This window comes from Shinella sp. Sh6 (assembly GCF_055392685.1).
Genome location: NZ_AP044005.1, coordinates 3,212,183 through 3,265,819, shown reverse-complemented (window position 1 = coordinate 3,265,819; position 53,637 = coordinate 3,212,183). Strand labels below are relative to the sequence as shown.

Below are 53,637 nucleotides of genomic sequence, written 5' to 3'. Positions count from 1 at the left end.
ACGGTCAGTTCCTGCCGGTGTTCCTTCTTGCGGGCGGTGGAGACGGAGGGCGCCATCAGGCGCTTGGCGACATGGGTCGAGCCGCAGGTGGGACAGGAGACGAGCGCCATCTCCTGCTGGCGGTCGAAATCGTCCGCCGAGCCGAACCACCCCTCGAAGGCGTGCCCGTTGTCGCAGGAGAGTTCATAGCGGATCAAGCGGCAACGCCTCCTTTCGCGGGTGCGTCCGTCACGGCAAGGGTGAAGGCGCGCCCGTTGCGCAGGTTGGGGATCTTGTCATGCGCGGCCTTCACGGCGGCGGTGTCGACCTCGGCGAGCACGACGGCTTCGCCCGTGCCGCCCGCGGAGGCGAGAACGCGGCCCCAGGGATCGACGATCATCGAATGGCCGAAGGTCTCGCGGCCGTCCTCATGCACGCCCGCCTGTGCGGCGGCGACGATGTAGACGCCATTCTCGATGGCGCGGGCGCGCAGCAGGATCTCCCAGTGCGCCTCGCCCGTCTGGCGTGTGAAGGCGGCGGGAACGGAGATGATTTCGGCGCCGGCCTGGGCCTCGGCCTTGAAGAGCTCCGGAAAGCGCACGTCGTAGCAGATGGCGAAGCCGAGCTTGCCGAAGGGCAGGTCCGCCATGCGGGCGACGGCGCCCGGCGAATAGACCGCGCTCTCGCGCCAGCTCTCGCCGTTGTCGAGATCGACGTCGAACATGTGGATCTTGTCGTAGGTGCAGATGCGCGCGCCGTCCGGGCCGAAGAGGAAGCCGCGGTTGGCGACCTTGCCGTCCGCAAGGGCGATCGCCGTGGAGCCGACATGGAGATGGATGGAAAGCTCGGCGGCGAGTTCTGCCGCGGCGGCGACCACGAGGTCGTCGGCCTCCTGCCGCAGGATGGCGCGCAGGCCCGAGCGGTCCTTCCGGAGGGCGCCGGTCATCTCGGGCGTCTGGACATAGACCGCGCCCTTTCCGGCCGCCTCGCGCACGAGGCGCCGCATCGTCTCGACGTTGCGGACGGGATCGGTCCCGGAGCACATCTGGATGGCGGCAATCGTGGCGGTCATGGCGGGTCTCCTCAGGCGGCGAGCAGCGCGTCGAGCTCGCCGGCGCGCTCCAGCGCATGCAGGTCGTCGCAGCCGCCGACATGGCGCTCGCCGATGAAGATCTGCGGGAAGGTGCTGCGCCCGTGCGCGCGCTGGATCATCTCCTGGCGCACCTCGGGCGCATGGGTGGCGTCATGCTCCTCGAAGGCGACGCCCTTCGTTTCGAGAAGTTTCTTCGCGGCGCTGCAATAGCCGCAGAACTGACGCGTATAGATGACGACGGGGACCATGCGCTCCTGCTCCGAACCTTGAAAAATCATCCTTTCATATAGGTCCGGGAAGGGCCCTTGCAAAGGTCAAAACGGTGACGTCCGCAGCGCCCGCCCGCTTCAGGGCCCGGGTGACGGCGGCGACCGTGGCGCCTGTCGTGTAGACGTCGTCGACCAATACGACGCGGCGGCCGAACAGCGCCTCGCGGCCTTCCGGCGTGACGGAAAAGGCGCTGCGCACGTTCTCGGCGCGGGCGCGCGGGCTGAGGCCGATCTGGCGGCGCGTGCGCTTCGTGCGGCGCACGGCATCGATGAGCACCGGCGTGCCGGAGAGCGCGGCAAGGGCCCGGGAGAGCTCGGCCGCCTGGTTGAACTTGCGCCAGATAAGGCGCAGGCGATGGAGCGGGACGGGAACGATGACGTCGGCCGCCTCGACCGCGCCGTCGCCGGCGCGCAGCATCCACCCGGCCATCATCGGTGCGAGATCGGTGCGGTCGCGGTATTTCAGCGAATGGACGAGGTTGCGGGCAAGGTCGTCGTAGAGGGCCACGGAGCGCAGGCGTTCGAAGGGCGGCGGGTTGGCGATGGCGTCGGCGCTGAGGATGCCGGGGCCGAGATCGTGCGAGAAGGGCGTGCCGAGCACTTCGCAATAGGGGCGCTCGATGAAGGCGAGCTTCGACCAGCAGCCGGGGCAGAGGCCCGCCCCGCTGCCGAGGAGCACGCCGCAGCCGGCGCAGGCCGGCGGATAGACGAGGTCGAGGGCGGCGCCCGCAAGGCCGCGCAGCCGGCGGGCAAGGCCCTGCCGGATCGGGACTGTCGACAATGCCGCGGCCTCGATTTCGCCCATGCGGTTGACAATAGCCGCAGTTAGCGGCCAAAGCGAAGGAATTGCGAACGGGATCGCCGCGATGGAAACGCTCTTCGACCAAGCCCTCATCGACACCAACCGGCTGCGCGCGCTCAATGGCGGGCCGGCGGATTTCCTGCTCGACGTGGCGGCGCGGGAGCTTGCCGAGCGGCTCGGCGTCATCGAGCGCCATTTCGACCAGGCCGTCGAGCTGCACGGCCATACGGGTGCCGCCGCGCGGGCGATCGCCGCGACGGGCAAGGTCGGCACGATCGAGCGGGTGGAGAGCGATCCGCGCTTTGCCGGCCCCGGCGAGACGGTGACCGTTGCGCCGCTGGAGACGGTGCCGCTGGAGCCGCAATCGGTGAACCTCATCGTCTCGCCGCTCTCGCTGCACCTGACCAACGACACGCCCGGCGTCTTCGTGCAGATCCGCCGCGCCCTGAAGCCGGACGGGCTGTTCGTGGCGGCCATTCCCGGCAGCGGCACGCTGCAGGAGCTGCGCGAGGTGCTTCTGGCGGCCGAGAGCGAGGCGACGGGCGGGGCGAGCCCGCGGGTCATTCCCTTCCCGGACGTGCGCGATATCGGCGGCCTCCTCCAGCGTGGCGGCTTCGCCCTGCCGGTGACGGACACCGAGACCTATACGGTGCGCTACGATTCGATCTTCCCGCTGATGAAGGACCTGCGCGCCATGGGCATGGCCAATCCGCTCACCGGCCGCAGCCGCCGGCCGCTGGCGCGGGGCGTGCTGCTGCGCGCGGCGGAGCTTTATGCCGAGCGCTTCTCCGATCCGGACGGGCGCATCCGGGCGACCTTCTCGATCATCTACGTTTCGGGCTGGGCGCCGCATGAAAGCCAGCAGAAGCCGCTGAAGCCGGGCTCGGCGAAGATGCGCCTTGCCGATGCGCTGAAGCAGGCGGAGCGCAAGTAGGCCTATTCGGGCGCCTTGATGCGGTTGCTGAGCTCGCCGAACATGTTGTTCAGCGTATCGCTGAAGGACGAGAGGCCGGCGAGCATGCCGACGGAGATGAGCGCGGCGAGCAAGCCGTATTCGACCGCCGTGGCGCCGGCCTTGTCGGCGAGGAATGATTTCAGCAGCTTCGACCTCATCCGATCTCCCCGGCGCGCCGCGCCCATAAGCGTGTTCAGCAGCCGCCGGCCGTGCCCGTGCCGTTGACGATGCAGACGGCGCCCGGCATTTCCTGCAGGACGGAGCGGCGCACCGTGTAGCGCTTGCCGCCGGCTTCCTTCGGGATCGAGCCCGTCGAGATCATGTCGAATTCGTCCGGTACGTTCGCCATCATGCGCTTGTCCGACTTGGCGGACAGGACAGGGGTGAGGACCAGCGCCAGGGCGATCACGGCCGTGCCGAAGAGGAGCGCGAGATTGAGCGCGCCGGTCCGGGTATCGCCGGCCGGCGTGAAATCCTTCTCCTGAACGGCTTTCCAGAAGTCTTCGTCACGCATCACAAGGTCTCGCAGGCATTCAACGTTCAAAGCCGATCTTTGAACGAGGGTGCTAAACGTTTGCTTAACGCAGGCCGGAAAATTGCGGGTAGATCCCCAGGGATCAGCCTAGAGGAGGTCCATCAGGAAGGGGATCAGCGGCTCGTCGGCGGGGGGCATCGGGTAGTCGCGCAGCGCCTTCGGGCGCACCCACTTGATCGCCTGGCCTTCGCGGCCGTGCGCCGTGCCCTCGAAGCGGCGGCACACATAGAGCGGCATCAGGAGATGGAAGTCGTCATAGGTGTGGCTGGCGAAGGTGAGCGGGGCAAGGCACGGGATCTTCGTGGTGATGCCGAGCTCCTCGTCCAGTTCGCGGATCAGCGTTTCCTCCGGCGTCTCTCCGGGTTCGACCTTGCCGCCGGGAAATTCCCACAGGCCGGCAAGCGTCTTGCCCTCGGGACGCTGCGCCAGGAGGACGCGGCCGTCCGCATCGACGAGCGCGCAGGCGGCGACGAGGAGGATGCGGCGCTGTTTGGCGATGATGGTCTCGGTCATGCCGCGGCTGGCCCCCGGTAGCTGTATTCGTAGACGGCGGCAAAGCCGGCGCGTCGGTAGAGCGCGAGGGCGGCCGCATTGTCCGCCTCCACCTGCACCCAGGCTTGGCGGGCGCCCTTGAGCTTTGCCCAGCGCAGGCTGGCATGCAGGATCGCGGTGCCGAGGCCCCGGCCGCGCCGTTCCGCCGCCACGCCGAGCTGGAGGATGCCGGCAAGATCGTTGTCCTGCACCGCGATCGTCACGGCGGCCGGGCCGAAGCCCGGCTCTTCGACGATGAAGAGGCCGGCCTCCGGCTTGATGGCGTTGATGATCTCGGTGAGGCCGGGCTTGAGGGCCGGGTCGTCGCCGGCCACGCGGATGCGCGCGTCGACGAAGCGGCCGACGTCGCGGCTCGGCAGGTGGTCGAGGCCCTCGTCGCGGGGAAGGGTGGCAAGGTCGGCCGTCATGACGACGGTGCGGCCGATATCGGCCCAGCCGGCCTCGTCCATGTAGGCGATGAGCTGCGGGGCGGCGAGCGGCGTCTGGCGCACCAGCAGCGGGCGGCCGTAGTCGGCAAAGCGTTTCGCCGCCTTTTCCAGGCGGATGTCGATGTCGCGGATATCGGACGGGTCGAGCGGGTTGACGGAGTTCAGCCGGCGCGAGGGGTGGCCGGCGGTCAGCCGGCAGAGCCAGCTTCCGTCATACTGCACGGTGGCCGCGGGCCAGGCGCGGAAGCCGACGGCTTCCAGCCGGCGGACTTTCGGGAGATCGCTCATCGTCGTTTTCTGTCCGGAAGGGGTCACGCTGTCCGGGCCTCTGTTTCTCTCGCAGGCGCTTTAGCTGCGGTAATCGCCGTTGATCTCGACATATTCCTTGGTGAGGTCGCAGGTCCACACCGTGGCGCGGCCGTTGCCGAGGCCGATCTCGACGCGCACCGGAATGTCCTCGCGCTTCATGACGGCGGAGGCCGCGTCCTCGGAATAGGCGGGATCGCGCTCGCCGTCGACGGCCACGCGCACGTCGCCGAACCAGATGGCGAGGCGGTCGCGGTCGGCCATCTCGCCGGACTTGCCGACGGCCATGACGACGCGGCCCCAATTGGCGTCCTCGCCGGCGACGGCGGTCTTGACCAGCGGCGAATTGGCGATGGAGAGCGCGATGCGCTTGGCGGCGGCGTCGCTTTCGGCGCCTTCGACGGTGACTTCCACCATTTTGCGCGCGCCCTCGCCGTCCCGCACGACCTGCAGCGCGAGGTCGCGCAGGAGATCGGTGAGCGCCGTGCGGAAGCCGTCGAGCGCGGCGTCGTCGGCCGTCACGGGCGCCTGGCCGTCGGCGGCGGCAGCGCCGGTGGCAAACAGCATCAGCGTGTCGGAGGTCGAGGTGTCGCTGTCGACGGTCACGGAATTGAAGGTCGGGCCGACGCCGGCCGAAAGCAACGATTGCAGCACGGGGGCCGGAATGTCGGCGTCGGTGACGACGAAGGAGAGCATGGTCGCCATGTCGGGCGCGATCATGCCGGCGCCCTTGGCGATGCCGTTAATGGTGACGGTGACGCCGCCGAGGCTTGCCGTGCGGGTGGCGACCTTCGGATAGGTGTCCGTCGTCATGATGGCCTTTGCGGCCTCGAACCAGAAGTCCTCGGTGCCGGAGGCGGCAAGGCCGTCGAGCACGCCGGAGAATTTCGTGGCGTCGAGCGGTTCGCCGATCACGCCCGTCGAGGCGAGGAAGACTTCGCCTTCGCTGCAGCCGACGGCCCTTGCGGCGGCTTCCGCCGTCATCCTCGTCGATTCGCGGCCCCTGCGGCCGGTGAAGGCATTGGCATTGCCGGAATTGACCACCACGGCGCGGGCAACGCCGCCGGGAAGGTTCGCACGGCAGAAATCGACCGGCGCGGAGGGGCATTTGGAGCGCGTGAAGACGCCGGCGACCGCCGCGGGGCGGTCGAAGACCATCATCAGGACGTCCGTCCGGTTCCTGTACTTGATCCCCGCGGCGGCGGTCGCCATGCGCACGCCGCGCACCGGCGGCATGTCGGCATAGGTTTTCGGGGCGAGCGGGGAAATCGAGCCGGACATTCTTGCCTTCCTGCTGGAAAAAGAGGCCCGGCATTTGCCGGGCCGTTGCCGTGTCTTACTGCTGGCCTTCGGTGGCCGGTGCAGCCTCGCCTTCGCCGTCCTTGGCTTCGGCTTCCGGCTTGTTGACCGCGTCGTAGGCGGTCTTCAGCGCGGCGTCCGTGATGTCGACGGGGGCCGCGGCCTTGGCCTTTTCCAGGAGGTCGAGATACTTGTCGCGCATGACGAGCTGGCGAACCTGGCCTTCGACCTGGTCGAGCGCCGGGGGCTGCTGCTTGCGCTTGTCCTCGACCTTGATGACATGGTAGCCGAACTGCGTCTTCACCGGGGTCTTGGTGTAGGCGCCCTTTTCAAGGGCGAAGGCGGCCGCTTCGAATTCCGGCACCATGCGGCCCTTGGCGAAGTAGCCGAGATCGCCGCCTTCCGACTTGTTCGGGTCGGTCGACTTTTCCTTGGCGATTTCGACGAAGTCCTTGCCGGCGTCCAGCTCGGCGATGATCGCCTTGGCCTCGTCCTCGGTCTTGACGAGGATGTGGCGGGCGCGGATCTCGTCCTGCGGCTCGATGGCGGCGACTTCCTTGTCGTAGCGCGCCTTCACCTCTTCCGGGGTGACGGAATCGACGACGTGCTTCTTGAAGTAGGCGTTGTGCAGCTCGCGGTCCGTCAGGAAGGCGAGGCGCTGCTTGAAATCGGCCGTATCCTGCAGGCCTTCCTTGCTGGCGTCGGCGGCAAGCAGCTTGACGTCGATAATGGAGGAAAGCGCGGCGACGCGCTTCTGGTCGTCCGGCAGGTTGGCGAGCTGCGGGTCGAGGCCGGCCATCGCGAGCTTGAGTTCCGATTCGTGGATCTCGGTGGCGCCGACCTTGGCGACGACCGGGTCCGCCGCGGCGTCTTCCGCGCGGACGCCGCCGGCGGCGGCAGCGATCGCGATGAGGGCAACTGCCGCAAGCTTGCTATACTTCAACATATCGAAAAGACCTTTCACATCCTCGCCGGAATCGGGCCGATATCCGGTGCCAGACGGCTCAACACCACCAGAATGTGGCAGTTGTGCAACCGTCTGAGCCGTTGACATCATTCGACCCCCCTCTTATCTGTCACGCAATCCCGCGTCCAGAACAGTTTCCGGGCGTTTCACGGCTTTGCGCGCAATTATCGTGCGACCTGTCACGCGCCGGGCGCCCAGAAAGAAAGGACCATCCTGATGGTCAGCCTCGGCGGCATTGCCCGCAAGTTGTTCGGTTCCTCGAACGATCGCCGCGTCCGCTCCTTCAAGTCCCGCGTCGACGCCATCAATGCGCTCGAGCCCGAGATGAAGGCGCTTTCCGACGAAGCCCTTCGGGCGAAAACCGTGGAATTCCGCGAACAGCTCGCAAACGGCAAGACGCTCGACGACATTCTCGTGCCGGCCTTCGCCGTCGCCCGCGAGGCTGCCTTCCGCGTCCTCGGCCTTCGTCCCTTCGACGTCCAGCTCATCGGCGGCATGATCCTGCACGAGAAGTCGATCGCCGAAATGAAGACGGGTGAAGGCAAGACGCTCGTCGCCACGCTTCCCGTCTATCTCAACGCGCTGGCCGGCAAGGGCACGCATGTCGTGACGGTCAACGACTACCTCGCCACCCGCGACGCGGCGCAGATGGGCCGCGTCTACGGCTTCCTCGGCCTTTCGACCGGCATCATCGTGCACGGCCTCGACGACGAGCAGCGCCGTGCGGCCTACGCCTCGGACATCACCTACGCGACGAACAACGAGCTCGGCTTCGACTACCTGCGCGACAACATGAAGTACGAGCGCAGCCAGATGGTCCAGCGCGGCCACTTCTTCGCCATCGTCGACGAAGTGGACTCGATCCTCGTCGACGAGGCGCGCACGCCGCTGATCATCTCCGGCCCGCTCGACGACCGTTCCGATCTCTATACTACCATCGACGCCTTCATCCCCATGCTGGACGAGGCGGACTACGAGATCGACGAGAAGCAGCGCTCGGCCAACTTCTCCGAAGTCGGCACGGAGAAGCTGGAGAACCTGCTGCGCGCGGCCGGCCTTCTCAAGGGCGAATCGCTCTACGACGTCGAGAACGTCGCCATCGTCCACCACATCAACAACGCGCTGAAGGCCCACAAGCTCTTCACCCGCGACAAGGACTACATCGTCCGCAACGACGAGATCGTCATCATCGACGAATTCACCGGCCGCATGATGCCGGGCCGGCGCTATTCCGAAGGCCAGCACCAGGCGCTGGAAGCCAAGGAAAAGGTCACGATCCAGCCGGAAAACCAGACGCTGGCCTCGATCACCTTCCAGAACTATTTCCGCATGTACGAAAAGCTCGGCGGCATGACCGGCACGGCCGCGACGGAAGCGGAGGAATTCGGCAACATCTACGGCCTGGACGTGGTCGAAGTGCCGACCAACCTGCCGATCCAGCGCCTCGACGAGGACGACGAGGTCTATCGCACGGCGGACGAGAAGTACCAGGCCATCATCGAGGAGATCAAGGCGTCGCGGGCAAAGGGCCAGCCGGTCCTCGTCGGCACGACCTCCATCGAGAAGTCCGAGCATCTTGCCGAGCTCCTCAAGAAGGCCGGCTTCAAGGATTTCCAGGTCCTGAACGCCCGCTACCACGAGCAGGAAGCCTATATCGTCGCGCAGGCCGGCGTGCCGGGCGCCGTCACCATCGCCACCAACATGGCCGGCCGCGGCACGGACATCCAGCTCGGCGGCAATATCGACATGCGCCTCGAGCGCGAGCTGGCCGACATGGAGCCGGGCCCGGAGCGTGACGCCAGGCGCGAGGCGATCGTCGCCGAGGTGAAGAAGCTGAAGGAGCAGGCGCTTGCCGCCGGCGGCCTCTACGTTCTCGCCACCGAGCGCCACGAAAGCCGCCGCATCGACAACCAGCTTCGCGGCCGCTCCGGCCGCCAGGGCGACCCGGGCCGCTCGAAGTTCTTCCTGTCGCTGCAGGACGACCTCATGCGCATCTTCGGCTCCGAGCGCATGGATTCCATGCTCCAGAAGCTCGGCCTCAAGGAAGGCGAGGCGATCGTCCACCCCTGGATCAACAAGGCGGTGGAACGCGCGCAGAAGAAGGTCGAAGCCCGCAACTTCGATATCCGCAAGAACCTCCTGAAGTACGACGACGTGCTCAACGACCAGCGCAAGGTCATCTTCGAGCAGCGCATCGAGCTGATGGACAGCGAGAACCTCACCGAGATCGTCGCCGACATGCGCCACGAGGTCGTCGAGAACCTCGTGCACATGCATATCCCGGAAAACGCCTATGCCGAGCAGTGGGATGTCGCCGGCCTGAAGAAGGGCGTGCTCGAGCAGCTCAACCTCGACCTGCCCGTCGACGCCTGGGCCGCCGAGGAAGGCATCGACGAGAAGGACATCCTGGAGCGCCTGAGGGCGGCCGTCGACGAGGCCGCCGCCGACCGCGCCGAGCGCTTCGGCCCGGAAATCATGACCTATGTCGAGCGCTCCGTCCTGCTCCAGACGCTGGACCACCTGTGGCGCGAGCATATCGTCAACCTCGATCACCTGCGCTCCGTCATCGGCTTCCGCGGCTATGCCCAGCGCGATCCGCTGCAGGAATACAAGGCGGAAGCCTTCGAGCTCTTCCAGGCGCTTCTGGCGAACCTGCGCCAGACCGTCACCGCGCAGCTGATGCGCGTGGAGCTGGTGCGCCAGGCCGCCGACGCGCCGGCCCCGGTGCCGCCGAGCATGGAAGGCCATCACATCGACGGCACGACCGGCGAGGACGACTTCAACGAGGCCGCAGGCCCGATGGACGCCGCCGTCGAGCCGGAGAACCGCGACCCGAACGACCCCTCGACCTGGGGCCGCGTCGCGCGCAACGAACCCTGCCCCTGCGGCTCCGGCAAGAAGTACAAGCATTGCCACGGAGCCTTCGAGCAGGCCTGACCGGACGGGGGAATAAAGTCCCTTTCTGCCGCTGGCATCTCCTCCACAAGAGCAGGGTAATCGCCTATGGCGGGCGGTTGCCTGTTTCCCCTTCTCCCCGCCGGGGAGAAGGTGGCCCGAAGGGTCGGATGAGGGGGCAAGCGTGCCGAATTTCGCCTGCGCCTGCGGCTCCCCCTCGTCCCGCTGCCGCGACCTTCTCCCCGAGGGGAGAAGGGGCTGGTGGCATATGTCGAACTCCCTATCCGATTGCCCTGCCCTTAAAGGGAGATGCCGGCAGGCAGAGAGGGTCTTTTCACCGTTATCCAACCGTTTGTTAACCCTGATCTGACAAGACTCCCCTCGGTGAGTTTTGCGTAGCGTTCGGGTTCCTGTGTTGATGGCGGTCATTCAATCGGCGGAGAGGTTGCTGCCATCGGGCCTGCGCGGCAAGGCTGAGCCGCTGCTGCGGGCGCTTGCCGGCAGCGATCCGCACAGCCTTGCCCAGCGCATGGCGCTCGCCGCCTTCGCCATCCGGATCGCCAGCGCCGCCATCGCCTTCCTCACGCAGATCGTCCTTGCGCGCGTGATGGGCGAATTCGAATACGGCATCTTCGTCTTCGTCTGGGCGCTCATCGTCATCGTCGGCGACATGTCCTGCCTCGGCTTCCACACGACGGTGGTGCGGTTCCTGCCCGATTATGCCGGCCGCAGCGCCCATGCGGAGATCCGCGGCCTCACCTCGACCGCCCGCATCTTCGCCATGCTCTCCTCCACGACGCTGGCGGCTGCCGGCTTCCTTTGCCTCTTCCTCTTCCGCGACACGGTGACGGACTATTACGTCCTGCCGCTCTTCATCGGCCTCTTCTGCATGCCGATGATCGCGCTCGGCGATGTCCTCGAAAGCACGGCGCGCGCCCATAGCTGGGCGCTGGTGGCGCTCAGCCCCACCTATATCGTGCGTCCGCTGCTCATCCTCGTCTTCATGGTGGCGGCCGTCCGGGCCGGCGCGCCGCATACGGCGCTGACGGCGATGGTCGCCGCGCTCGCCGCGACCTACCTCACGACGGTCGTGCAGTTCTTCAACATCCTCTACCGGCTCGGCCGGCGTTATGTCGCCGGTCCCCGCAAGGTGGAATTCTCGCTCTGGATCCAGGCAGCGCTGCCGATCTTCCTTATCGAGGGCATCGGCTTCCTGCTCACCAATTCCGATGTCATCGTCGTCGGCCTCTTCCTCGATCCGGAGAGCGTCGCCGTCTATTTCGCCGCCGCCAAGACGATGGCGCTGGTGCATTTCGTGTTCTTCTCGGTGAAGGCCGCCGCGGCGCCGCGCTTTTCGGCGCTCTTTGCCGCCGGCGACCGGGTGGCGCTCGCCCGCTTTGCCGGCGAGACGGTGCGCTGGAGTTTCTGGCCGTCGCTGGCCGTCGGGTTCTGCGTGCTGGCCTTCGGGCACCTCCTTCTCTCGCTCTTCGGTCCGGCCTTCACGGCGGGCTGGGAGCTGATGTTCATCCTCTTTTCCGGCATTCTCGCCAAGGCGCTGGTCGGGCCCGGCGAGGTACTTCTCACCATGTCCGGCGAGCAGCGGCTCTGCGTCGTCGTCTATGCCGTGGCGCTTGCCGCCAACATCGCCTTCAACGTCACGCTCATTCCGCTTTTCGGCATCGAGGGCGCGGCCATCGCCACGGCCGGCGCCATGGTCGTCGAGGCGCTGCTGCTGCACGCCGCCGTGCGCACGAAGCTCTCCATCATCCTCTTCGCCTTCGCCAATCCGGTGAAGGCGAGCCTCATCGACGGGACGGACCACCATGACCGATAGCCACGGCTTCGACCACGCCATCGCGGCAGGGCGCGCCCAGGCCGTTCTGCCGCCGGCCGCACCCGGCGCGCAGCCGCCGGCGGACCAGCGCATCGCCGTCGGCCGGCCGGGCCGCTCGCTCGCGCTCTATCCGGCGACGGCCGGCTACGACCTGCAGCAGGAACTCGATTTCCTGTCCAACCGCGTCATGGAGGCGAACGTCTTCTTCACCGGCCGCTTCCTCGCCCCGGCCATGCCGCGGCTGGAGGACCGCACCGTGCGCCTTTCCGTCATCCGCGACGAGGGCGCAGGCCGCAGCCGCATCCGCCTGCTGATGCCGTTCTCCGTGGAGAAGCCGGGCTTTTCCATCGGCTCCAGCATCCTGCGCGCCTGGTCGAACCCGTTCGGCCCGCTCGGAACGCCGCTGGTCGACGCGGAAGACGCCGCCGAGACGCTCGACAATTTCCTGGAAGCGCTGGGCGGATCCGGCACCGGCCTGCCGCCCATCCTCGTCCTGCCGGACCTTCGCCTGGGCGGCCCGTTCGCCCAGCTGATGCGCGCCGTCGCCATCGGCCGCAACCTGCCCGTCACGGTCACCGACACCTATCGCCGGCCGATGCTGGAAAGCCTGCTCGACGGCCAGGCCTATCTCCAGCACGCCATCTCGCCGGAGCATTTCCGCGAATTGCGCCGGCAATGGCGGGGGCTCGACCGGCTGGGCGTGCTGAACTACAACGTCGCCCGCCAGCCCGCCGACATCCGCCTGCGCATGGAGGAGTTCCTGCTGCTGGAAGCCGCCGGCTGGAAGGGCAAGAGCCGCACGGCGATGATCAACGACCGCTATCGCGCCGCCTTCGCCCGCGAGGCGATCGCCAACCTCGCCGAGACGGACGGCGTGCGCATCCATACGCTCGACCTCGACGGGCGCGCCATCGCCTCGATGATCGTCTTCCTCGCCGGCGGCGAGGCCTATACGTGGAAGACGGCCTATGACGAGGATTTCGCGAAATATTCGCCCGGCAAGCTGCTCGTCGCCGAGCTCACCGAATGGCATCTCGACGACGCCAATATCGCCCGCTCGGATTCCTGCGCGGTGCCGGACCATCCGGTGATGAGCCGGTTCTGGGAGGAGCGCGAGGACATGGGCACGCTCGTCATCGGCCTGCAGCAGAACCGCGACCGCGACGTGCGGCAGGTGGCGACGCAGCTCCACCTCTACCGCAACACGCGCAATGTCGCGCGGCTGCTGCGCGACAAGATCCGCTCGCTGGCAAAACGCTAGAGCATTTCCAGCCGAAGCGAAGCCGCTTCGGCGCCGGACAATGCGAAAATGCTCTAGGCGGCGGCCGAGGCCTCCTCCGCCGCGCGCTTGCGCAACAGATGGCGGATGACCTTGCCGGAGGTCGTCAGCGGCAGGGAATCGACGAATTCCACCTCGCGCGGATATTCGTGCATGGAAAGGCGCGATTTCACCCACTCGCGGATATCGGCCGCCAGCGACGCCGAGGGCGCATGGCCGGGCTGCAGCATCACATAGGCCTTGACGATTTCCGTGCGCACCGGATCTGGCTTGCCGACGGCGGCGGCGAGCTGCACGGCCGGATGGCCGGCAAGGCAATCCTCGATCTCGCTCGGGCCAATGCGGTAGCCGGACGAGGTGATGACGTCGTCGTCGCGGCCGAAGAAGGTGACGTAGCCGTCCGCGTCCATGCGGCCGAGGTCGCCCGTCGTCATCCAGTCGCCGATGAATTTCTCCGCCGTCGCCGTCTCGTTTCGCCAGTAGCCGAGGAACATCACCGGATCGGGGCGCTTCACGGCGACCTGGCCGACGGTGCCGTGCGGCAGCTCCCTGCCCTCGGCATCGACGATCGCCACCACATGGCCGGGGATGGCCTTGCCGATCGGCCCCGGCCGCGAGACGCCGAGCTTGCCGATAGAACCGAGCACCATGTTGCACTCGGTCTGGCCGTAGAATTCGTTGATGGTGAGCCCGAGCGTGTCCTGCACCCATTCCCAGGTCTCGCGGCCGAGCGATTCGCCCGCCGAAGCGATGGTGCGCAGGTTCAGCCGGTATTTTTCCCGCGGGTTGGCGACGCTCTTCATCAGCCGCAGCGCGGTTGGCGGGATGAAGGCGTTGCGCACGTCCATGTCCTGCATGATGCGGTAGGCCATGTCCGGGTCGAACTTCTGGCCCGGCGAGGAGACAACGGGCACGCCGAGCAGCAGCGCCGGCAGGAGCACGTTGAGAAGGCCGCCCGCCCAGGCCCAGTCGGAGGGCGTCCAGATGCGGTCGCCCGGCTGCGGCAGAAATTCGTGATGCATCTGGAAGCCCGGCACATGGCCGAGCAGCACCCGGTGGCCGTGCAGCGCGCCCTTCGGCGGCCCGGTCGTGCCGGAGGTGTAAATCATCATCGCCGGATCGTCCGGGCCGCTGTCGACCGCCGAAAAGGGGCCGGCATGGCGCGCCAGCATCTCGTGGAAGGACCTAGCCGCCGGATCGCCGGAAGGCTCCGTCGTCACGCGCAGGGCAAGGTCCGGCAGGTCGGCGAGGATCGGGCTCAGGCGCTCCAGCCCGAAACGGCTGGTGACGACCGCCTTCGCGCCGGCATTCCTCAGGCGGAAGAGGAGCGCATCGGCGCCGAAGAGCAGGGCGAGCGGCAGGGCGATGGCGCCGAGCTTGTAGATCGCCACATGGGCGATGACCGTCTCGAAGCCCTGCGGCAGGAGAATGCCGACACGGTCGCCCTTCCCGATACCCTCGGCGGCAAGCGCGGCGGCGAAGGCATCGGAGCGGGCGGCAAGCTCGCCATAGGTGAGCTCAAGGGGCGGGGCATCGGTAAGGAAGTGCTGGAGGCACACGCGGTCCGGCGCGCGCGCGGCCCATTCGTCGGAAACGGCGGTGCCGATGTTGAAGCGCCCGGGGATCTGCCAGCGGAAATCGCCGTAGAGCGCATCGTAGGTGGATCTTTCGGCGAGCATCCTGCCTCACTCCAATTTGCTGCAATGCAACTAGCATCTTGGAGGGGTGGCCGGCAATGGCGGCTTTTCGCGGGGCGTCAGAGCCAGGAAAGCCGGTTGTCGACCTCGGCGACGTCCTTGACGGAGGCTGCGATCTCCGTCGCGCGCCCGGCTTCCTCGGGCGTGCCGACGCTGCCCGAAAGCACGATCCGCCGCCCCTCGCAGGTCACGGCGATATCCGAGGCGTCCACGTCGCCGGCCAGCGACAGCGCATCGGCGACCGCCGTTTCGAGCCAGGCCGGATGGGGCCCGTCGAAATGCTCGGGCATCTCGCCCTTGAACGTACCTTCCTTGAAGACCATGACGCGCTCCTTCGGCTCGAATTGCGGGGAGAAAACGCAAAGCGGGCGAATATGTTCACCGCACGCAGCATAGACGGATTTGGATGGGGAAAACAGGCCTCGAAACGGTTGAGACCCAAGAGCGTGCACATCGCTCTCGGGTCCCCCTCACAACCGCGTCCGGGGGCGTTTGCGGTTGCACAGAAGGAATGCGGCTACGCAATATTTGTTCCCGCTAAAGAGCGAATTTTATGAGGAGGATGACGATCCGGCGTTCGGAGGCGCGCTGGCAAGGTTTGATGGTGCCCCATGCCGGAATCGAACCAGCACTCCTTTCGGAACTCGATTTTGAGTCGAGCGCGTCTACCAGTTCCGCCAATGGGGCACGGTACTTGTGAGCCATCGCCGTTTACACGAAGCGCCTGCGGGCGGCAACCGGCAAATCCGGCGAAGGGCACGATCACTTATCCGTGCGGTGCATTTACAATGCGGCGGCACCTGATAGAAATCGGCGCGGTTTCCGCCGGTCATTCGCCGGCTTCACTGGACGATCCCGATGACCGCATCTCTTTCCCGCAAGGCATCCGCCGGCCTTCTTTCCCTCGGCATGGCGGCGACCGTCGGCGGCGCGCTCGCCTTCGAGCATATCGGCGGCTACATTCCCTGCGCGCTCTGCCTGTTGCAGCGCGATCCCTATTACTACGGCATCCCGGTCGCGGTGGCGGCGCTTCTTTCCGCGCTCTTCGGCGGGCCCGTCTGGCTGACGCGGCTGCTGCTGGCGGTCGCGGGCATCATGATGCTCGTGGGGGCCGGCATGGGTGTTTATCATGCGGGCGTCGAATGGGGCTTCTGGGAAGGGCCCGCGACCTGCGCGACCACGGCGCAGGGTGTCACGCAGAATGCCGGCGACCTCCTCTCCGACCTCAATGCCAAGCACGGCCCGTCCTGCACGGAGGCTTCCTTCCGGCTCCTCGGCCTCTCCTTTGCCGGCTGGAACGTGATCGCGAGCCTCATCCTCGCCGCGATCGCCTTTTCGGGCGTGCGGTCCGCGAAAGCCTGAGATGCCGCAGCGCGTGAGGTGACCGTCGCCGCAGGGCCGTCCGGGCCCTTGCGGGGCAGGGTTCACGGCTGCAGTTCGACGTCCCAGTAGAGATAGTCCATCCAGCTTTCATGCAGATAGTTGGGTGGAAACAGTCGCCCGTTGTTGTGCAGATCCTGAACCGTCGGCTGGTAGGGCTTCTGATGCGGGAGCATACCCGCCTGTCTGGGCAGCTTGCTGCCCTTTCTCAAATTGCAAGGGGAGCAGGCGGCGACCACGTTCTCCCAGGTCGTCTCGCCGCCATGGGCACGCGGGATGACATGGTCGAAGGTCAGGTCGTGCGCCGACCCGCAGTACTGGCATTCGAACTTGTCGCGCAGGAACACGTTGAACCGGGTGAAGGCCGGGTAGCGGGAGGGCTGCACGTAGGTTTTCAGGCACACGACGCTCGGCAGGCGCATCGTGAAGCTGGGCGAGGAAACCGAATGGTCGTATTCGGCGATGATGTTGACGCGGTCGAGAAACACGGCCTTGATCGCGTCCTGCCAGGACCAGAGCGACAAGGGATAATAACTCAGCGGCCTGTAGTCAGCGTTCAGTACAAGAGCTGGCAGGGCCTGTGGTGAAACAGAAATCGTCAAGGGCTTCTCCTGATCGATTCGGCATCTGCCCTTCTATATTAGGCCCGTTGTTACAGCATTGTGAAGCGGGAAAGGAAAAGCGAAAACAAGGTATTTCGCGGGCTTCAGCCCTCCAGCACCGGGGCCACCTCGCGCCGCATCTCCCGCGCGTAATAGGCCCAGAACAGCCGGGCCGAGACGCCCCGCCAGGGCGACCAGGCGGCGGCGATCCGGTCGAGTTCCTGCGGGCTCGGCCGCATGGCAAGGCCGAGCGCGTGGGCGACGGCGTTCTGCAGCGCGATGTCGCCGGAGGGGAAGATGTCGGGGTGACCCCCGCAGAAGAGGAGATAGACGTCCGCCGTCCAGCGGCCGATGCCCTTGATCGCTGTCAGAGCGCGGGCCGCGGGGGCCGCGTCCATGCGGCAGACGGCGTCGAGATCGAGGTCGCCGCGATCGACCGCCTCGGCGGCGCGGCGCAGGGTCTCGGCCTTGGCGCGTGAGAGGCCGACGGCGCGACAGTCCGCATCGGAGAGCGCGAGGACATGGTGGGGCGTGATGTCGCCCGCCCTTTCCTCCAGCCGGTGCCAGATGGCGTCGGCGCTCGCCCGCGAGACCATCTGCGCGACGATGATGCCGGCAAGGCCGCGATAGCCCGGCGGAAGCCGGCGCAGCGGCACGGGGCCGGCCTTGTCGATGACGGTGAAGAGGCGCGCGTCGATGAGCGCGAGGTCGACGAGACCCGCGGCCACATCCGCATCCGTTCTGATCATGTGCAATTGCATGGTTTCAAGCGGCCCCGGCGCCTTTCACGGGAGTGACGCGACACGCCTCTTCGTGGCAGAAGACCTCATGCAACCTGCTTTGTCAAAGACTCGTGTCTTCCGTTTCGCGCCGAGCCCCAACGGCCTGCTGCATCTCGGCCATGCGCTGTCGGCGATGCTCAACCACGATCTTGCCGCCGCCTGCGGCGGGCGGTTCCTGCTGCGCATCGAGGATATCGACCCGGCCCGCTCGCGGCCGGAATTCGAGGCGGCGATCTACCGGGACCTTGCCTGGCTCGGCCTTTCCTGGGAGCAGCCGGTGCGCCGCCAGTCCGAGCATCTCGCCTTCTACGGTAAGGCGCTGGAGCGGCTGAAGGCGATGGGCGTCCTCTATCCGGGCTTCCTCAGCCGCGGCGAGGTGAAGGCGCGGGTGGAAGCGCAGGAGAAGGCGGGCGGCACCTGGCCGCGCGATCCGGACGGCGCGCCGCTCTATCCGACGGAGGAACGGCATCTCGGCCGAGACGAGGCGCTGGCGCGCATCGCCGCCGGGCACCAGCATGCCTGGCGGCTCGACATGGAGAAGGCCCGGGCGCTCGCGCCGGCCGTGCTCGACTGGCAGGAGGCGGGCGCGGGGCCGGAGGGCGAGACGGGGACGGTGACGGCACGGCCGGAGCGCTGGGGCGACGTGATCCTCTCGCGGCCCGATGCACCGGCGAGCTACCACCTCGCCGTGGTGCTCGACGATGCGGCGCAGGGCGTCACCGACGTGGTGCGCGGGCAGGACCTCTTCCACGCGACGGCCGTGCACCGGCTGCTGCAGAGCCTCCTCGGCCTGCCGGCGCCGCGCTACCGCCACCATGGGCTGGTGCCGGGGCCGGACGGGAATAAGCTCTCCAAGAGCAACAGGGATACGGGGATTGCGGCCTATCGCGAGAAGGGTTTCTTACCGCCGGACATTCGCGCCCTGCTCGCGGGCTATGGCCTCGTCCTCCATTGAGGGCTCCTCCGCCTCGCCCGCGCGCTGGCGGCGCACGCCGCGGATGCGGTCGAGGATCAGGTGCTTCACGCGGTATTTGAGGAGCGCCGCGTTGATCTCCGCGCCCATGATGAAGATCGCGCCGATCATGTAGAGGAAGACGAGCGCGATCATGATCGAGGCGAGGCCCGCATAGGTCGAGACGTAGTTGGCGAAGGTCGAGAGGTAGGAGGCGAAGGCATAGGCGCCGAGAGCCCAGAAGAGCAGCGTCAAGAGGATGCCCGGCAGGACGTCGGCGATGCGGCGCCGGCCGGCCGGCAGCCAGAGATGGGCGATGAGGAGGCCGATGAGCAGCACGGCCACGGTGCCGACGAGGCCCCAGCTCTCCACCCAGGAATAGACGTAGGAAAGCCACGGCAGCCAGTCGCCCGTGGCGCGCACGGCGAGCGGGGCGGCGACGAGCACGATGGAGATGACGGCGAGCGCCAGGACGCCGGCGATGACGAAGCCGAGGCTGGCAAGGCGCGTCATGTACCAGTAGCGCGTCTCGGCGACCCGATAGGCGCGGTTGAGCGAGATGCGCAGCGCCTCCACCCCGTTCGAGGCGAAATAGGCGGCCGCGAGCACGGAGACCGTCAGCAGCCCGCCGCGCGGGATCGTCAGCACGGCGACGACCTCGCGGGAGATCGGCGCGGCGATCGATTCCGGCCAGGTGTCGAAGATGAGGTGCACGGCGGTCTCGGCGAACTGGTCCGCGCCGAGGAAGGAGCCGAGCGCGGTGCCGAAGATCAGGAAGGGGAAGACCGCCAGCAGCGTCGAGAGCGCGACATGGCTCGCCATCGCCCAGCCGTCGTCCTCGGAAAAATGCCAGATCGCATCGAAGGCGACCTTGTAGGCACAGCGGATGGCGGTCGGCATCGGCAATTGTCCATTCCCTTGCGGCCGTTGCCGGCCGTCTCTCGCATTGTCTGCTCGGGGGGAATATGGGAAACGGAAGCGGATTTGTACAGGAAACGACCATGTCTTCTCCAAGCACCTGCCTGCCGAGCATCATCGTCACCGGCTGTTCCTCCGGCATCGGCGCTTATTGCGCCCGCGTGCTGAAGGCGGAGGGCTGGCGCGTCTTCGCCACGGTGCGGCGGGAGGAGGACCGGGCGAGGCTCGAGGCCGACGGCATCGAGACGCTGCTGATGGACTATACGAAGCCGGAGACCATCGCCGCCCTCGTCGAGACCGTGCTGGCGCGCACGGGCGGGCGGCTCGACGCGCTCTTCAACAACGGCGCCTACGGGCAGGCGGGGGCCGTGGAGGACCTGCCGGTCGAGGCGCTGCGCCAGCAGTTCGAGACGAACGTCTTCGGCTGGCACGACCTGACGCGCCGGGTCATTCCCGTCATGCGCCGGCAGGGGCACGGGCGCATCGTGCAGTGCTCGTCCATCCTCGGCATCGTGCCCTATCGCTGGCGCGGGGCCTACAACGCCTCGAAATTCGCGTTGGAGGGCCTGTCCCTGACGCTGCGCATGGAGCTTGCCGGCTCGGGCATCCATGTCAGCCTCATCGAGCCGGGACCGATCGCCTCGCACTTCACCGCCAATGCGCTGACACATATCGAGCGGGTCATCGACCTGGAGAATTCGGTGCACGCCGAAGAATACCGGCGGCAGTTGAGGCGCCTTCGCGGCGAATCGAAACCGGCGCGCGGCAAGCTCGGGCCGGAGGCGGTCCATGCCGTGCTGCGCCACGCGCTGACGGCGAGGAAGCCGCGGCCGCATTACGTGGTGACGCGGCCGGCAAAACAGGGCGTGCTCCTCAAGAAGCTGCTGCCGGCGGCGCTTTTCTACCGCATCATCGGCCGGCTCGGCTGACGCGGCGCGTCGTCGCAGGCCGAAAGCCCGCAAAATGCGTGCACTTTGCGCGGAATGCCCTATGTGATGAGGGCTGACAGAAATCAAACCGGATCGCTGGCATGTCTTCCTTCCTCACCTACCTGACCCTCGTCGTCATGGCCTTGGTCGCCCTCGTGCTCGTGCGCGGCCTCTTCAACATGCTGAAGGGCGGCAGCGGCAACACGTCGAACAAGCTGATGCAGATGCGCGTACTGCTGCAGGCGATCGCCATCGCGCTCATCATGCTGACGCTGTGGATCACGGGCGGGGGGCGCTGACATGGTCAAGCTCAACAAGATCTATACCCGCACGGGCGACAACGGCACGACCGGCCTTGCCGCCGGCCCCCGCCGCAAGAAGCATGATCTGCGCGTCGAATCCTACGGTGCGGTCGACGAGGCGAACTCCGCCATCGGCATCGCGCGCCAGCATCTCGCCGAGCATCCCCCGCTCGACCGCATGCTGATGCGCGTCCAGAACGACCTCTTCGACCTCGGCGCGGACCTTGCGACGCCGGAGACCGGCAAGAAGCTCGACTACGAGCCGCTGCGCATCGTGAAAGCGCAGGTCGACCGCCTGGAGCGGGAGATCGACGGGCTCAATGCCGACCTGGAGCCGCTGCGCTCCTTCGTGCTGCCGGGCGGCACGCCCGCGGCGGCGGCCCTGCATGTGGCGCGCACGGTCGCGCGCCGGGCCGAGCGGCGCATCGTCGCCCTTCAGGACAGCGAGGGCGAGGCGGTTTCGGCGGAGGCCGTCGCCTATATCAACCGGCTCTCCGACTTCCTCTTCGTCGCTGCGCGCTGGGTGAACGACCACGGCCGCACGGACATATTGTGGGTGCCGGGGCAGAACAGGTAAGCTCCCCGCAAAAGGGCCGGAAAGGGGATCCATGTTCATACCGCTGCATGACGCGAATTCCCTGAAATACATCAAGGTGCAATATGTCACGATCGGCCTGATCGCGGTCAATGTCGCGGCCTGGCTGGTGACGGGGCTCGCCTCCACGCGGGAATTCTCCGACGCGGCGGTGGTCGGCCTCGGCTATATTCCCGCGGTGGTCTTCGATTTCGCCGACCTGCAGGCGGACCTCGTGCTGGTGCCGAAGGACGCGACCTTCATCACCTATGCCTTCCTCCATCTCGATTTCCTGCACCTCGCGTCGAACATGCTGTTTCTCTGGGTGTTCGGCGACAATGTCGAGGATGCGCTGGGCCATGTCCGCTTCCTCCTCTTCTATCTCCTGTGCGCCGCGGGCGGCGCGCTGGTGCACGGCCTCGTGCAGCCGGATTCCGAGGCGCCGCTGATCGGCGCGTCGGGCGCCGTCTCCGGCGTCGTCGCCGCCTATTTCCTGCTGCATCCGAAGGTGCGCGTCTGGGTGCTGGTGTTCTTCCGCATTCCCCTGCCGCTGCCGGCGGTCATTCCGCTCGCCTTCTGGATCGCCCAGCAGTTCTTCATGCTGGCGGTCGACCGGGACGGCGGCGTTTCCTGGGGCGCCCATGTCGGCGGCATCCTCACCGGGGCGCTCCTCGTCCTCGTCCTGCGGCGGAAGGGCGTGCCGCTGTTCGACCGGACCATCGTGACGCCGAAGGCCGTGCGGCATGCCGAGGCGCCGGCAATATCCGCCGAAGCCTCGTCCTCCGGCTCCTCCGTGCCGCCCACCCATTGGGGGCGGTGAGATGTTTCGAGGCAAATTGACGTGGACGTAAAGGTAATTTATAAGCCTCCCGTTTTCGCAGGAGGAGAGCCCGCCGTGCATTGTAATTGGGGAAAAAACGCGTATCGATGTCGCCAACCGACAATCAGGGCGTCCCTGAAAGGCGCATTTTCCCTCGCGGGCATTTGAAGGAAGGAAGCCATGAAGATCTTGGTCCCTGTCAAGCGGGTCGTAGACTACAACGTGAAGATCCGCGTCAAGGCGGACGGCTCGGGCGTCGAGCTTGCCAACGTGAAGATGTCGATGAATCCGTTCGACGAAATCTCCGTGGAAGAGGCGCTCCGGCTGAAGGAAGCCGGCAAGGCCGAGGAAGTCGTCGTCGTCTCCATCGGCCCGGCCAAGGCCGAGGAAACGCTGCGCACCGCGCTCGCCATGGGCGCCGACCGCGCCGTTCTGGTCGAGACCGACGATGCCGTCGAGCCGCTCGCCGTCGCGAAGATCCTCAAGGGCGTCGCCGAGGCTGAGCAGCCCGGCCTCGTCATCGTCGGCAAGCAGGCCATCGACGACGATTCGAACCAGACCGGCCAGATGCTGTCGGCGCTCCTCGGCTGGGCGCAGGCCACCTTCGCCTCCAAGGTCGAGATCGGCGAGGGCAAGGCTCAGGTGACGCGCGAAGTCGACGGCGGCCTCCAGACCATCGAGGTCAAGCTTCCGGCCGTCGTCACGACGGACCTGCGCCTCAACGAGCCGCGCTATGCCTCGCTGCCGAACATCATGAAGGCGAAGAAGAAGCCGCTCGACAAGAAGAGCCCGGCCGATTTCGGCGTCGATACCGCCCCGCGCCTCAAGGTGCTGAAGACCGAGGAGCCGTCGGGCCGCAAGGCCGGCGTCAAGGTCAAGTCGGTCGCCGAGCTCGTCGAAAAGCTCAAGACCGAAGCCGGCGTGCTCTAAGCAGGAAAGGGAGAACATCACATGGCCATTCTTCTTCTGGCAGACCACGACAACGCCACCCTTTCCGACCAGACCGCCAAGGCGCTGACGGCCGCCTCCAAGATCGGCTCCGACGTGCATGTGCTCGTCGCGGGCTCCGGCGCCAAGGCTGCGGCCGAACAGGCCGCCAAGCTCTCGGGCGTCACGAAGGTGCTTCTCGCCGAGGACGCAAGCCTTGCCAACAACCTCGCAGAGCCGCTGGCGGCGCTCATCGTGTCGCTCGCCGGCAACTACGACGCCATCGTCTCGGCCGCGACCTCGGTCGGCAAGAACGTTCTGCCGCGCGTCGCCGCCCTGCTCGACGTCGCGCAGGTCTCGGAGATCGTCGAGGTCGTCTCTGCCGATACGTTCAAGCGCCCGATCTATGCAGGCAACGCCATCCAGACGGTGCAGTCGACCGACGCCAGGAAGGTGATCACCGTGCGCACGGCCTCCTTCGCCGCAGCCGGCGAGGGCGGAAATGCTTCCATCGAGACCGTCGCTGCCGCCGTCAATCCGGGCCTTTCCAGCCACGTCAAGGATGCGTTGTCGTCTTCCGACCGTCCGGAGCTGACGTCCGCCAAGATCATCATCTCGGGCGGTCGTGCGCTGGGCTCCTCGGAGAAGTTCCAGGAAGTCATCCTTCCGGTTGCCGACAAGCTCGGGGCTGCCGTCGGCGCCTCGCGTGCCGCCGTCGATGCGGGCTATGCCCCGAACGACTGGCAGGTCGGCCAGACGGGCAAGGTGGTCGCCCCGCAGCTCTACATCGCCTGCGGCATTTCCGGCGCCATCCAGCACCTTGCCGGCATGAAGGACTCGAAGGTGATCGTCGCGATCAACAAGGACGAGGAAGCACCGATCTTCCAGGTCGCCGACTACGGTCTCGTCGCAGATCTCTTCGAGGCCTTGCCGGAACTCGAAAAGGCGCTCTGAGCCGCTTTCCCGCGGTCTCCGCGACGATGTTTTCACTGGAAAAATGCGTCGCGTGCCTTTATCACTTCACCGGGCCGGCTCGACCGGCCCGATATTTTTTTGCCTGCACCGCGGGCGCAGGCTGAATGACGGGGCGATGGGCGCTATGATCAAGAACATCGGTATTGTAGGTGCGGGCCAGATGGGGTGCGGTATCGCGCATGTCGCGGCCCTTGCCGGATACAAGGTCCATATCTACGACCTGTCTCCCGAGCGCGTCGAGACCGGCCTTGCCACGATCAACGGCAACCTTGCCCGCCAGGTCTCCTCCGGCAAGATGAGCGACGAGGACCGCAAGAAGGCGCTCGCGCTGATCAAGGGCTCGTCCGACATCAACGACCTCTCCGACGCCGACCTCGTCATCGAGGCCGCCACCGAGGACGAGACCGTCAAGCGCAAGATCTACGGCCAGGTCTGTTCCGTGCTGAAGCCGGAAGCGATCCTCGCCACCAACACCTCCTCGCTCTCCATCACGCGCCTTGCCTCGGCCACCGACCGGCCGGAGCGCTTCATGGGCATCCACTTCATGAACCCGGTTCCGGTGATGAAGCTGGTCGAGCTGGTGCGCGGCATCGCCACCGAGGAAGGGACCTTCGCGGCCGCCAAGGAATTCGTCGCCAAGCTCGACAAGACGGTGACCGTTGCCGAGGATTTCCCGGCCTTCATCGTCAACCGCATTCTGCTGCCGATGATCAACGAGGCGATCTACACGCTCTACGAAGGCGTCGGCTCGGTGGAAGCCATCGACACGGCCATGAAGCTCGGCGCGAACCATCCGATGGGCCCGCTGCAGCTTGCCGATTTCATCGGCCTCGATACCTGCCTGTCGATCATGCAGGTGCTGCATGACGGGCTTGCCGATTCCAAGTACCGCCCGTGCCCGCTGCTGGTGAAATATGTCGAGGCCGGCTGGCTCGGCCGCAAGTCCGGCCGCGGCTTCTACGACTACCGCGGCGAGATTCCGGTTCCCACCCGCTGAGCGGCGGGAGATTCCCCAACCGCTTCCTTTCGCGGAAAAATGTTTCGCCTGCCGGAAGTGTCGCGGCAGGCCATGCCTCGGATAGCCCCTGACCGGCCGCTATTGTCTGCCCCGACTTCTCTCGCATTGGGGCTTTTCATGAAACGTATTCTCCTTCTCGGCGCGGCTCTTGCCGGTCTCGCCGCTCCGCTCACCGCGCATGCCGCCGACAAGCTGCTGAACGCCTCCTACGACGTGGCGCGCGAGCTTTTCGCCGCCGAGAACGAGGCCTTCGTGAAGGAGTATCCGGGCGTCACGATCGACCAGTCGCACGCCGGCACGTCCAAGCAGGCCCGCGCCATCGTCGAGGGCCTCGAGGCCGACGTCGTCACCTTCAACCAGGTGACGGACATCGATTTCCTCGTGAAGAACGGCTTCGTGGCTGAGGACTGGCAGAAGAAGTTCCCGAACAACGCCTCGCCCTTCTATTCCTTCCCGTCCTTCCTCGTGCGCGCCGGCAACCCGAAGCACATCAAGGACTGGTCCGACCTTGCCCGTGACGACGTGAAGGTCATCTTCCCGAACCCGAAGACATCGGGCAACGCGCGCTACACCTACCTTGCCGCGACCGCCTACGCCAAGGAAGCCTTCAACAACGACCCGGCCAAGGTCGAGGCCTTCGTCACGAAGATCTTCGACAACGTCCCGGTCTTCGACACGGGCGGCCGCGCAGCCACGACCACCTTCGTCGAGCGCGAGATCGGCGACGTGATCATCACCTTCGAGGCCGAGACGCGGTCGATCGCCAAGCAGTACGGCGAGGACAAGTTCGAGGGCGTCACGCCGTCCGTCTCGCTGCTCGCCGAGTTCCCGGTCGCCGTCGTCGACAAGGTGGCCGACGCCCATGGCAGCCGCGACCTTGCGAAAACCTATCTCGACTTCCTCTATTCGCCGGAAGGCCAGAAGGTCGCCGCCGAATTCGGCCACCGCGTCCATGACGAGAAGATCGCCGCCGAGTTCAAGGACCAGTTCCCGGCTATCCGCCTCGTCAATGTCGACGACGTGTTCGGCGGCTGGGACAAGGTTTCCAAGGAACACTTCGCCGAAGGCGGCACCCTCGACAAGATCTACGGCAGCCGCTGATTTCGTCGACGTCAACGTTTCCGGCAACCGGCGGGCGCGAAGCCTGCCGGTTGCCGGCATGAAAGGAAGCCTTCCTTGAGACGGCGTGTACTGCCCGGATTGCCGCTCGCGCTCGGCATAACCCTCGTCTATGTCGGCATCATCGTGGTGCTGCCGCTGGCCGCGCTCGTCTTCAAGGCGGCGAGCCTCGGGCCGGAAGACTACTGGCGCATTGTCTCGTCCGACCGGGCGCTCGCCAGCTACCGCGTGACGCTGCTCTGTGCGCTGGCCGCCACGGCGTTCAACCTCGTCTTCGGCCTGTCGCTCGCCTGGGTGCTGGTGCGCTACCGCTTTCCCGGCCGCCGCCTCGTCGATGCGCTGGTGGACCTGCCCTTCGCCCTGCCCACGGCGGTCGCCGGCATCGCGCTGACGACGCTCTTCGCCACCAACGGCTGGTTCGGCGGGCCGCTCTCGCATCTCGGCATCAAGGTCGCCTATACGCCGCTCGGCATCATCGTCGCCATGAGCTTCACCAGCATTCCCTTCATCGTGCGCACGGTGCAGCCGGTGCTGGAAGAGCTGGATCCGGCGCTGGAGGAGGCGGGGCAGACGCTCGGCGCCAGCGACCTTTCCATCTTCGCCTCCGTCATGCTGCCGCTGCTCGCCCCGGCGCTGCTTGCCGGCGTGTCGCTCTCCTTCGCGCGCAGCCTCGGCGAGTTCGGCGCCATCATCTTCATCGCCGGCAACCAGCCGTTCTCGACCGAGATCACGGCGCTGCTCGCCTTCATCCGGCTTGAGGAATACGACTACCCGGCCTCCGCCGCCATCGCCTCCGTCATGCTGCTGACGGCCTTCGTCATGCTGGCGCTCACCAATCTCATGCAGGCGCGTGCCCTGCGCTATACCGTGAAGGGCTGACCATGGCGGATCATGGAAAGGGCAGGCCCCCGCGCGTCGGCGACAACAAGGTCTTCCGCCGTATCCTCCTGACGGTCGTGCTGCTGCTCGTCGCGCTGATGATCGTCGCGCCGCTCGTCGTCATCGCCGTCGAGGCCTTTTCGCGCGGGATCGGTTATTTCGCCAAGTCGATCGCCGATCCCGACACGCGCCATGCCATCCTGCTGACGGTCGTCACCGCGCTCATCGCCGTGCCGTTCAACACGGCCTTCGGCGTTGCCGCCGCCTGGGCGATCACCAAGCACGATTTCCCCGGCAAGCGGCTGCTGACGGTCGTAATCGAGATTCCCTTCTCGGTCTCGCCGATCGTCGCGGGCGTGTCCTATCTCTTCGTCTACGGCCTGCAGGGGCTCTTCGGCCATGCCCTGCAGGCGGCGGATATCAAGATCCTCTTCGCGCTGCCCGGCATCGTGCTCGCCAGCATGTTCGTGACGGGCCCCTTCGTCGCGCGCGAGCTGATCCCGCTGATGCAGGCGCAGGGCCGCGACCTCGAAGAGGCGGCGACCTCGCTCGGGGCGAGCGGCTGGCGCACCTTCTTCTCCGTCACCCTGCCGAACATCAAATGGGCGCTGCTCTACGGCGTCGTGCTGTGCAATTCGCGCGTGATGGGCGAGTTCGGCGCCGTCTCGGTGGTCTCGGGCAACATCCGCGGCCAGACCAACACGCTGCCGCTGCATATCGAGCTTCTCTACCACGACTACAACGCGGCCGGCGCCTTCGCCGCCGCATCCATTCTGGCCTGCCTTGCCATCGTCACGCTCGTCGCCAAGGTGGCGCTCGAGCGGCGGGGAGCGGGCCGCGTCCAGCGCCCGTCCGCGCTTGCAGGCGCCGACAGCATCACTCCGGAGGTCAAGCCGTGAAGATCCGCCTCGAAAACGTGGTCAAGGAGTTCCAGACCTTCCGTGCCGTGCACGGCGTCTCGCTCGATATCGAAAGCGGCGAGCTCGTCGCGCTGCTCGGCCCTTCCGGTTCCGGCAAGACGACGATCCTGCGCATGGTCGCCGGCCTCGAATATGCCGACGGCGGCGCGATCTATTTCGGCGAGGAGAACGCCACGGACATCCCCGTGCGCGAGCGCGGCGTCGGCTTCGTCTTCCAGCACTATGCGCTCTTCCCGCATATGACGGTGGGCGAGAACATCGCCTTCGGCATGAAGGTCTCCAAGGTGAAGCGCACGTCGGCGGAGATCGCCGCGCGCGTGACGGAGCTGCTCGACCTCGTGCAGCTCGGCGGGCTCAAGGACCGCTTCCCCGGCCAAATCTCCGGCGGCCAGCGCCAACGCGTGGCGCTCGCCCGGGCGCTTGCCGTCGATCCGCGCGTGCTGCTGCTCGACGAGCCCTTCGGCGCGCTCGACGCCAATGTGCGGCGGGACCTCCGCCGCTGGCTGCGCAAGATCCACGACGAGCTCGGCATCACCACGCTCTTCGTCACGCACGACCAGGAAGAGGCGCTCGACCTTGCAGACCGCGTCGTCATCCTCAACAAGGGCAAGATCGTGCAGGAAGGCACGCCCGAGGCCGTCTGCCGCAACCCGGCCGATGCCTTCGTGATGAACTTCTTGGGCGATGCCAACCGGCTCGATGCCGATATCCGCGGCGGCAAGGCCTATGTCGACGACATCGCGTTCGAGGCGGACGGCGTTGCCGACGGCAGCGGGCAGATCCTCTTCCGCCCGGCGGACGTCACCTGGCGCGAGGACGGGCAGGGCATTTCGGCGAAGATCGTCCGTGTCATCGACCGGCCGGATTCGCGCCGCGTGCTGGCGATGACGGGAAGCGGGCAGGCCGTCGAATTCGATACCGCGCCGGAATTCCCGCACCGCAAGGGCGAGGCCGGCTTCATCGATATCCGCCGGCCGCGCGTCTACGCGAGCGCGTGACGTCAGCTCTTCGGCGGCGCCAGCGCGGCGTTGATCAGGGCTTTGGCGTCCTCGCTGTCCCAGGCGGCGGGGCCGTTCATGGCCGAGATCAGGCAGCCCTTCTCGTCCATCAGCAGCGTGACGGGCAGGCCGAAGGCAAGGCCTTCCTTCTTCAGCGTGTTGAAGACGCCCATCGAGGCATCGCGATAGTAGCCGAGGTCGTGCACGTTCGTCTCGTCGAGGAAGGCCTTCGGCTTCTCGTCGCCGCCGGTGTCGATGTTGATCGCCACGACCTCGAATTTCTCCGAGCCGAGGTCCTTCTCCAGTGCGTTGAGCGCCGGCATCTCCTCGCGGCAGGGCACGCACCAGCTTGCCCAGAGATTGACGAGCAGGGTCTTGCCGGAAAAGTCGGCGATGGTCTTCTTCCTGCCGTCCGGGCCGTCGAGGACGAGGGCGGGCAACGTCCGGTGCTCGTCCACCGTGCGCATGGCGGCGACCTGTCCCTTGGTGAAGGGCGTGATCGCGGCGGCCTTTCCGGCGGCGAGCGGGCAGGCGCCGGCAGCGTCCGCCGTGAGCCCGCCATTGCCAGACAGGCTTTCCTTCACGTATATCGCAGCACCACCGGCAAGAAGGCCGGCAAGGCCGGCGATGGCGATGAGCTTTCCTGCCGGCAGGCCGAGTTTCTTCTTCACTGACATTTCATTCTCCAGGACACTTTCCAGGCGGGCACCCATGGCAGACGGCACTTCCGAGACGAAATCCTCGAACCAGATGTGGGGCGGCCGTTTCGCCTCGGGGCCGGATGCGATCATGGAGGAGATAAATGCCTCCATCGGCTTCGACAAGAAGCTTTACGCCCAGGACATCCGCGGCTCAAAGGCGCATGCCGAAATGCTCGCCCATCAGGGCATCATTTCGGCGGACGATAAGGAAAAGATCGTTCACGGTCTCGACACGATCCTGTCAGAGATCGAAAGCGGCAATTTCGAGTTCTCGCGCAAGCTGGAAGACATCCACATGAATGTCGAGGCGCGGCTGGCGACGCTGATCGGCCCCGCCGCCGGGCGTTTGCACACCGCGCGCTCGCGCAACGACCAGGTGGCGCTCGATTTCCGCCTCTGGGTCAAGGAAGAATTGCAGCGGACCGAGAAGGCGCTGACGGGCCTCATCGCCGCCTTCCTCGACCGCGCGGAAGAACATGCCGAAACGGTCATGCCGGGCTTCACCCATCTCCAGACGGCCCAGCCGGTGACCTTCGGCCACCATTGCATGGCCTATGTGGAAATGTTCGGCCGGGACCGCCAGCGCGTGCGCCACGCCATCGAGCATCTCGACGAGAGCCCGATCGGCGCGGCAGCGCTCGCCGGCACGGGATACGATATCGACCGCCACATGACCGCGAAGGCCCTCGGCTTCCGCGAGCCGACGCGCAACTCCATCGACACGGTCTCGGACCGCGACTTCGCGCTGGAGTTCCTGTCCATCGCCGCCATCGCCTCGGTCCATCTCTCGCGTCTTGCGGAAGAAATCGTCATCTGGTCGACACCGCAGTTCGGCTTCATCCGCCTGTCGGACGCCTTCTCCACCGGCTCCTCCATCATGCCGCAGAAGAAGAATCCGGACGCGGCCGAGCTGGTGCGCGCCAAGACGGGCCGCATCAACGGTTCGCTGATCGCGCTCCTCACCGTCATGAAGGGCCTGCCGCTCGCCTATTCCAAGGACATGCAGGAAGACAAGGAACAGGTCTTCGACGCCGCCGAGAGCCTTGAACTGGCGATTGCCGCGATGACCGGCATGGTGCGCGACATGACGATCCGCGCGGACCGGATGAAGGCGGCCGCGGGCTCCGGCTATTCCACCGCGACGGACCTTGCCGACTGGCTGGTGCGCGAGGCGGGCCTTCCCTTCCGCGATGCGCACCACGTCACCGGCCGCGCCGTGGCGCTTGCCGAAGGCAAGGGCTGCGACCTTGCCGAACTCTCGCTGGAGGACCTTCAGGCGATCCATGCGGCCATCACCGCCGACGTTTACAACGTGCTGACGGTCGAGGCCTCGGTCGCCAGCCGCAAGAGCTACGGCGGCACGGCGCCGTCGGAGGTCAGGAAGCAGATCGCCTGGTGGCGGCAGCGGAACTGATCAAGGTGCTTGCAGGACTCATCAGCAGAATAAGGGTGCACAAGGGCGGGTGAATTCGCTAAGGATGATGCCCATCCCGGCAATGGCAGGAAACGCTTCATGACACGCATCGACATCGGCAAGCTTGCGCTCGTGCTCGGCCTTTCAGCGGCGGTTCTGACGGCTTGCGGCCGCAAGGGCGATCTCGACGTGCCGGGCGGCCCGCAGCCGATCGTCAAGACCGTTGACGGCAAGGAAGTCCGCCAGCCGGAAGACAGGCCCTTCATCCTCGATCCCCTTCTCTGACGGATAGATCCCCGTGAATCATTTCGAGCATCGTGACGGCGTCCTCTATGCGGAGGACGTGCCCGTTCCGGAGATCGCCAAGGCGGTCGGCACCCCCTTCTACGTCTATTCGACGGCGACGCTGGAGCGGCACTACAAGGTGTTCTCCAAAGCCTTCGAGGGCGTGGATGCGCTGGTCTGCTACGCCATGAAGGCCAATTCCAACCAGGCGGTGCTGAAGACGCTCGCCCGGCTCGGCGCCGGCATCGACGTGGTCTCCGAAGGCGAGCTTCGCCGGGCGCTCGCCGCCGGCGTTCCCGCCTCGCGCATCATGTTCTCGGGCGTCGGCAAGACGCCGCGCGAGATGGACCTTGCGCTCGAAGCCGGCATCTACTGCTTCAACGTCGAATCCGAGCCGGAGCTCGAGGTGCTGAACGCCCGCGCCGTTGCGGCCGGCAAGGTGGCGCATGTCTCCTTCCGCATCAATCCGGATGTCGACGCGCGCACCCATGCGAAGATCTCGACGGGCAAGAAGGAAAACAAGTTCGGCATCTCCTGGGAGCGCGCCCGGGCTGTCTATGCCCGCGCGGCGAGCCTTCCGGGCATCGAGGTGACCGGCATCGACATGCATATCGGCAGCCAGATCACCGAGCTGCAGCCCTTCGACGATGCCTTCCGGCTGCTGCGCGAGCTCGTCGAGACGCTGCGCGCCGACGGCCACACCATCGACCATGTCGATGTCGGTGGCGGCCTCGGCATTCCCTACAAGACCGACAACGCCCCGCCGCCGCTGCCGGATGCCTATGCCGAAATCGTCAAGAAGCAGCTCGAAGGGCTGAACTGCAAGATCGTCACGGAGCCCGGCCGCCTCATCGTCGGCAATGCCGGCATCCTCGTCACCGAGGTCGTCTATGTGAAGGACGGCGGCGAGAAGACCTTCGTCATCGTCGATGCGGCGATGAACGACCTCATCCGCCCGACGCTCTACGAGGCCTGGCACGAGATCCAGCCCGTCGTCATCTCGGCCGCCAACGCGCCGCGCATCCGCGCCGACGTCGTCGGCCCGGTCTGCGAGACGGGCGATTATCTCGCGCTCGACCGCGAGATGGCGCAGCCGAAGCCCGGCGATCTCATCGCCGTCGGTTCGGCCGGCGCCTATGGCGCCGTGCAGGCGGGCACCTACAACAGCCGCCTGCTCATCCCGGAAGTGCTGGTCAACGGCGCGGAGTTCCACGTCATCCGCCCGCGCCTTTCCTACGACGACCTGATCGGTCTCGATTCGCTGCCGGACTGGCTCGCCTGACGGCGGGCCGCGCTCACGTTTTTGCGGCCGCCCTCGTCTTCGCCACAAAGCATGGTATCCTCAGGCCGTGACAACGAGCAGCAGAGAACGGCGCACGATGGCGATTGAAACGGACGGGCAGCGCGGGACGGATGCGGCCGGCAGGACGCTGGCGCGCCGGCTCGCCGGCAAGCGCCTCGCCGCCCGGACGATCCTCTTCCTCGAAGCGCTGATGCCGCGGCTGCTGCCGATCCTGCTTCTCGTCGCCGGCTTCCTGGCGCTCACCTGGTTCGGCTATTTCCGCCATGTGCCGGCCTGGCTGCACGGCGCGACGCTTCTTGCCTTCGCCGTCGGCCTCGTCGCGCTGCTGTTGCGCCTGCGCGGTCTCGGCTGGCCCTCCGGCGAGGCGGCCGACCGCATGCTGGAGGCGCGCAATGCGCTCGCCCATCAGGCGATCCGCGTGCAGGACGACCGGCCCGCGGGCGGCGACGCCTTCGCCGAAGCGCTCTGGCGCGAGCACCAGTCCCGCATGGCGCGGATGATCGGGGCGCTGCGCACGGGAGCGCCGTCGCCGGATATCGCGCGCCACGACCGCCATGCGCTGCGCGCCGTGCCCGTGCTGCTCCTCGCCGTCGCCTTTGCCTTCTCCTATTCCAACCGCGGCGGCCTTCTTTATGACGTCGTTTCCTTCCGCGTGCCGGCCGAGGCGGCGCCGGACGTGCGGATCGACGCCTGGGTGACGCCGCCGGCGCATACGGCGCGCGCGCCCATCTTCCTGACGGGCAACGCGGACGGCGAGACGGAAAAGGGCGAGATCCGCATCCCGCAGTTCAGCGAGCTTACCGTGCGCGTCACGGGCGACAGCAGCGGCGAGGACATGCGCTACGAGGCTGCGGGCGAGGCAAGCGCCACCGTGTTGCGCCCCGAGGCGGAAAAGCCGAAGGATGGCGCGGCGGCAAGCCCCGCCCGCATCCTGCACTACAAGATCGTCAAGGACGGCCGGCTGACGGTCGGCGGCCGTCAATGGGCCTTCGCGGTCATTCCGGACCGGGTGCCGGAAATCGCCTTCGACGGCATTCCACGCCGGACCGTGGCGGCGGCGCTTGAGATCAGCTTCATCGCCAGGGACGATTACGGGCTGCAGGAGGCCCATGCCGAGATCGTGCCGGTCGACGAGCCGAAGGACGCACGCCCGCTCTATCCGCTGCCGGAATACCGGCTCGACCTGCCGCGCCGCGCGGCGCGCGAGGCCAAGGGCACGACGAGCCGCAACCTGTCCGACCACCCGCTCTCCGGCAAGCGCGTGAAGATTACGCTCGTCGCGAAGGACGCCGCCGGGCAAGAAGGGCGCAGCCAGCCGGTGGAGATGATCCTGCCGGCCAAGGTCTTCTTCGAGCCGCTGGCCGGCGCCGTCGCGGAGGAGCGGCAGGTCTTCGCGCTCGACGCCAGGGAATTGCCGCGCGCCATCGCGCTCAACGAGGCGCTGACGATCCGGCCGGAGGAGACGATCCCCAACGTCACGCACTACCTCCTGCTGCAATCGGCTGCCGCACGCATGAAGCTCGCCCGCACGGACGACCAGATGCGCGATGCGGCGGATTATCTCTGGGAGATCGCGCTCGGCATCGAGGACGGCAACCTGTCGCTCGCCGATCGGCGCCTTCGCGAAGCGCAGAAGGCGCTTTCCGAGGCGCTGGAGCGCAATGCCTCCGATCAGGAGATCGCCAAGCTCACCAAGGAGCTGCGCGAGGCGATGCAGGCCTATATGGAGGAGCTTTCCAGGCAGGCAGCCAAGAACGGTGAAGGGCAGCAGAACGCCCAGCAGCAGGGCCGCGTCCTGCGCCAGCAGGATCTGCAGCGCATGATGGACCAGATCGAGAACCTGGCGCGCTCCGGCGCGCGTGACCAGGCCCAGCAGATGCTCTCCGAATTGCAGCGCATGATGAACAACCTGCAGGCCGGACGGCCGCAGCAGGGCCGGCAGAACGACGCCATGCGCCAGCAGATGGACAAGCTCGGCGCGCTCATGCAGAAGCAGCAGCAGCTCATGGAGCAGACGTTCCAGTTCGATCAGGCGCTGCGCGACCGGCAGATGAACGGCGACCCGATGGAGGGCGATAGCGGCGAACAGCAGCCGGGGGACGACGGCACCGGCCGCCAGCCCACGGACCGGATGACCGCCGACCAGCTTCGCGAGGCGCTGAAGGGCCTCCAGCAGCAGCAGGACGATCTCGGCAAAGAGCTCGGCGAGTTGCAGGGCGCGCTGAAGGGCATGGGGCTGAAGCCGGGCGAGGGTTTCGGCGAGGCCGGCCGCGAGATGAAGGGCGCCTCGCAGGCGCTCGGCGAAGGACAGGGCGAGCCCGCCGTCGGCAGCCAGGGCCGCGCGCTGGAAGCGCTGCGCAAGGGTGCGCAGAACATGATGAACCAGATGCAGGCCATGGGGCAGGGCCAGGGCATGCCGCAGGCCGGCCGCAACGGCCGCGACCCGCTCGGCCGCGAGCGCAACGCCAACGGGGAAGGCCCCGATTTCGGCGGCACGACGAAGGTTCCGGAAGAGATCGATATCCAGCGTGCGCGGGAAATTCTGGAAGTGATCCGCCGCCGGCTCGGCACGGGCGGCGCGCCGGCCTTCGAGCGGGACTATCTGGAGCGGCTTCTCGGAATCCGTTGAGCCTCAGGCGGCCAGCGCCATTGCGACGGCGCGGCGGATATCGGGCAGGCTGAACGGCTTGCTGACGACGTCGACGATCTTGGCGGAAAGGTCGTCGGCGCGCTCGCGCTGGTCGGCATAGCCGGTCATCAGCAGGATTTTCAGGGCGGGATGGGCCGCGGAGGCCTTGTGGGCGAGCTCGATGCCGTCCATCACCGGCATGCGGATATCGGAAAGCAGGAGATCGAAGCTGCCCTCTTCGAGCGCATCGAGCCCGGCCGCGCCGTCCGGCGCTTCCACGGTCTCGTGCCCGTCCATGCGCAGGGCGCGCGCCACGAAGGTGCGCAGCGAATCTTCATCCTCGGTGATCAGGATCCTGGCCATCAATCCCCCTTCGGGCCCATCCATCAGGCCCCGGTCGGACCTGAAAAGACCAGACTTTCCTTGTCGATCCGTAAACGGCGGGCGGCGGATCTTGTAACGGGCTACTCGGCGTCGCCCGTCACCACGCCCACGAACGGCAGTTCGCGGAAGGCATAGGCGACGTCCATGCCGTAGCCGACGACGAAGTGGTCGGGGCATTCGAAGCCGACATAATCGGCCTCGAGGTCCGTCCTGCGCTTCTCGCGCTTGTCGAGCAGCACGGCGATGGTAACGTTGCGCGCGCCGCGCTCGTACATCAGCTCCTTGGCGTAGCTGAGCGTGCGGCCGGATTCGAGGATGTCGTCGATGAGGAGGATGTCGCGGCCGTGGACGTCGCTGTCGATGTCCTTGATGACCTTGACGCCCTGCGACACGGTGCCGGCACCGTAGCTCGACAGGGTGATGAACTCGACTTCCGGCGCAAGGCCCGCCGCGTGGAGCGCGCGGGTGAGGTCGGCGGCGAAGATGAACGAGCCCTTGAGGACGGCGATGACGAGGAGGTCCTTGGTCGGGCCGGCGGCGATCTGAGCGGCCATCTCCTCGTTGCGCCTGGCGATCTGCGCGGCGTCGTAGAGCGTCTCGATCTTCTTTCCGCGGACAATGTGCATCGCGATGCGGCTCCCTCAGTCGATGTAAAGCAGCCGATTAGCACAGTCAGATGGCCGGCGCATCCTCGCCCGCGAAGGAAACCGAGACTTTCGGCACTTTTCCGCCGCCATGGGGGATGTGGAGCGCGAAGGCCTGGCTGCCGCCCGCCGCGACCGTATCCGCCTTCAGCGCAAGGCGGCGCTGGACGATGCCCGCTGCGTCCTCCACCCGGATTTCGAGCGGCGGGAGGCTGCGTGCGTCGCTGCCGGTATTGTCGACGCGGCCGTAGACGGAGAGCACCTTCATGCCGTTGCGGTCGTCGAGGCTCGCCGAGACGCCGGCGATGCGGAGCGTTTCGCCGGGGCCCGTCGCCGCCGCCTTCAGCGCCGAAAGGCCGCCGGCATAAGCGAAGACGAAGAGGAAGGCGCCGGCGGTGAGGCCGGCGAAGGCGCGGCCGGGAAGGCGCTGGAGGCCGGCTTCGCAGAGCCGCGCGCCGGCGGCGAGAAGCCGGAAGGCGAGGTGCTGCGAAAGCGGCCGGGCTTTTGCCGGGCGGGCCTTGCGATGGTTGTCGTTGGAGGTGCGCGGGGCGCCGCCCCGGATCACCACGAACTCGGCATCGACCGTTTCGAGCCGCGCGGGAAAGTGCTGGCCGTGCCGGCGGGCGGGCGCCTTCGGCTCCGGCGGCAGAAGGTCGATCCGGCCTTTCGCCTGCTGTCTCGCTCTGAAGGCGTTCATCGCCACCTCCCTTGCCGGCCTCGCAAAATCACCTGCGAAAAGTCGGGCATTGAATGAAATCCTTACGAAACGTAAACCATACTGGTTAATGCTTCGGAAACCCGACCGTGAAAGAGCCGTTTTCCCATGCGACGCCGGCCGGGATACTGCCACGGCGGCGGGCGAGCGCTTCTAGAACCGGGTTGGCCATTGATTCACTTCGAGAATGTCGGACTGCGCTACGGGATGGGGCCGGAGATCCTCCGCGACCTCACCTTCGATATTCCGCGCCGGTCCTTCCAGTTCCTGACGGGGCCGTCCGGGGCGGGCAAGACGACGCTGCTGCGTCTCCTCTTCCTGTCGCTCCAGCCGACGCGCGGCATCATCCGCACCTTCGACAGGGAAATCTCGACCATCCCGCGCGACGAATTGCCGATGCTGCGCCGGCGCATCGGCATCGTCTTCCAGGATTTCCGCCTGCTCGATCACCTGACGACCTACGAGAACGTGGCGCTGCCGCTGCGCGTTCGCGGCAAGGAGGAGGCGAGCTACCGCGCCGACGTGCTGGAGCTCCTGAAATGGGTCGGCCTCGGCGAGCGGATCAACGTGCTACCGCCGGTGCTTTCGGGCGGGGAGAAGCAGCGCGCCGCCATCGCCCGCGCCCTCATCGACCGGCCGGAACTGCTGCTCGCCGACGAACCGACCGGCAACGTGGACCCGCCGATGGCCCGCCGGCTCCTCAGCCTCTTCCTCGAGCTCAACCGGCTCGGCACGGCCGTGGTGATCGCCACGCACGACCTGTCGCTGATGGACCAGGTGGAGGCGCGGCGCATGATCCTCTCGCAGGGGCGGCTCGACATCTATGACTGACGCTCCCCGCGAAACCGCCGAGACAGCCGCCCCTGCCCGTAGGCCGGAAATGCGCGTGCGCCCGACGGCGCCCATCGTGCCGCCGGCCAACGTCTCCGGCCGGGCGCTGATGTTCGTCATCGCCATCATGGCCTTCCTCGCCTGCCTCACCTTCGGCGCGGTCAGCATGGTGCGGGCGACGGCGGCGAGCTGGCAGAGCCAGATTTCCCGCGAGATCACCATCCAGATCAAGCCGGACGACAATCTCGACATGGAACAGGCGCTGAAGGATGCGCGCGACCTCGCGCTCACCTTCGCCGGAACGCGCGACGGCACCATCGTCGACAAGGCGGCGACGGCGCGGCTTTTGGAACCCTGGCTCGGCGAAGGGCTCGACATCGACGAGTTGCCGGTGCCGCGCCTCGTCATCGTCACCATCGACGAGCAGAGCCCGCCGGATTTCGCCGCCATGCGCAACGCGCTGTCGGAGAAGATACCGCAGGCCTTCCTCGACGATCACCGCACCTGGGTGGACCGCCTCGTCGCCATGGCCCGCACCACGGCCTTCATCGGCACGGGCGTGCTCGTCCTCGTCTTTTCCGCCATGGTGCTGACGGTGGTGTTCGCCACGCGGGGCGCGCTTTCCGGCAACCGGCATATCGTCGAGGTGCTGCATTTCGTGGGAGCGGAGGCGAGCTTCGTCGCCTCCGAATTCCAGAAGCATTTCCTGCTGATCAGCCTCAAGGGCTCGTTTGCCGGCGGGTTCCTCGCCGCCCTCTTCTTCGCCATTGCCGGCTTCTGGCAGGGGCGCTCCATCGCCACGCCCCAGAGCGACCAGGCGACCGCGCTCTTCGGAACCTTCTCCATGGGGTTCACCGGCTATCTCGGCATCGTCGCCACCATGGTCGTGATCGCGATCCTGACGACGCTGACGGCGCGCTTCACGGTGATGCGGACGATCTACGAGATCGACCTCGTCCGCTCCGACCCCTCGCGCACAGACCAGTTGCCCGACACATGAGCGGGATGAGACGGGCCATCGCCGCGAAACGGACTATCCGTTGCCGCAATCCGGGTCTATGGACGGAATCATGAACGTGCTGGAACGGGCAAAGCCGGGATTGCCGGAGGGCACCCGGCCGAAGGGAGGACGGCGGCGCCGGCCCATGCGGCCCGCCCGCCTCGTCGTGCGTATCGTCCTTGCGGCAATTTTGCTTGCCGTCGCCGCGGGCATTGCCGGCTTTCTCTATTTCGCCGAGACCGTCGCCGCGCTGGAGGCGCCGCGCGATCCCAAGGCGGATGCCATCGTCGTGCTGACCGGCGGCTACCAGCGCATCGACCACGCCATCGACCTCCTCAAGAAGGGCGCGGGCGGGCGGCTCCTCATTTCCGGCGTCAATCCCACGACGAGCGGCAACCAGATCCGCAAGCTCACGCAGACCTCGTCGGCCCTCTTCGAGTGCTGCGTCGACATGGGCTACGAGGCGATCGACACCATCGGCAACGCCAACGAGGCGGCGCGCTGGATCAGCGACCACCAGTTCCGCCGCGTGCTCGTCGTCACCAACAACTACCACATGCCGCGCAGCCTCCTCGAACTGAAGGCGAGCGATCCGACGACCGAGTTCATCGCCTATCCGGTCGTCAATTCGGACCTGAAGAACGGCAACTGGCTGCGCGAGCCGGGCGTCATGAAGGCCATGCTTTCGGAATATCTCAAATATTGCCTGGCGGGCGTCAGGGCCTTTGCCGGCGCGCGGAGCTGGTCCGGCCTTCGCGCCGACATGACGGGCTCCTGAGATCGCGACGACGGGAGTTTCCCCGCTCCGCATTATCGTGTAGGGCGGGAAGATACGTCCTCTTACAGGCTGCCCGATGCTCGCTTTCCGCTCCGTGCTCTTCAATGCCGTCTTCTACGCGAACCTCATCGTGCAGATGATCGTCTTCACGCCGGTCTATTTCCTGCTGCCGCGCAAGAAGGCCTATGTGATCGCCAAGAACTGGGCGCGCAGCAACCACTGGCTCTTCAAGGTCATCGTCGGCACGACCTTCGAGATCGAGGGGCTGGAGAACATCCCCACGGGCGGCTACATCTTCGCGCCCAAGCACCAGTCCTTCTGGGACGCCTATGCGCTGCTGCCCTGGCTCGACGATCCCTTCTACATCCTCAAGCGCGAGCTGACCTGGATTCCGCTCTTCGGCTGGTACATCAAGAAGCAGCGCATGGTGCCGGTCGACCGCAGCGCGCGCGGCAAGGCCATGGCCGCCGTGATGGATCGCACGAAGGCGGAGATGGAATCGGGCCGCCAGCTCATCATCTATCCCGAAGGCACCCGCCGCCCGCCGGGCGCGCCGCCGGAATACAAGTACGGCATCGCCCGGCTCTATCGCGATCTTCAAGTGCCCGTCGTGCCCGTCGTCATGCATCCGGGCCTCTTCTGGCCGCGCCGCAAGTTCATCCGCCAGCCCGGCCATTTCAAGGTGCGCATCCTGCCGGCCGTCATGCCGGGCATGGAGCCCGATGCCTTCCTCGCCCACCTCATCGACGTGATGGAGACGGCGAGCGACCGCCTGCTGGTCGAGACCGTCGAGGCCAATCCGCACCTCCTGCTGCCGCCGACTGCGGCGCATCGGCTGGCGGAATTGAAGGCGCGCGCTGCCTGATCAGGCCGAGAGTGGCGTGGCGAGGCTTTCGGCGGTGCGGCCGACATCCTCCAGCCAATGGTCGCGGATGCCCATTTCGCGAAGATGCTCCAGCGTGTTGCGCACATAGTCGATGTTGCGACCGGATTTTCCGGCGGCCGTGCTGATCGTGCTTGCGGCTTCCTCCACGGAGAGGGAGCCGGCGAACTGGTGATGGTCGCGGTCGCAGATATAGGCGAGCGTGGCGATGCGCCGCCCGTCCGCCAGCGCGGCGGGCAGGGTGCGTTCCTTGTAGACGTGGGTGACCAGCTCGCGCTCGCGTAGGTAGGCGAGCACGGGATCGCGCTTTTCCGGCGCGACGCGGAAGGCGACGCCCCGGCAGGAGCCGCCGCGGTCGAGGCCGAGCACGAGGCCGGGCTTTTCCTGCGTCCCGCGATGCACCCACGAGCGCACGCAGAGCACCCGGCGGAAGCCGAAGAGATGCGCCGGCTGGCGCTCCTCGAATTCGAAACCCGGATTCCACATCAGCGATCCGTAGCCAAAGACCCAGAATTCGTTCATATCCACCGTCACCTGGACCGCCTCTCAAAAAGCCGCCGCATTTGCCGGCTTTCTCGCATCGAGCAGAGCGGGCAAATCACGCCCGCCACCATTGGAGAACACTATGGCATCGTCAAGCCGCGCCGGCACGTCCGGGGTCTCGCGCAAGATCGTCTGGCTCGCCATCGCCGTGGTTCTCGCCATAGCCCTCTATACGGGCGGATGGTTCTATGCCGCAAGCTGGCTGAAGGACCGGGTGACGCAGGAACTCGCAGCCTCGCAGCAGGGCCTCCACTCCGCCTCGTGCAGCAATCCGGATGTCCGGGGCTTTCCCTTCCGCATCGGCGTCTTCTGCGATGCGGTCGGCTTCGACGACCGCCCGACGGGCCTGTCGGCGACCTTCGGCGCGCTGCGTTCGGCCGCGCAGGTCTACTGGCCGGGCCATGCCGTCGTGGAGATCGACGGGCCGGCGCAGGTGCGCATGACGCCGGACATCGTCTTCGATGCCGACTGGAGCCTCCTCCATGCGAGCGTCGTCGCCGGCACGGACGGGCTCGACCGGGCCTCCGTCGCCTATGACGGGCTGAAGGGCACGCTCAACGCCCCCTCCGAGGGCCTCACCGTCGCGGTCTCCGCCACCCATGGCGAAAAGCACGTGCGGCGCTCGGGCGAGGCGCTGGACGTCGCCGTCTCGCTTCAGGCGCTCACCCTCGGCCTCAAGGACAAGGTGCTGCCGCCGGTCGATGTCGCGCTCGACATGACGATCGCCGACGCCGCGCGCTGGCTGTCGAAGGAAGGCGTGCCGGGCACCGTGCCGCGCGGCACGAGCACGGAGTTGCGCGCCTTGTCGCTCGACCTTGGCGGCGGCAAGACGGTGACGCTGTCCGGCCCGGTCTCGGTAGATGACGAGGGCTATGTCTCCGGCGCGCTCGATCTCACCGTCGAGGGCGTGGATGCCTGGCGCGACCGGATTTCCGAACTGTTCCCGGAGACGGCGAAAACGGCAAGGAAGGTGGCTTCGGCCATCAAAAGCCTTTCGGGCGGGCAGGACCGGGCATCGGTGAAGCTGACGCTGCGGCAGGGCACCGTCTATCTCGCCTTCTTCCCCATCGGCGAAATCCCGCCGCTCTGATCAGCCCTTGTCGTCGGCAACCGGACGGCCGAAGTTCGGCGCGGAGGTATCCTGGCCGGCATCGATGATCGAGCGGCGGATGGCGCGCGTGCGCGTGAAGAGGTCGAAGAGCTTTTCGCCGTCGCCCCAGCGGATGGCGCGCTGCAGATAGGCAAGGTCCTCGGAAAAGCGCGCCAGCATCTCCAGGATCGCGTCCTTGTTGTGCAGGCATACGTCGCGCCACATGGTCGGGTCCGAGGCGGCAAGGCGCGTGAAGTCGCGGAAGCCGGATGCCGAATATTTGATGACCTCCGATTCGGTCACCGTCTCCAGGTCGTCGGCCGTGCCGACGATGTTGTAGGCGATGATATGCGGCAGGTGCGAGACGATGGCGAGCACCTTGTCGTGGTGCTCCGTGTCCATCTCGTCGACCTTGGAGCCGAGCGCCTCCCAGAAGGCGGCGAGCTTCTTCTTGGCGTCCTTGTCGGTGCCATGCACGGGCGTCAGGATGCACCAGCGGCCCTGGAAGAGTTCGGCAAAGCCGGCGTCGGGGCCGGAATGCTCCGTGCCGGCGAGCGGATGGCCGGGAATGAAATGCACGTCCTTCGGCATATGCGGCAGCATCTGCGCGACGACCGAGGCCTTGGTGGAGCCGACATCGGTGACGATGGCGCCGGATTTGAGATGCGGGGCGATCTCCTCTGCCACCTTGCCCGAGGCGCCGACGGGCACCGAGACGACGACGAGGTCCGCGCCCTCCACCGCCTTGCCGGCGTCGAGGACGTAGTCGGTGCCGAGGTCGAGTTCGCGGGCGCGGTCCAGCGTCTCCTGGCTGCGGGTCGAGATGGTGAGCGTCTTCGCAAGCCCCTTGGCCTTGACGGCGCGGGCGATGGAGGAGCCGATCAGGCCGATGCCGATCAAGGTGATCTTGTCGAAATGTCCGTCGGTCATGCCTGTCGCCTCCTGCCGTTTTCCCGTCCGCTCTAGCGGGCAGGCCCTCGTTTGTCGAGAGGATCAGCGTGAGGCGCGCTCGCGCGTCGTCGGCACGCCCTGCGGGGCGATCACCGGCACGAAGACGCGGCGCGAGGCGCGGGCGGCGACGGGCAGGCCCTGGTAGAGCCGCTTCTGCGCCTCCACGACGATGACGCCGGAGAACATCGGCCAGAGGAAGCGCCCCAGCCGCTCGAAAAAGCCGCGCAGCTTCAGGACGCCGCGCAGCTTGGAGGGCGGGAAGAACAGCGCCTCGGCGCTGGCGCCGGGGGTGAAGTTCGTCTCGCGGAGCAGCGCGGTGAGCTGGCCGCGCGAATAGGGCCGGCCCGAGCCGAAGGGCGTATGCTCCATGCGGGCCCAGACGCCGCGCCGGTTGGGCACGACGATGACGAGCCGGCCGCCCGGCGCCAGCACCCGCCAGAGTTCCTTCATCGTCTCGCGCGGGTTCTCGGCAAATTCCAGCGAATGCACCATCAGGACCCGGTCGACCGAGGCATCCGGCAGCGGCAGTTCCTCGTCGAAGACGAGGGCGGTGGAGGAGGGCTCGCCCGGCGGCCAGTTCACGGCGCCCTGTCCGGCCGGCATGAAGGCGAAGGTGCGCTCGGTGTCGGCGCGGAAGCGGTCGAGATAGGGCACGGCATAGCCGAGGCCCACCAGCCGCTCGTCCGGCAGGCGCGCCCAGAGCGAGGCGAGCGCCATGGAAATGGAATGGTCGGCAAGGCGGCCGAGCGGGGAATGATAGAATTCGCGAAGGTCGACGATGTCGGTGTGCATGGCCTCCCATGTTAGTGGCCGCCCGGTGGACTTCAAGGCCGGTTGCCTTACATTCGCCCTCGACCGATGGCTCGACATGACGAGGACTGCCCATGACCCCGCTCGAAATAGACCTTTTCCCCTGCCGCAGCGACAATTTCGGCGTGCTGCTGCACGATCCCGTCTCGGGCGCGACCGCGAGCATCGACGCGCCCGAGGAAAAGCCTATCCTCGACGCGCTCGCCCGGCGCGGCTGGACGCTGACCCACATTCTCACGACCCACCACCATGGCGACCATGTCGAGGCGAACCTTGCGCTGAAGCAGCGTTTCGGCGCGACGATCATCGGGCCGAAGCGCGAGACCATTCCGGGCATCGACCGGAAGGTGGACGAGGGCGATGTGTTCGATTTCGCCGGACGGCGTGTCGAGGTCATCGCGACGCCGGGTCATACGCTCGGCCATATCTGCTTCTACCTGCCGGAGGAGAAGCTGCTCTTCGCCGCCGATACGCTCTTCGCGCTCGGCTGCGGGCGCGTCTTCGAGGGCACGCCGGCGCAGATGTGGGGCTCGCTTGAAAAGCTTGCCGCGCTGCCGGACGAGACGACCGTCTATTTCGGTCACGAATACACGCTCTCGAATGCGCGCTTCGCAAAGACGATAGACCCGGACAACGCCGCCCTTCTTGCCCGCGTCGAGGAGATCGAGGCGCTGCGGGCGGCGGGCGGCTTCACCGCGCCGACGACCATCGGGCTGGAAAAGGCGACGAACCCGTTCCTGCGGGCAGGCGATCCGGGTATCCGCCGCCATCTCGGCATGGAGACGGCGAGCGACGCGGAGGTCTTTGCCGAGATCCGCGGCCGGAAGGACCGCTTCTGACCATCAGGCGGGCGCGACTGCGCTCCGGCGGAAGATCATGTCGCGGGCGGCCAGTACCGCCCCGCCCGTGACGAGAAGGCAGGCGAGGGCGATTCCCCAGGACGGTTCGGCAAAGCCGGTGAGGACGAGGACGAGGGTGGAAAGCAGCGGGGCGGCATAGCTTGCCGCGCCGAGGATCTGGATATCGCCGTTCTTCACGCCGAAGTCCCAGGCATAGAAGGCCGCGCCCACCGGCAGGAGGCCGAGGCCGGCGACGGCGAGCCATTCGAAGCCCGTGCCGGGCCAGACCGTCGTTTCCAGCATGAGGTGGCAGAGGAGGGAGAGGATGGCGGTGGCGAGGCAGAAGCCCGTCACTACATCCGTCGAGACGGCCTCGAAGCGCCTGGTCATCAGCGAATAGCCGGCCCAGGTGAAGGCGCAGAGGAAGGCCGCGCCGTAGCCGATGACGTAGGCGCCGTCGAAGGAGAAGCCGTTGCGGCCGACGATGAACACGGTGCCGGCAAGGCCGAGCAGCGTGCCGACGACGTGGTTCCATTTCAGCGTCTCGCCTGGCAGCAGGGCCGAACCGGTGACGATGAGCAGCGGCCAGAGATAGGCGATCAGGCTCGCCTCCACCGCCGGCGCGTTGCGCAGCGCCGTGAAGTAGAGGAAGTGATAGCCGAAGAGGCCGAGGATGCCGGTGAGCCAGACTTTCGCCGGCTGGCGGAGCAGGCGGGCGCGCTGCGGGCGGGCGAGAAGCACGAGGATGCCCGGCAGGCTGCCGATGAGGAAGCAGACGGCGGAGAGCTGGAAGGGCGGCATCCTGCCCGAAGCCGCTGTGAAGAGCGCCAGCAGCGCCCACATGAGGATCGCCGAAAAACCGATCAGGGTTGCACGCATCTTCAAGGCCGATCACTCCGGTCTGCCGACCGAAGCCGGGTCAGCCGCCGAAGCGCGTGGCCGAGACGGTGACGGGGCCGAGCTTGGTCGGAATCCTCACATAGACCGGAGCATATACATTTGCCGCGTCGGCCTTGGCAAACCAGATTTCCATCGTGCTCAGGCTGCGCAGGTACTCGACGTCCTCGCGGCCCTTCTTGTAGCCGGATTTCGGGATGAAGCGGATGCCGCAGACGACGACCTCGCCGGCAAAACCGTCGGTGGCGAAGGACTTCGTGCCCTTCGAGGTCAGCCGGAGGTCGAGGCGCGATTCCCCGTCGAAGATCGGCAGCGTCTTCGGGCAGATGCGGCCGCCGGCGGGGATGATGAGGCCGGAGATCGGGTCGAGCACGGAGCGCAGGTCGGCGCGCGAGACGGGCACCCAGTTGGCCGGCTTGTTGCGCGCCGGCACCATGCTGGCATGGGTGACGTTGCCGTTGCGGAACGTGACGTCGATCGCCCGGCCGCGCTTGCCGCTGCGATAGGTCACGGAATAGGAGGTGGCGCGCAGCCTGTCGCGGCTGACGATGCCGGAAACGCTGGTCGTGCCCTGCGTGCGGGCGAAGATGTCGGCAAGCCCCGCCGAATGCAGGCTGCCGGAAATGGAGTAGCGGTCGCCCTTGAAGAGCGAGCTGAAGCTTGCCGTGGCTACCGGCAGGCCGGCAAGGCGGATGCTGTAGTCCGTCCTGTGCTCGACCTCGGCCGAAAGGGCCGGCGCCGTGCTTGCGGCAAGGGCAAGCGATACGGCTGCACCGGCAATCCAACCCCGCGCGTTCATCCTTGCGAACCTCATCGAACCGCTCCGTCGGCAATGTTCCGCCGCCCGGATACTCCAACCTGCCATTGCGGCGATTCTACGCCGTGGAAAATTCCCGGCCATGCTGTTATTGGCTACGAATCGTGCGGTTTGGCAACTGATTTCCCGCGTGGCGCAGGTTTGGCTTGACGCCAGCGGCGAGTGTGACTATAGAACCGCGACTTTCCAAAAAAGGCCAGGCGGACTGCGGCCGGTTTCGGTGCCGGAAACGTATTGTCCCGAACGTAAGAAAAATAGGTGTACCATGTCCCGTAGTTGCGAATTGACCGGCAAGGGCGTCCAGTCGGGCAACAATGTGAGCCACGCGAACAACAAGACGAAGCGCAAGTTCCTGCCGAACCTGTGCAATGTCACGCTGATCTCCGACGTCCTCGGCCAGCGTTTCCGTCTTCGCGTTTCCGCTGCAGCGCTCCGCTCCGTCGAGCACCGCGGTGGCCTCGACGCCTTCCTGCTGAAGGCCGAAGAGAACGAACTGTCGATGCGCGCCCGCCTGCTGCGCCGCCAGATCGCCAAGAAGACCGCTGCCGCCGCCTGATTTCAGGCCCGAGCCGGATCGTTTTCATTGAGGCTTGACCGGGCTCCGGGCAGGCCTCGATGCTTTGCCTACATTTCCGTCCCTCCAACTGGTGGCATCACCCAGGATAAAAAAATGCTCGCGAACCGCATTACCCTCGTCTACGTCCTCCTGATGACCGCCGTGGTCGTCGCCTCCAATGTGCTGGTGCAGTATCCGCTTTCGGGCGAACTGTTCGGCATCGCCCTCGGCGACCTCCTGACCTACGGCGCCTTCACCTATCCGGTCGCCTTCCTCGTCACCGACCTTACCAACCGCCAGTTCGGGCCGCGCGTGGCGCGCCGGGTCGTGGCGGCGGGCTTCCTCGTTGCGGTGCTCTTTTCCTTCGCGGCCTCCACGCCGCGCATCGCCATCGCCTCGGGTTCGGCCTTCCTCGCCGGGCAACTCCTCGACATCTCCGTCTTCAACCGGCTGCGCCGGCAGGCCTGGTGGCGCGCACCGCTGATCGCCTCGCTGATCGGCTCGGTGCTCGACACGATGATCTTCTTCTCCTTCGCCTTCGCGCCGTTCCTCTCGGTCTTCGGGCCGAACGACGACTTCGCCATCGCCTCCGCGCCGGTGCTGGGCATCTTCACGGCCGAGGCGCCGCGCTGGATCTCCTGGGCCATCGGCGACTTCTCCGTGAAGCTCCTCGTCGGCCTCGTCATGCTGCTGCCCTACGGCGCCCTGATGAGCCGCCTGCGCCCGATGCCGGGCGTCGAGAAGCTGGCCTAGGGGCAGCGGGGATTTAACGGCTTGAGTGGGAAGGCGGGGGCCGCGTTTCATCTATCCGGCAGAAGCCGGAACTCCAGCATCAGGTTGCGCTGGAGGATGGAGTGGTTGTCGTCGGAAACGACGATGATGCGGATATCGTCCGGCCCCATGGCGACGACGTCCATGCCTTCCATATTGTCGATCTGCTCGCTCATGTCGGCGTCGATCAGCACCTCGCCGTCGACGACGGCACCCGGCCGGATGGTCTGACCGTCGATCCTGCGGATGCGCATGCCCATGCCGTCCGACAGGCGGAAGCGGCGTTCGAGCAGCAGGAGGTCGCCGTTCGGCAGGAAGGCGCCGTCGGTGATGTCCCAGGGATCGGTGCGTTTGACCGCGAAGAGGCCCGCGCGGGGGCCATCCAGCACCGCGGCAAAGACGTTGCCGTCCCTGTCGAGGCTGCGTTCCGTGACGGCGACCGGCACCGCGCCGAGCGGGCCGGCGGCGGGTGACATCGTCAGCGTTTCCATGCCCCGGTTGGCGCGCAGCTCGCGCCGGTCGAAGGGCAGGGTGAGCTGGCGGACCGGCCGGGATTCCATGAAGCCGGGATCGGGATAGGCGTCGATCCGGTGGAAGACCTCGAAGCTGACGAGGAGTTCGCCCCCGGCGATCGCAAGGCCCTCGGCGTCCATCCGGTACTTGACGTTCTCGTCCTCGCCGTTCCTGTCGAACATCGAGCGGATCCTGAGGTCCGCAAGGCCGGACAAGAGGCCGTCCGCGCCGCGCTCGACGCGGCCGGTCAGCCAGTGCCCGGTATCGAGGACGGCGACGAAATGCTGCCGGTCCTCGCGAAAGCGGATGGCCGAGACGGCGCCGAGCAGGGGATTGCTGGACGAATAGCTGATGCCGCCGAGGAATTCGAGCTTGCCGAAGACGCGGCGGTCGGAACCGAGGACGAAATGCGGGAAGGCCCGGTTCGAGACGGGGATGTCCTGTATGGCCTCCGCCATGGCCGGCCGGAGTGCCGGCAGGCAGAGCGTGGCGGAAAGGGCGAGGAGGGCAAGGCGGCGCCGAAAGCCCGCGCGGCCGCCGAGCGGCGGCCGCTCAGCCTGCACGGCGGCGGGCCGGGCGGCGGGAGGTCGCTTCGTCGGCAAAGAGCGAGGCAAGCTGCTCGGTCATGGCGCCGGCCAGTTCGTCCGCATCGACGATGGTGACGGCGCGGCGGTAGTAGCGCGTCACGTCATGGCCGATGCCGATGGCCAGAAGCTCGACCGGCGAGCGCGTCTCGATCTGTTCGATCACGGCGCGCAGGTGCCGTTCCAGATAGTTGCCCGGGTTTACCGACAGTGTCGAATCGTCGACCGGCGCCCCGTCCGAGATCATCATCAGGATACGGCGCTGCTCGGGGCGGGCCATCAGCCGGTCATGCGCCCAGATCAGCGCCTCGCCGTCGATGTTCTCCTTCAGGAGGCCCTCGCGCATCATCAGGCCGAGATTGCGCCTTGCGCGCCGCCAGGGGGCGTCCGCGCCCTTGTAGACGATGTGGCGGAGGTCGTTGAGGCGGCCGGGCGATTGCGGCTTGCCGCTGCCGAGCCATTTTTCGCGCGACTGGCCGCCCTTCCACGCCTTGGTGGTGAAGCCGAGGATCTCGACCTTCACGCCGCAGCGCTCCAGCGTGCGCGCGAGGATATCGGCGCAGGTGGCCGCGACCGTGATCGGCCGGCCGCGCATGGAGCCGGAATTGTCGATGAGGAGCGTGACGACCGTATCGCGGAAGGTCGTGTCCTTCTCGCGCTTGAAGGAGAGCGGCTGCATCGGATCGATGATGATGCGCTGCAGGCGGGCGCTGTCGAGATAGCCCTCTTCGAGGTCGAATTCCCAGGCGCGGTTCTGCTGCGCCATCAGGCGGCGCTGCAGGCGGTTGGCAAGCCGGCCGACGGCGCCTTGCAGATGGGCGAGCTGCTTGTCGAGGAAGGCGCGCAGGCGATCGAGCTCCGCTTCGTCGCAAAGCTCCTCGGCGGTGATCGTCTCGTCGAATTCCTCGGTGAAGACCGCGTAGTCGACCTTCTCGTTGAAGTCGGTGAACGGCTGGTTCGGGCGGCGGACCTCGCCGGGCGTCTCGCTGTCGTCCCCGTCGTCGTCGACGAGATCGTCGTCGGAGATTTCCGCGCCGTCCATCTCGCCTTCGTCCATCTGCTCGTCGGACGTCTCGTTCTCGTCGGCGGGCGCGGCGTCGTCGCCGGCGTCCTCCTGGCTTTCGTTGTCTTCCTGCTCGTCGCTGCGCGGCTGGTTCTCGTCCTCGGGCGTCTCGCTGTCGTCCGGCTCGTTCTCCTCCTCGCCGTATTGCTCGGCGACGTTCATGGAGGCGAGCATGTTGCGCACGACGCGGGAGAAGGCCTGCTGGTCGTTGATGGCGGAGGAAAGCCCCTCCATGTCCTTGCCGGCCTTGTCCTCGATGAAGTCGCGCCAGAGGTCTAGCACCTTGCCGGCGGAAGCGGGCGGAGCCTGGCCCGTCAGCTTCTCGCGCACGATGAGGGCGACGGCTTCCTCCAGAGGCGCATCGGCCTGGCGGGTGATCGCGCCGAAATTCGCCTTGGCGTATTTCTCGCCCAGCATGGTGGTGAGGTTCTGCGCCATGCCCTGCATGCGGTTGGAGCCGATGGCTTCCACGCGCGCCTGCTCGACGGCGTCGAAGATCGCGCGGGCGTCCGCACCCTGCGGCGACATGGTCGCGTGGATGCGGGCATCATGGCAGGCCTTGCGCAGCGCCATGGAATCGCCAAGGCCGCGGGTGATCGCGACTTCGGCGGGCGAGGGGCGCTTGGAAAGCTCCGGCAGGCGGATGCGCTCGCCGGTCATGCCCGGGCGCTCGTTGGCGAAGGCGACCTCCACCTCGCCGTCGCCGGAGACGGCGCGCACGCACCCCGTCACCGCGCGGCGGAACGGCTCCATGTCGACCACGCCGCCGGGCCTCGGCTTCGAATTGTCTCCGCGAGCTGCCATGCGCTTTCTCCGGCCGTCAGGCCGTCGCCTCCAGGACGATGTTGGCGGCGCTTTCCTTCAGCTCCACGCCGAAGGCGCGCTGGTAGAGTTCGGCGACCAGCGTGCGTTCCAGTTCGTCGCACTTGTTGAGGAAGGTGACGCGGAAGGCGAAGGCGATGTCGCCGAAGATCTCGGTGTTCTCGCCCCAGGTGATGACCGTACGCGGGCTCATCACCGTCGAAAGGTCGCCGTTGATGAAGGCGGCGCGGGTGAGATCGGCGACGCGCACCATACGCGAGATCGTCTCGCGGCCGTCCTTGCCGGAAGCGAGGCGCTTCACCTTGGCGGCGACGATGTTCACCTCGTTGTCGTGCGGCAGGTAATTGAGCGTCGTGACGATCGACCAGCGGTCCATCTGCGCTTGGTTGATCTGCTGCGTGCCGTGGTAGAGGCCGGTCGTATCGCCGAGGCCGACCGTATTGGCCGTCGCGAACAGGCGGAAGGCGGGATGCGGGCGGATGACGCGGCTCTGGTCGAGCAGCGTCAGGCGGCCGGAGGATTCCAGCACGCGCTGGATGACGAACATGACGTCCGGCCGGCCGGCATCGTATTCGTCGAAGACGAGCGCGACGTTGTGCTGGTAGGCCCAGGGCAGGATGCCGTCCTTGAATTCGGTGACCTGCAGGCCGTCCTTGACGACGATGGCGTCCTTGCCGACGAGGTCGATACGGCTGACATGGCTGTCGAGGTTGACGCGCACGCACGGCCAGTTGAGACGGGCGGCGACCTGCTCGATATGGGTCGACTTGCCGGTGCCGTGATAGCCCGAGACCATGACGCGCCGGTTATGGGCGAAGCCTGCGAGGATGGCGAGGGTGGTTTCCCGGTCGAAAAGGTAGTCCGGGTCGAGGTCCGGCACATAGGCGTCCGCCTTGGCATAGGCCGGGACCCGAAGGTCGGTATCAATGCCGAAAACCTCCCGAACGGATACCGTGGTATCGGGGAGGTTGGAAATATCGAGATCCATCTTGCTCATCACGTCTCCGCGGGCGGCGGCCATGCCTCCGCCCAATAATTTAGTGCACGCCAACTTTGCCTTTTGCTTGACCGCATTCGGGGATGCCGGGCGATTCCGCCCGGTGCCGCAAATGCTCTAGCAGAAGCCGGCCTGCTTTAACAATTGATATGCTTGGATGACCGCGCGAAAACGCTCTTCCGAGCCCCTATCTCCGCCATTTGCATCCGGGTGATGCTTTTTGACAAGCATTTTGTAGGCGGACTTGATGTCCTCGCCCGTCGCGCCCGCCGAAAGGCCGAGCGTGTCGAAGGCCTTCGCCTCCAGCGTCTTCAGCTTTCGCGCGCGCGGCTCCATGCGGGGCCCGCGGCCCTTGCCCTCGTTGAAGAAGCCGAAGGGATCGCGGATGCGCTGGTTCGCTCCGGCGGTGCCGGAGCGCGCGGTTCCCTGCGCCGGGCCGTTCTTGGCGGCCTTGTTGACGCCGATCGTCCAGGTCGGGCGGTGGCCGGTGATGGCCTCCTTCTGGTAGCGCGCGATCTCGCCGTCGGAGAGGCCGGAGAAGTAGTTGTAGCCCTTGTTGTATTCCTTCACATGCTCGAAGCAGAACATGAAATACTGCCCCTCGGCATTGCGGCCGACGGGTGCGCGATGCTTGGCGTTCTCCTCGCAACCGTCCCACTGACAGGTCGGCGCGGAACGTTCGGGACGCTCCACGCGCCGCTTCGTGCGGATGCGGTCGAAGTATTTGGAATCGAGTTTCATGGTCCCCATTATGGGGTTGCGGAGGGCCCGCAACAAGAATTGACAAAGCGGATTGTTGCTGGCTTTGTGGAGGTATTTTGTTGCGTCGCGGCGCGCGATTTTCCGGCCGCCCGAGGTTCGTCCATGTCCATGAAATCCAGCATCGCCGGCAAGCTCGAAACGGCCTTTTCGCCCGAGCGCCTCGAGGTCATCAACGAAAGCCACATGCATGCCGGCCACCAGCCGGGCTTCGACGGCGAGGGCGAAACGCACATGCGCATCCGCATCGTCTCGGCCGCCTTCGCCGGCATGAGCCGCGTGGCGCGCCACCGGGCGATCAACGACGTGGTGAAGGCCGAACTCGACGCGGGGCTGCATGCGCTTGCCGTCGAGGCCGCCGCGCCCGGCGAGCCGGTGCGCTGGTGATCAGGCGCGCGCTTCCGGCTCCACGGGGCGGATGCGCAGCTTGGTGATGCGGTTCTTCGCCCGCTTCATGACGATGAAGCGCTTGCCGTAGAAGGTGAAGGCCTGCCGCTCTTCGGGAATGGACTTCGATTCGTGGATGACGAGGCCGGCGATGGTCGTCGCCTCCTCGTCCGGCAGGCTCCAACCGAAGGCGCGGTTGAGGTCGCGGATGGCAACGCCGCCGTCGACGACGAGCGAGCCGTCCGCCTCCTGCCGCACGCCCTGCATGTCGACCGCCGCCTCGTCGGAAATGTCGCCGACGATCTCCTTCAATATGTCCTGGAGCGTCACGACGCCCTGCACCTCGCCGTATTCGTCCACCACGGTGGCGAAATGCTCCTGGCGGCGCAGGAAGGCGGCGAGCTGTTCCTTCAGCGTCGTCGTGTCCGGCACGAACCACGGTTTTTGCGCGACCTTCGTGATGTCGAGGGTCTTCGCTTCGATGCCGGGTTCCGTCAGCGCGCGCAGGAGGTCCTTGGCGTGGACGACGCCGACAATGTTGTCGACCGAGCCCGCCCACAGCGGCATGCGCGTGTAGGGGCTTTCCAGCACGGCCTTGACGATCTCCTCCGGAGGGTCGCCGGCATTGAGCGCGCGCATCGCCGTGCGGTGGATCATGATGTCGGAGACTTCCAGCGCGTCGAGGT

At 66.8% G+C, this 53,637-nt stretch carries 59 protein-coding genes and 1 tRNA gene (2 of these 60 only partly in view); 30 read left to right on the top strand and 30 right to left on the bottom strand.

The window, feature by feature from the left end:
• The 4 genes in view from ACZ5TO_RS15645 to ACZ5TO_RS15630 are tightly spaced (at most 34 nt apart) and all read right to left on the bottom strand, a layout consistent with a single transcriptional unit that may run on beyond the window.
• A protein-coding gene (locus ACZ5TO_RS15645; protein ID WP_464798754.1) for a DUF1178 family protein crosses the window boundary here: on the bottom strand, window positions 1-197 show its 5' portion. Its footprint begins 232 nt before the window's first position; only the first 197 of its 429 coding nucleotides appear in the window; it begins with the start codon at window positions 195-197; its stop codon lies beyond the left edge, outside the window.
• Window positions 194-1,051: a carbon-nitrogen hydrolase family protein gene (locus ACZ5TO_RS15640; RefSeq protein ID WP_464798753.1), complete on the bottom strand. Its 858-nt coding sequence runs from the start codon at window positions 1,049-1,051 to the stop codon at window positions 194-196. The genes ACZ5TO_RS15645 and ACZ5TO_RS15640 overlap by 4 nt, the downstream gene beginning before the upstream one ends.
• 11 nt (window positions 1,052-1,062) lie before the next feature.
• Window positions 1,063-1,320 (bottom strand): glutaredoxin 3, encoded by a 258-nt coding sequence (gene grxC, locus ACZ5TO_RS15635; RefSeq protein WP_184146451.1) that lies wholly within the window; start codon window positions 1,318-1,320, stop codon window positions 1,063-1,065.
• 34 nt (window positions 1,321-1,354) lie between these two features.
• A complete protein-coding gene (locus tag ACZ5TO_RS15630; RefSeq protein WP_184146453.1) occupies window positions 1,355-2,146 on the bottom strand; it encodes a ComF family protein in 792 nt (263 codons plus the stop codon).
• Window positions 2,147-2,207: 61 nt separating this feature from the next.
• Here ACZ5TO_RS15630 and ACZ5TO_RS15625 point away from each other — a divergent pair, with 61 nt between their 5' ends.
• A complete protein-coding gene (locus ACZ5TO_RS15625) occupies window positions 2,208-3,077 on the top strand; it encodes a methyltransferase domain-containing protein (RefSeq protein WP_464798752.1) in 870 nt (289 codons plus the stop codon).
• A 2-nt stretch (window positions 3,078-3,079) separates the two neighbouring features.
• Here ACZ5TO_RS15625 and ACZ5TO_RS15620 read toward each other — a convergent pair whose 3' ends face one another.
• The 6 genes from ACZ5TO_RS15620 to ACZ5TO_RS15595 all read right to left on the bottom strand — a co-directional run bounded on the left by ACZ5TO_RS15620 (window position 3,080) and on the right by ACZ5TO_RS15595 (window position 7,164).
• Entirely contained in the window at window positions 3,080-3,256 is a 177-nt protein-coding gene (locus ACZ5TO_RS15620) for a Flp family type IVb pilin (protein WP_184146457.1), read from the bottom strand.
• Window positions 3,257-3,291: 35 nt separating this feature from the next.
• Entirely contained in the window at window positions 3,292-3,612 is a 321-nt protein-coding gene (locus ACZ5TO_RS15615) for a hypothetical protein (RefSeq protein ID WP_184146459.1), read from the bottom strand.
• Window positions 3,613-3,720: 108 nt separating this feature from the next.
• Entirely contained in the window at window positions 3,721-4,146 is a 426-nt protein-coding gene (locus ACZ5TO_RS15610; RefSeq protein ID WP_464798751.1) for a (deoxy)nucleoside triphosphate pyrophosphohydrolase, read from the bottom strand.
• The gene (locus tag ACZ5TO_RS15605; protein ID WP_464798750.1) at window positions 4,143-4,901 is read right to left on the bottom strand and encodes a GNAT family N-acetyltransferase; all 759 of its coding nucleotides are present in this window, start codon (window positions 4,899-4,901) and stop codon (window positions 4,143-4,145) included. Before ACZ5TO_RS15605 ends, ACZ5TO_RS15610 begins: the two co-directional genes overlap by 4 nt.
• Before the next feature lie 60 nt (window positions 4,902-4,961).
• Window positions 4,962-6,200, bottom strand: coding sequence for a bifunctional glutamate N-acetyltransferase/amino-acid acetyltransferase ArgJ (argJ, locus tag ACZ5TO_RS15600; RefSeq protein WP_464798749.1), 1,239 nt, complete (start codon window positions 6,198-6,200; stop codon window positions 4,962-4,964).
• 55 nt (window positions 6,201-6,255) lie between these two features.
• Window positions 6,256-7,164 (bottom strand): peptidylprolyl isomerase, encoded by a 909-nt coding sequence (locus tag ACZ5TO_RS15595; RefSeq protein WP_184146467.1) that lies wholly within the window; start codon window positions 7,162-7,164, stop codon window positions 6,256-6,258.
• A 237-nt stretch (window positions 7,165-7,401) separates the two neighbouring features.
• On the opposite strand from ACZ5TO_RS15595, the gene secA reads away from it, so the two are divergent.
• The 3 genes from secA (at window position 7,402) to ACZ5TO_RS15580 (ending at window position 13,175) form a co-directional block, all read left to right on the top strand.
• Complete coding sequence (secA, locus tag ACZ5TO_RS15590) at window positions 7,402-10,122, top strand: preprotein translocase subunit SecA (RefSeq protein ID WP_464798748.1); 2,721 nt, start codon at window positions 7,402-7,404, stop codon at window positions 10,120-10,122.
• A 376-nt stretch (window positions 10,123-10,498) separates the two neighbouring features.
• A complete protein-coding gene (locus ACZ5TO_RS15585) occupies window positions 10,499-11,914 on the top strand; it encodes a lipopolysaccharide biosynthesis protein (RefSeq protein ID WP_464798747.1) in 1,416 nt (471 codons plus the stop codon).
• On the top strand, window positions 11,904-13,175 hold the full coding sequence (locus tag ACZ5TO_RS15580; protein ID WP_464798746.1) for a GNAT family N-acetyltransferase: 1,272 nt from the start codon (window positions 11,904-11,906) through the stop codon (window positions 13,173-13,175). Before ACZ5TO_RS15585 ends, ACZ5TO_RS15580 begins: the two co-directional genes overlap by 11 nt.
• A gap of 53 nt (window positions 13,176-13,228) precedes the next feature.
• On the opposite strand, the gene ACZ5TO_RS15575 is transcribed toward ACZ5TO_RS15580, so the two are convergent.
• From ACZ5TO_RS15575 to ACZ5TO_RS15565, 3 genes are all read right to left on the bottom strand, one after another.
• Window positions 13,229-14,872, bottom strand: a complete 1,644-nt coding sequence (locus ACZ5TO_RS15575; protein ID WP_464798745.1) for an AMP-binding protein — start codon at window positions 14,870-14,872, stop codon at window positions 13,229-13,231.
• A gap of 77 nt (window positions 14,873-14,949) precedes the next feature.
• The gene (locus tag ACZ5TO_RS15570; RefSeq protein WP_184145866.1) at window positions 14,950-15,213 is read right to left on the bottom strand and encodes a BON domain-containing protein; all 264 of its coding nucleotides are present in this window, start codon (window positions 15,211-15,213) and stop codon (window positions 14,950-14,952) included.
• A gap of 279 nt (window positions 15,214-15,492) precedes the next feature.
• Window positions 15,493-15,577 (bottom strand) — tRNA-Leu (locus ACZ5TO_RS15565).
• A 171-nt stretch (window positions 15,578-15,748) separates the two neighbouring features.
• Between ACZ5TO_RS15565 and ACZ5TO_RS15560 the strand changes: the two genes are divergently transcribed.
• A complete protein-coding gene (locus ACZ5TO_RS15560) occupies window positions 15,749-16,252 on the top strand; it encodes a disulfide bond formation protein B (RefSeq protein ID WP_464798744.1) in 504 nt (167 codons plus the stop codon).
• Window positions 16,253-16,314: 62 nt separating this feature from the next.
• Here ACZ5TO_RS15560 and ACZ5TO_RS15555 read toward each other — a convergent pair whose 3' ends face one another.
• Window positions 16,315-16,872, bottom strand: coding sequence for an HNH endonuclease (locus ACZ5TO_RS15555; RefSeq protein WP_464798743.1), 558 nt, complete (start codon window positions 16,870-16,872; stop codon window positions 16,315-16,317).
• A 104-nt stretch (window positions 16,873-16,976) separates the two neighbouring features.
• Window positions 16,977-17,627: a DNA-3-methyladenine glycosylase family protein gene (locus ACZ5TO_RS15550; RefSeq protein WP_464798742.1), complete on the bottom strand. Its 651-nt coding sequence runs from the start codon at window positions 17,625-17,627 to the stop codon at window positions 16,977-16,979.
• Window positions 17,628-17,700: 73 nt separating this feature from the next.
• On the opposite strand from ACZ5TO_RS15550, the gene gluQRS reads away from it, so the two are divergent.
• A complete protein-coding gene (gene gluQRS / locus ACZ5TO_RS15545; RefSeq protein WP_464798741.1) occupies window positions 17,701-18,609 on the top strand; it encodes a tRNA glutamyl-Q(34) synthetase GluQRS in 909 nt (302 codons plus the stop codon).
• Here gluQRS and ACZ5TO_RS15540 read toward each other — a convergent pair.
• On the bottom strand, window positions 18,556-19,506 hold the full coding sequence (locus ACZ5TO_RS15540) for a YihY/virulence factor BrkB family protein (RefSeq protein WP_184145860.1): 951 nt from the start codon (window positions 19,504-19,506) through the stop codon (window positions 18,556-18,558). The genes gluQRS and ACZ5TO_RS15540 overlap by 54 nt on opposite strands.
• A gap of 101 nt (window positions 19,507-19,607) precedes the next feature.
• Between ACZ5TO_RS15540 and ACZ5TO_RS15535 the strand changes: the two genes are divergently transcribed.
• From ACZ5TO_RS15535 to ACZ5TO_RS15485, 11 genes are all read left to right on the top strand, one after another.
• Window positions 19,608-20,453, top strand: a complete 846-nt coding sequence (locus ACZ5TO_RS15535; RefSeq protein ID WP_464798740.1) for an SDR family oxidoreductase — start codon at window positions 19,608-19,610, stop codon at window positions 20,451-20,453.
• Between the two features lie 101 nt (window positions 20,454-20,554).
• Window positions 20,555-20,752 (top strand): twin transmembrane helix small protein, encoded by a 198-nt coding sequence (locus ACZ5TO_RS15530; protein WP_184145858.1) that lies wholly within the window; start codon window positions 20,555-20,557, stop codon window positions 20,750-20,752.
• Window position 20,753: 1 nt separating this feature from the next.
• A complete protein-coding gene (locus ACZ5TO_RS15525) occupies window positions 20,754-21,332 on the top strand; it encodes a cob(I)yrinic acid a,c-diamide adenosyltransferase (protein WP_464798739.1) in 579 nt (192 codons plus the stop codon).
• A gap of 31 nt (window positions 21,333-21,363) precedes the next feature.
• Window positions 21,364-22,149 (top strand): rhomboid family intramembrane serine protease, encoded by a 786-nt coding sequence (locus ACZ5TO_RS15520; RefSeq protein ID WP_464798738.1) that lies wholly within the window; start codon window positions 21,364-21,366, stop codon window positions 22,147-22,149.
• A gap of 180 nt (window positions 22,150-22,329) precedes the next feature.
• Complete coding sequence (locus ACZ5TO_RS15515; RefSeq protein ID WP_464798737.1) at window positions 22,330-23,079, top strand: electron transfer flavoprotein subunit beta/FixA family protein; 750 nt, start codon at window positions 22,330-22,332, stop codon at window positions 23,077-23,079.
• A 21-nt stretch (window positions 23,080-23,100) separates the two neighbouring features.
• Window positions 23,101-24,030 (top strand): electron transfer flavoprotein subunit alpha/FixB family protein, encoded by a 930-nt coding sequence (locus ACZ5TO_RS15510; protein WP_464798736.1) that lies wholly within the window; start codon window positions 23,101-23,103, stop codon window positions 24,028-24,030.
• Window positions 24,031-24,166: 136 nt separating this feature from the next.
• Window positions 24,167-25,048: a 3-hydroxybutyryl-CoA dehydrogenase gene (locus ACZ5TO_RS15505; protein ID WP_184145853.1), complete on the top strand. Its 882-nt coding sequence runs from the start codon at window positions 24,167-24,169 to the stop codon at window positions 25,046-25,048.
• 138 nt (window positions 25,049-25,186) lie between these two features.
• On the top strand, window positions 25,187-26,170 hold the full coding sequence (locus ACZ5TO_RS15500) for a sulfate ABC transporter substrate-binding protein (protein WP_464798735.1): 984 nt from the start codon (window positions 25,187-25,189) through the stop codon (window positions 26,168-26,170).
• Window positions 26,171-26,245: 75 nt separating this feature from the next.
• The gene (gene cysT, locus ACZ5TO_RS15495) at window positions 26,246-27,067 is read left to right on the top strand and encodes a sulfate ABC transporter permease subunit CysT (RefSeq protein ID WP_184145851.1); all 822 of its coding nucleotides are present in this window, start codon (window positions 26,246-26,248) and stop codon (window positions 27,065-27,067) included.
• A gap of 2 nt (window positions 27,068-27,069) precedes the next feature.
• Entirely contained in the window at window positions 27,070-27,966 is an 897-nt protein-coding gene (gene cysW, locus ACZ5TO_RS15490) for a sulfate ABC transporter permease subunit CysW (RefSeq protein WP_464798734.1), read from the top strand.
• Window positions 27,963-28,985 (top strand): sulfate/molybdate ABC transporter ATP-binding protein, encoded by a 1,023-nt coding sequence (locus ACZ5TO_RS15485; protein WP_464798733.1) that lies wholly within the window; start codon window positions 27,963-27,965, stop codon window positions 28,983-28,985. The genes cysW and ACZ5TO_RS15485 overlap by 4 nt, the downstream gene beginning before the upstream one ends.
• A gap of 2 nt (window positions 28,986-28,987) precedes the next feature.
• Here the strand turns inward: ACZ5TO_RS15485 and tlpA are convergent, their stop codons facing one another.
• The gene (gene tlpA / locus ACZ5TO_RS15480; RefSeq protein WP_464798732.1) at window positions 28,988-29,662 is read right to left on the bottom strand and encodes a thiol:disulfide interchange protein TlpA; all 675 of its coding nucleotides are present in this window, start codon (window positions 29,660-29,662) and stop codon (window positions 28,988-28,990) included.
• Between the two features lie 34 nt (window positions 29,663-29,696).
• On the opposite strand from tlpA, the gene argH reads away from it, so the two are divergent.
• The 4 genes from argH to ACZ5TO_RS15460 all read left to right on the top strand — a co-directional run bounded on the left by argH (window position 29,697) and on the right by ACZ5TO_RS15460 (window position 35,317).
• On the top strand, window positions 29,697-31,100 hold the full coding sequence (argH, locus tag ACZ5TO_RS15475; RefSeq protein WP_184145847.1) for an argininosuccinate lyase: 1,404 nt from the start codon (window positions 29,697-29,699) through the stop codon (window positions 31,098-31,100).
• 99 nt (window positions 31,101-31,199) lie between these two features.
• Entirely contained in the window at window positions 31,200-31,385 is a 186-nt protein-coding gene (gene lptM / locus ACZ5TO_RS15470; RefSeq protein ID WP_184145846.1) for an LPS translocon maturation chaperone LptM, read from the top strand.
• A gap of 13 nt (window positions 31,386-31,398) precedes the next feature.
• Complete coding sequence (lysA, locus tag ACZ5TO_RS15465) at window positions 31,399-32,667, top strand: diaminopimelate decarboxylase (protein ID WP_184145845.1); 1,269 nt, start codon at window positions 31,399-31,401, stop codon at window positions 32,665-32,667.
• A gap of 97 nt (window positions 32,668-32,764) precedes the next feature.
• Window positions 32,765-35,317, top strand: coding sequence for a TIGR02302 family protein (locus ACZ5TO_RS15460; RefSeq protein WP_464798731.1), 2,553 nt, complete (start codon window positions 32,765-32,767; stop codon window positions 35,315-35,317).
• A gap of 3 nt (window positions 35,318-35,320) precedes the next feature.
• Here ACZ5TO_RS15460 and ACZ5TO_RS15455 read toward each other — a convergent pair whose 3' ends face one another.
• The 3 genes from ACZ5TO_RS15455 to ACZ5TO_RS15445 all read right to left on the bottom strand — a co-directional run bounded on the left by ACZ5TO_RS15455 (window position 35,321) and on the right by ACZ5TO_RS15445 (window position 37,042).
• Window positions 35,321-35,680 (bottom strand): response regulator, encoded by a 360-nt coding sequence (locus tag ACZ5TO_RS15455; protein WP_184145843.1) that lies wholly within the window; start codon window positions 35,678-35,680, stop codon window positions 35,321-35,323.
• A 101-nt stretch (window positions 35,681-35,781) separates the two neighbouring features.
• A complete protein-coding gene (hpt, locus tag ACZ5TO_RS15450) occupies window positions 35,782-36,327 on the bottom strand; it encodes a hypoxanthine phosphoribosyltransferase (protein WP_184145842.1) in 546 nt (181 codons plus the stop codon).
• A 46-nt stretch (window positions 36,328-36,373) separates the two neighbouring features.
• Window positions 36,374-37,042, bottom strand: coding sequence for a hypothetical protein (locus ACZ5TO_RS15445; protein ID WP_464798730.1), 669 nt, complete (start codon window positions 37,040-37,042; stop codon window positions 36,374-36,376).
• 189 nt (window positions 37,043-37,231) lie between these two features.
• Here ACZ5TO_RS15445 and ftsE point away from each other — a divergent pair, with 189 nt between their 5' ends.
• The 4 genes from ftsE (at window position 37,232) to ACZ5TO_RS15425 (ending at window position 40,534) form a co-directional block, all read left to right on the top strand.
• Window positions 37,232-37,891: a cell division ATP-binding protein FtsE gene (gene ftsE, locus ACZ5TO_RS15440; protein WP_023513179.1), complete on the top strand. Its 660-nt coding sequence runs from the start codon at window positions 37,232-37,234 to the stop codon at window positions 37,889-37,891.
• Window positions 37,884-38,891 (top strand): cell division protein FtsX, encoded by a 1,008-nt coding sequence (locus ACZ5TO_RS15435; RefSeq protein ID WP_464798729.1) that lies wholly within the window; start codon window positions 37,884-37,886, stop codon window positions 38,889-38,891. The genes ftsE and ACZ5TO_RS15435 overlap by 8 nt, the downstream gene beginning before the upstream one ends.
• A gap of 70 nt (window positions 38,892-38,961) precedes the next feature.
• The gene (locus ACZ5TO_RS15430; RefSeq protein WP_464798728.1) at window positions 38,962-39,669 is read left to right on the top strand and encodes a YdcF family protein; all 708 of its coding nucleotides are present in this window, start codon (window positions 38,962-38,964) and stop codon (window positions 39,667-39,669) included.
• Between the two features lie 76 nt (window positions 39,670-39,745).
• A complete protein-coding gene (locus ACZ5TO_RS15425; protein WP_464798727.1) occupies window positions 39,746-40,534 on the top strand; it encodes a lysophospholipid acyltransferase family protein in 789 nt (262 codons plus the stop codon).
• Here the strand turns inward: ACZ5TO_RS15425 and ACZ5TO_RS15420 are convergent, their stop codons facing one another.
• Window positions 40,535-41,086 (bottom strand): gamma-glutamylcyclotransferase, encoded by a 552-nt coding sequence (locus ACZ5TO_RS15420; protein WP_464798726.1) that lies wholly within the window; start codon window positions 41,084-41,086, stop codon window positions 40,535-40,537.
• Window positions 41,087-41,177: 91 nt separating this feature from the next.
• On the opposite strand from ACZ5TO_RS15420, the gene ACZ5TO_RS15415 reads away from it, so the two are divergent.
• A complete protein-coding gene (locus ACZ5TO_RS15415) occupies window positions 41,178-42,185 on the top strand; it encodes a DUF2125 domain-containing protein (RefSeq protein ID WP_464798725.1) in 1,008 nt (335 codons plus the stop codon).
• Here ACZ5TO_RS15415 and ACZ5TO_RS15410 read toward each other — a convergent pair whose 3' ends face one another.
• Window positions 42,186-43,115: a prephenate/arogenate dehydrogenase family protein gene (locus ACZ5TO_RS15410; protein WP_464798724.1), complete on the bottom strand. Its 930-nt coding sequence runs from the start codon at window positions 43,113-43,115 to the stop codon at window positions 42,186-42,188. It abuts the gene before it with no gap.
• Window positions 43,116-43,178: 63 nt separating this feature from the next.
• On the bottom strand, window positions 43,179-43,928 hold the full coding sequence (locus ACZ5TO_RS15405) for a class I SAM-dependent methyltransferase (protein WP_464798723.1): 750 nt from the start codon (window positions 43,926-43,928) through the stop codon (window positions 43,179-43,181).
• Between the two features lie 92 nt (window positions 43,929-44,020).
• On the opposite strand from ACZ5TO_RS15405, the gene gloB reads away from it, so the two are divergent.
• Window positions 44,021-44,785 (top strand): hydroxyacylglutathione hydrolase, encoded by a 765-nt coding sequence (gloB, locus tag ACZ5TO_RS15400; RefSeq protein ID WP_464798722.1) that lies wholly within the window; start codon window positions 44,021-44,023, stop codon window positions 44,783-44,785.
• 3 nt (window positions 44,786-44,788) lie between these two features.
• Here gloB and yddG read toward each other — a convergent pair whose 3' ends face one another.
• Both yddG and ACZ5TO_RS15390 read right to left on the bottom strand, forming a co-directional pair.
• Window positions 44,789-45,670: an aromatic amino acid exporter YddG gene (yddG, locus tag ACZ5TO_RS15395; RefSeq protein WP_464798721.1), complete on the bottom strand. Its 882-nt coding sequence runs from the start codon at window positions 45,668-45,670 to the stop codon at window positions 44,789-44,791.
• 34 nt (window positions 45,671-45,704) lie between these two features.
• The gene (locus tag ACZ5TO_RS15390; protein ID WP_464798720.1) at window positions 45,705-46,481 is read right to left on the bottom strand and encodes a DUF3108 domain-containing protein; all 777 of its coding nucleotides are present in this window, start codon (window positions 46,479-46,481) and stop codon (window positions 45,705-45,707) included.
• A gap of 283 nt (window positions 46,482-46,764) precedes the next feature.
• Here ACZ5TO_RS15390 and rpmB point away from each other — a divergent pair, with 283 nt between their 5' ends.
• Together rpmB and ACZ5TO_RS15380 are read left to right on the top strand one after the other, a co-directional pair.
• Window positions 46,765-47,055: a 50S ribosomal protein L28 gene (rpmB, locus tag ACZ5TO_RS15385; RefSeq protein ID WP_184145830.1), complete on the top strand. Its 291-nt coding sequence runs from the start codon at window positions 46,765-46,767 to the stop codon at window positions 47,053-47,055.
• Between the two features lie 114 nt (window positions 47,056-47,169).
• Window positions 47,170-47,808, top strand: a complete 639-nt coding sequence (locus ACZ5TO_RS15380; protein WP_464798719.1) for a VUT family protein — start codon at window positions 47,170-47,172, stop codon at window positions 47,806-47,808.
• Between the two features lie 47 nt (window positions 47,809-47,855).
• Here the strand turns inward: ACZ5TO_RS15380 and ACZ5TO_RS15375 are convergent, their stop codons facing one another.
• From ACZ5TO_RS15375 to ACZ5TO_RS15360, 4 genes are all read right to left on the bottom strand, one after another.
• Complete coding sequence (locus tag ACZ5TO_RS15375; RefSeq protein WP_464800403.1) at window positions 47,856-48,797, bottom strand: esterase-like activity of phytase family protein; 942 nt, start codon at window positions 48,795-48,797, stop codon at window positions 47,856-47,858.
• A 94-nt stretch (window positions 48,798-48,891) separates the two neighbouring features.
• On the bottom strand, window positions 48,892-50,790 hold the full coding sequence (cobT, locus tag ACZ5TO_RS15370) for a cobaltochelatase subunit CobT (protein WP_464798718.1): 1,899 nt from the start codon (window positions 50,788-50,790) through the stop codon (window positions 48,892-48,894).
• Between the two features lie 16 nt (window positions 50,791-50,806).
• Complete coding sequence (cobS, locus tag ACZ5TO_RS15365) at window positions 50,807-51,805, bottom strand: cobaltochelatase subunit CobS (RefSeq protein WP_184145827.1); 999 nt, start codon at window positions 51,803-51,805, stop codon at window positions 50,807-50,809.
• A 117-nt stretch (window positions 51,806-51,922) separates the two neighbouring features.
• The gene (locus ACZ5TO_RS15360) at window positions 51,923-52,555 is read right to left on the bottom strand and encodes a J domain-containing protein (protein ID WP_464798717.1); all 633 of its coding nucleotides are present in this window, start codon (window positions 52,553-52,555) and stop codon (window positions 51,923-51,925) included.
• 114 nt (window positions 52,556-52,669) lie between these two features.
• Between ACZ5TO_RS15360 and ACZ5TO_RS15355 the strand changes: the two genes are divergently transcribed.
• Window positions 52,670-52,951: a BolA family protein gene (locus ACZ5TO_RS15355; RefSeq protein WP_464798716.1), complete on the top strand. Its 282-nt coding sequence runs from the start codon at window positions 52,670-52,672 to the stop codon at window positions 52,949-52,951.
• Here ACZ5TO_RS15355 and ACZ5TO_RS15350 read toward each other — a convergent pair whose 3' ends face one another.
• Window positions 52,952-53,637 carry the 3' portion of a transporter associated domain-containing protein gene (locus ACZ5TO_RS15350; protein ID WP_184145824.1) on the bottom strand. 199 nt of this gene lie beyond the right edge of the window, so the window shows 686 of its 885 coding nt (coding positions 200-885); its start codon lies off the right edge, out of view; its stop codon occupies window positions 52,952-52,954.

Excerpts from the sequence above, each read along its gene's own strand:
- ACZ5TO_RS15640 (WP_464798753.1), bottom strand. The coding sequence starts at position 1,051 with ATGACCGCCACGATTGCCGCCATCCAGATGTGCTCCGGGACCGATCCC.
- grxC (WP_184146451.1), bottom strand. The coding sequence starts at position 1,320 with ATGGTCCCCGTCGTCATCTATACGCGTCAGTTCTGCGGCTATTGCAGC.
- ACZ5TO_RS15630 (WP_184146453.1), bottom strand. The coding sequence starts at position 2,146 with ATGGGCGAAATCGAGGCCGCGGCATTGTCGACAGTCCCGATCCGGCAG.
- ACZ5TO_RS15625 (WP_464798752.1), top strand. The coding sequence starts at position 2,208 with ATGGAAACGCTCTTCGACCAAGCCCTCATCGACACCAACCGGCTGCGC.
- ACZ5TO_RS15620 (WP_184146457.1), bottom strand. The coding sequence starts at position 3,256 with ATGAGGTCGAAGCTGCTGAAATCATTCCTCGCCGACAAGGCCGGCGCC.
- ACZ5TO_RS15615 (WP_184146459.1), bottom strand. The coding sequence starts at position 3,612 with ATGCGTGACGAAGACTTCTGGAAAGCCGTTCAGGAGAAGGATTTCACG.
- ACZ5TO_RS15610 (WP_464798751.1), bottom strand. The coding sequence starts at position 4,146 with ATGACCGAGACCATCATCGCCAAACAGCGCCGCATCCTCCTCGTCGCC.
- ACZ5TO_RS15605 (WP_464798750.1), bottom strand. The coding sequence starts at position 4,901 with ATGAGCGATCTCCCGAAAGTCCGCCGGCTGGAAGCCGTCGGCTTCCGC.
- argJ (WP_464798749.1), bottom strand. The coding sequence starts at position 6,200 with ATGTCCGGCTCGATTTCCCCGCTCGCCCCGAAAACCTATGCCGACATG.
- ACZ5TO_RS15595 (WP_184146467.1), bottom strand. The coding sequence starts at position 7,164 with ATGTTGAAGTATAGCAAGCTTGCGGCAGTTGCCCTCATCGCGATCGCT.
- secA (WP_464798748.1), top strand. The coding sequence starts at position 7,402 with ATGGTCAGCCTCGGCGGCATTGCCCGCAAGTTGTTCGGTTCCTCGAAC.
- ACZ5TO_RS15585 (WP_464798747.1), top strand. The coding sequence starts at position 10,499 with ATGGCGGTCATTCAATCGGCGGAGAGGTTGCTGCCATCGGGCCTGCGC.
- ACZ5TO_RS15580 (WP_464798746.1), top strand. The coding sequence starts at position 11,904 with ATGACCGATAGCCACGGCTTCGACCACGCCATCGCGGCAGGGCGCGCC.
- ACZ5TO_RS15575 (WP_464798745.1), bottom strand. The coding sequence starts at position 14,872 with ATGCTCGCCGAAAGATCCACCTACGATGCGCTCTACGGCGATTTCCGC.
- ACZ5TO_RS15570 (WP_184145866.1), bottom strand. The coding sequence starts at position 15,213 with ATGGTCTTCAAGGAAGGTACGTTCAAGGGCGAGATGCCCGAGCATTTC.
- ACZ5TO_RS15560 (WP_464798744.1), top strand. The coding sequence starts at position 15,749 with ATGACCGCATCTCTTTCCCGCAAGGCATCCGCCGGCCTTCTTTCCCTC.
- gluQRS (WP_464798741.1), top strand. The coding sequence starts at position 17,701 with ATGCAACCTGCTTTGTCAAAGACTCGTGTCTTCCGTTTCGCGCCGAGC.
- ACZ5TO_RS15540 (WP_184145860.1), bottom strand. The coding sequence starts at position 19,506 with ATGCCGACCGCCATCCGCTGTGCCTACAAGGTCGCCTTCGATGCGATC.
- ACZ5TO_RS15535 (WP_464798740.1), top strand. The coding sequence starts at position 19,608 with ATGTCTTCTCCAAGCACCTGCCTGCCGAGCATCATCGTCACCGGCTGT.
- ACZ5TO_RS15530 (WP_184145858.1), top strand. The coding sequence starts at position 20,555 with ATGTCTTCCTTCCTCACCTACCTGACCCTCGTCGTCATGGCCTTGGTC.
- ACZ5TO_RS15525 (WP_464798739.1), top strand. The coding sequence starts at position 20,754 with ATGGTCAAGCTCAACAAGATCTATACCCGCACGGGCGACAACGGCACG.
- ACZ5TO_RS15520 (WP_464798738.1), top strand. The coding sequence starts at position 21,364 with ATGTTCATACCGCTGCATGACGCGAATTCCCTGAAATACATCAAGGTG.
- ACZ5TO_RS15515 (WP_464798737.1), top strand. The coding sequence starts at position 22,330 with ATGAAGATCTTGGTCCCTGTCAAGCGGGTCGTAGACTACAACGTGAAG.
- ACZ5TO_RS15510 (WP_464798736.1), top strand. The coding sequence starts at position 23,101 with ATGGCCATTCTTCTTCTGGCAGACCACGACAACGCCACCCTTTCCGAC.
- ACZ5TO_RS15505 (WP_184145853.1), top strand. The coding sequence starts at position 24,167 with ATGGGCGCTATGATCAAGAACATCGGTATTGTAGGTGCGGGCCAGATG.
- ACZ5TO_RS15500 (WP_464798735.1), top strand. The coding sequence starts at position 25,187 with ATGAAACGTATTCTCCTTCTCGGCGCGGCTCTTGCCGGTCTCGCCGCT.
- cysW (WP_464798734.1), top strand. The coding sequence starts at position 27,070 with ATGGCGGATCATGGAAAGGGCAGGCCCCCGCGCGTCGGCGACAACAAG.
- tlpA (WP_464798732.1), bottom strand. The coding sequence starts at position 29,662 with ATGTCAGTGAAGAAGAAACTCGGCCTGCCGGCAGGAAAGCTCATCGCC.
- argH (WP_184145847.1), top strand. The coding sequence starts at position 29,697 with ATGGCAGACGGCACTTCCGAGACGAAATCCTCGAACCAGATGTGGGGC.
- lptM (WP_184145846.1), top strand. The coding sequence starts at position 31,200 with ATGACACGCATCGACATCGGCAAGCTTGCGCTCGTGCTCGGCCTTTCA.
- ACZ5TO_RS15460 (WP_464798731.1), top strand. The coding sequence starts at position 32,765 with ATGGCGATTGAAACGGACGGGCAGCGCGGGACGGATGCGGCCGGCAGG.
- ACZ5TO_RS15455 (WP_184145843.1), bottom strand. The coding sequence starts at position 35,680 with ATGGCCAGGATCCTGATCACCGAGGATGAAGATTCGCTGCGCACCTTC.
- hpt (WP_184145842.1), bottom strand. The coding sequence starts at position 36,327 with ATGCACATTGTCCGCGGAAAGAAGATCGAGACGCTCTACGACGCCGCG.
- ACZ5TO_RS15445 (WP_464798730.1), bottom strand. The coding sequence starts at position 37,042 with ATGAACGCCTTCAGAGCGAGACAGCAGGCGAAAGGCCGGATCGACCTT.
- ACZ5TO_RS15435 (WP_464798729.1), top strand. The coding sequence starts at position 37,884 with ATGACTGACGCTCCCCGCGAAACCGCCGAGACAGCCGCCCCTGCCCGT.
- ACZ5TO_RS15430 (WP_464798728.1), top strand. The coding sequence starts at position 38,962 with ATGAACGTGCTGGAACGGGCAAAGCCGGGATTGCCGGAGGGCACCCGG.
- ACZ5TO_RS15425 (WP_464798727.1), top strand. The coding sequence starts at position 39,746 with ATGCTCGCTTTCCGCTCCGTGCTCTTCAATGCCGTCTTCTACGCGAAC.
- ACZ5TO_RS15415 (WP_464798725.1), top strand. The coding sequence starts at position 41,178 with ATGGCATCGTCAAGCCGCGCCGGCACGTCCGGGGTCTCGCGCAAGATC.
- ACZ5TO_RS15410 (WP_464798724.1), bottom strand. The coding sequence starts at position 43,115 with ATGACCGACGGACATTTCGACAAGATCACCTTGATCGGCATCGGCCTG.
- ACZ5TO_RS15405 (WP_464798723.1), bottom strand. The coding sequence starts at position 43,928 with ATGCACACCGACATCGTCGACCTTCGCGAATTCTATCATTCCCCGCTC.
- gloB (WP_464798722.1), top strand. The coding sequence starts at position 44,021 with ATGACCCCGCTCGAAATAGACCTTTTCCCCTGCCGCAGCGACAATTTC.
- ACZ5TO_RS15390 (WP_464798720.1), bottom strand. The coding sequence starts at position 46,481 with ATGAACGCGCGGGGTTGGATTGCCGGTGCAGCCGTATCGCTTGCCCTT.
- rpmB (WP_184145830.1), top strand. The coding sequence starts at position 46,765 with ATGTCCCGTAGTTGCGAATTGACCGGCAAGGGCGTCCAGTCGGGCAAC.
- ACZ5TO_RS15380 (WP_464798719.1), top strand. The coding sequence starts at position 47,170 with ATGCTCGCGAACCGCATTACCCTCGTCTACGTCCTCCTGATGACCGCC.
- ACZ5TO_RS15375 (WP_464800403.1), bottom strand. The coding sequence starts at position 48,797 with ATGGCGGAGGCCATACAGGACATCCCCGTCTCGAACCGGGCCTTCCCG.
- cobT (WP_464798718.1), bottom strand. The coding sequence starts at position 50,790 with ATGGCAGCTCGCGGAGACAATTCGAAGCCGAGGCCCGGCGGCGTGGTC.
- cobS (WP_184145827.1), bottom strand. The coding sequence starts at position 51,805 with ATGAGCAAGATGGATCTCGATATTTCCAACCTCCCCGATACCACGGTA.
- ACZ5TO_RS15360 (WP_464798717.1), bottom strand. The coding sequence starts at position 52,555 with ATGGGGACCATGAAACTCGATTCCAAATACTTCGACCGCATCCGCACG.
- ACZ5TO_RS15355 (WP_464798716.1), top strand. The coding sequence starts at position 52,670 with ATGTCCATGAAATCCAGCATCGCCGGCAAGCTCGAAACGGCCTTTTCG.